Source organism: Amycolatopsis bartoniae, from assembly GCF_014191255.1.
GTDB lineage: Bacteria > Actinomycetota > Actinomycetes > Mycobacteriales > Pseudonocardiaceae > Amycolatopsis_E > Amycolatopsis_E bartoniae.
Map to the genome: position 1 here is coordinate 57,500 of NZ_JACHWH010000010.1, position 57,671 is coordinate 115,170.

52 protein-coding genes (2 of these 52 running past the window's edge) are annotated in these 57,671 nt (G+C 72.0%); 34 read left to right on the forward strand and 18 right to left on the reverse strand.

The features are described 5' to 3' along the window. The 3 genes from tpiA to FHX82_RS31095 all read left to right on the forward strand — a co-directional run. On the forward strand, nt 1-482 hold the 3' portion of the coding sequence (gene tpiA / locus FHX82_RS31085) for a triose-phosphate isomerase (protein WP_145933867.1). The gene continues 307 nt to the left of window position 1, outside the view; only the last 482 of its 789 coding nucleotides appear in the window; the start codon falls outside the window, past its left edge; it ends in the stop codon at nt 480-482. 130 nt (nt 483-612) lie between these two features. Continuing rightward, the gene (gene secG, locus FHX82_RS31090) at nt 613-843 is read left to right on the forward strand and encodes a preprotein translocase subunit SecG (RefSeq protein ID WP_091507503.1); all 231 of its coding nucleotides are present in this window, start codon (nt 613-615) and stop codon (nt 841-843) included. A 52-nt stretch (nt 844-895) separates the two neighbouring features. Beyond that, on the forward strand, nt 896-1,237 hold the full coding sequence (locus FHX82_RS31095) for an RNA polymerase-binding protein RbpA (RefSeq protein ID WP_145933866.1): 342 nt from the start codon (nt 896-898) through the stop codon (nt 1,235-1,237). A gap of 61 nt (nt 1,238-1,298) precedes the next feature. Here FHX82_RS31095 and FHX82_RS31100 read toward each other — a convergent pair whose 3' ends face one another. From FHX82_RS31100 to tkt, 7 genes are all read right to left on the reverse strand, one after another. Next, complete coding sequence (locus FHX82_RS31100; protein WP_145933865.1) at nt 1,299-2,483, reverse strand: sensor histidine kinase; 1,185 nt, start codon at nt 2,481-2,483, stop codon at nt 1,299-1,301. A gap of 206 nt (nt 2,484-2,689) precedes the next feature. Next, the gene (gene pgl, locus FHX82_RS31105; protein ID WP_145933864.1) at nt 2,690-3,469 is read right to left on the reverse strand and encodes a 6-phosphogluconolactonase; all 780 of its coding nucleotides are present in this window, start codon (nt 3,467-3,469) and stop codon (nt 2,690-2,692) included. Beyond that, nucleotides 3,466-4,461 (reverse strand): glucose-6-phosphate dehydrogenase assembly protein OpcA, encoded by a 996-nt coding sequence (opcA, locus tag FHX82_RS31110; protein WP_145933863.1) that lies wholly within the window; start codon nt 4,459-4,461, stop codon nt 3,466-3,468. The genes pgl and opcA overlap by 4 nt, the downstream gene beginning before the upstream one ends. Then, a complete protein-coding gene (gene zwf, locus FHX82_RS31115; protein WP_145933862.1) occupies nt 4,458-5,984 on the reverse strand; it encodes a glucose-6-phosphate dehydrogenase in 1,527 nt (508 codons plus the stop codon). The genes opcA and zwf overlap by 4 nt, the downstream gene beginning before the upstream one ends. Next, nucleotides 5,984-7,606 (reverse strand): phosphoglucose isomerase-related protein, encoded by a 1,623-nt coding sequence (locus FHX82_RS31120; RefSeq protein ID WP_145933861.1) that lies wholly within the window; start codon nt 7,604-7,606, stop codon nt 5,984-5,986. The genes zwf and FHX82_RS31120 overlap by 1 nt, the downstream gene beginning before the upstream one ends. A 2-nt stretch (nt 7,607-7,608) precedes the next feature. Continuing rightward, nucleotides 7,609-8,721, reverse strand: a complete 1,113-nt coding sequence (gene tal / locus FHX82_RS31125; RefSeq protein WP_145933860.1) for a transaldolase — start codon at nt 8,719-8,721, stop codon at nt 7,609-7,611. Nucleotides 8,722-8,742: 21 nt separating this feature from the next. After that, nucleotides 8,743-10,845: a transketolase gene (gene tkt / locus FHX82_RS31130; RefSeq protein WP_145933859.1), complete on the reverse strand. Its 2,103-nt coding sequence runs from the start codon at nt 10,843-10,845 to the stop codon at nt 8,743-8,745. Nucleotides 10,846-11,148: 303 nt separating this feature from the next. Between tkt and FHX82_RS31135 the strand changes: the two genes are divergently transcribed. The 7 genes from FHX82_RS31135 to FHX82_RS31165 all read left to right on the forward strand — a co-directional run bounded on the left by FHX82_RS31135 (nt 11,149) and on the right by FHX82_RS31165 (nt 19,656). Then, complete coding sequence (locus FHX82_RS31135; RefSeq protein WP_145933858.1) at nt 11,149-12,129, forward strand: heme o synthase; 981 nt, start codon at nt 11,149-11,151, stop codon at nt 12,127-12,129. A gap of 111 nt (nt 12,130-12,240) precedes the next feature. After that, entirely contained in the window at nt 12,241-14,526 is a 2,286-nt protein-coding gene (locus tag FHX82_RS31140) for a HelD family protein (RefSeq protein ID WP_145933857.1), read from the forward strand. A gap of 32 nt (nt 14,527-14,558) precedes the next feature. After that, nucleotides 14,559-15,137 (forward strand): FKBP-type peptidyl-prolyl cis-trans isomerase, encoded by a 579-nt coding sequence (locus FHX82_RS31145; protein ID WP_145933856.1) that lies wholly within the window; start codon nt 14,559-14,561, stop codon nt 15,135-15,137. A 5-nt stretch (nt 15,138-15,142) separates the two neighbouring features. Further along, the gene (locus FHX82_RS31150; protein WP_145933855.1) at nt 15,143-15,904 is read left to right on the forward strand and encodes an SDR family NAD(P)-dependent oxidoreductase; all 762 of its coding nucleotides are present in this window, start codon (nt 15,143-15,145) and stop codon (nt 15,902-15,904) included. A gap of 41 nt (nt 15,905-15,945) precedes the next feature. Continuing rightward, the gene (locus FHX82_RS31155; protein WP_145933854.1) at nt 15,946-16,923 is read left to right on the forward strand and encodes a DMT family transporter; all 978 of its coding nucleotides are present in this window, start codon (nt 15,946-15,948) and stop codon (nt 16,921-16,923) included. A gap of 9 nt (nt 16,924-16,932) precedes the next feature. Then, complete coding sequence (locus FHX82_RS31160) at nt 16,933-17,622, forward strand: DUF3159 domain-containing protein (protein ID WP_229880300.1); 690 nt, start codon at nt 16,933-16,935, stop codon at nt 17,620-17,622. A gap of 39 nt (nt 17,623-17,661) precedes the next feature. Continuing rightward, a complete protein-coding gene (locus FHX82_RS31165; protein WP_145933853.1) occupies nt 17,662-19,656 on the forward strand; it encodes a bifunctional phosphatase PAP2/O-acyltransferase family protein in 1,995 nt (664 codons plus the stop codon). Nucleotide 19,657: 1 nt separating this feature from the next. Here FHX82_RS31165 and FHX82_RS31170 read toward each other — a convergent pair whose 3' ends face one another. Next, nucleotides 19,658-20,872, reverse strand: coding sequence for a PucR family transcriptional regulator (locus FHX82_RS31170; protein WP_229880299.1), 1,215 nt, complete (start codon nt 20,870-20,872; stop codon nt 19,658-19,660). A 133-nt stretch (nt 20,873-21,005) separates the two neighbouring features. Here FHX82_RS31170 and hpnC point away from each other — a divergent pair, with 133 nt between their 5' ends. The 7 genes from hpnC to hpnH are packed head-to-tail and all read left to right on the forward strand — an operon-like array spanning nt 21,006 to nt 29,493. Beyond that, a complete protein-coding gene (hpnC, locus tag FHX82_RS31175) occupies nt 21,006-21,896 on the forward strand; it encodes a squalene synthase HpnC (protein ID WP_145933851.1) in 891 nt (296 codons plus the stop codon). Beyond that, nucleotides 21,893-22,750, forward strand: a complete 858-nt coding sequence (gene hpnD / locus FHX82_RS31180; protein WP_145933850.1) for a presqualene diphosphate synthase HpnD — start codon at nt 21,893-21,895, stop codon at nt 22,748-22,750. Before hpnC ends, hpnD begins: the two co-directional genes overlap by 4 nt. Next, the gene (gene hpnE / locus FHX82_RS31185; protein ID WP_145933849.1) at nt 22,747-24,114 is read left to right on the forward strand and encodes a hydroxysqualene dehydroxylase HpnE; all 1,368 of its coding nucleotides are present in this window, start codon (nt 22,747-22,749) and stop codon (nt 24,112-24,114) included. The genes hpnD and hpnE overlap by 4 nt, the downstream gene beginning before the upstream one ends. After that, a complete protein-coding gene (locus FHX82_RS31190) occupies nt 24,111-25,121 on the forward strand; it encodes a polyprenyl synthetase family protein (RefSeq protein WP_145933848.1) in 1,011 nt (336 codons plus the stop codon). Before hpnE ends, FHX82_RS31190 begins: the two co-directional genes overlap by 4 nt. Continuing rightward, a complete protein-coding gene (shc, locus tag FHX82_RS31195) occupies nt 25,121-27,016 on the forward strand; it encodes a squalene--hopene cyclase (RefSeq protein WP_145933847.1) in 1,896 nt (631 codons plus the stop codon). Before FHX82_RS31190 ends, shc begins: the two co-directional genes overlap by 1 nt. Beyond that, nucleotides 27,013-28,485 carry a 4-hydroxy-3-methylbut-2-enyl diphosphate reductase gene (gene ispH / locus FHX82_RS31200; protein ID WP_145933846.1) on the forward strand — a complete coding sequence of 491 codons (1,473 nt, stop codon included), beginning with the start codon at nt 27,013-27,015 and terminating at the stop codon, nt 28,483-28,485. The genes shc and ispH overlap by 4 nt, the downstream gene beginning before the upstream one ends. A gap of 3 nt (nt 28,486-28,488) precedes the next feature. Then, entirely contained in the window at nt 28,489-29,493 is a 1,005-nt protein-coding gene (gene hpnH, locus FHX82_RS31205) for an adenosyl-hopene transferase HpnH (protein ID WP_145933845.1), read from the forward strand. Nucleotides 29,494-29,987: 494 nt separating this feature from the next. On the opposite strand, the gene FHX82_RS31210 is transcribed toward hpnH, so the two are convergent. Continuing rightward, nucleotides 29,988-30,959 (reverse strand): quinone oxidoreductase family protein, encoded by a 972-nt coding sequence (locus tag FHX82_RS31210; RefSeq protein ID WP_145933844.1) that lies wholly within the window; start codon nt 30,957-30,959, stop codon nt 29,988-29,990. Nucleotides 30,960-31,008: 49 nt separating this feature from the next. Between FHX82_RS31210 and FHX82_RS31215 the strand changes: the two genes are divergently transcribed. Further along, a complete protein-coding gene (locus FHX82_RS31215) occupies nt 31,009-31,335 on the forward strand; it encodes a hypothetical protein (protein ID WP_145933843.1) in 327 nt (108 codons plus the stop codon). 54 nt (nt 31,336-31,389) lie between these two features. Here the strand turns inward: FHX82_RS31215 and FHX82_RS31220 are convergent, their stop codons facing one another. The 5 genes from FHX82_RS31220 to mptB all read right to left on the reverse strand — a co-directional run bounded on the left by FHX82_RS31220 (nt 31,390) and on the right by mptB (nt 36,818). Then, nucleotides 31,390-32,325 (reverse strand): acyl-CoA desaturase, encoded by a 936-nt coding sequence (locus tag FHX82_RS31220; protein WP_145933842.1) that lies wholly within the window; start codon nt 32,323-32,325, stop codon nt 31,390-31,392. An 82-nt stretch (nt 32,326-32,407) separates the two neighbouring features. Further along, entirely contained in the window at nt 32,408-33,397 is a 990-nt protein-coding gene (locus FHX82_RS31225) for a COX15/CtaA family protein (RefSeq protein WP_145933841.1), read from the reverse strand. A gap of 46 nt (nt 33,398-33,443) precedes the next feature. After that, on the reverse strand, nt 33,444-34,229 hold the full coding sequence (locus FHX82_RS31230; RefSeq protein ID WP_145933840.1) for an ABC transporter permease: 786 nt from the start codon (nt 34,227-34,229) through the stop codon (nt 33,444-33,446). Next, a complete protein-coding gene (locus FHX82_RS31235; protein WP_145933839.1) occupies nt 34,226-35,152 on the reverse strand; it encodes an ABC transporter ATP-binding protein in 927 nt (308 codons plus the stop codon). Before FHX82_RS31235 ends, FHX82_RS31230 begins: the two co-directional genes overlap by 4 nt. A gap of 61 nt (nt 35,153-35,213) precedes the next feature. Further along, nucleotides 35,214-36,818 (reverse strand): polyprenol phosphomannose-dependent alpha 1,6 mannosyltransferase MptB, encoded by a 1,605-nt coding sequence (gene mptB / locus FHX82_RS31240; RefSeq protein WP_145933838.1) that lies wholly within the window; start codon nt 36,816-36,818, stop codon nt 35,214-35,216. 125 nt (nt 36,819-36,943) lie between these two features. Between mptB and FHX82_RS31245 the strand changes: the two genes are divergently transcribed. From FHX82_RS31245 to FHX82_RS31280, 8 genes are all read left to right on the forward strand, one after another. Then, nucleotides 36,944-37,684 carry a helix-turn-helix transcriptional regulator gene (locus FHX82_RS31245; protein WP_183176937.1) on the forward strand — a complete coding sequence of 247 codons (741 nt, stop codon included), beginning with the start codon at nt 36,944-36,946 and terminating at the stop codon, nt 37,682-37,684. A gap of 35 nt (nt 37,685-37,719) precedes the next feature. Then, entirely contained in the window at nt 37,720-39,126 is a 1,407-nt protein-coding gene (gene sufB, locus FHX82_RS31250; protein ID WP_411353385.1) for a Fe-S cluster assembly protein SufB, read from the forward strand. Between the two features lies 1 nt (nt 39,127). Next, entirely contained in the window at nt 39,128-40,294 is a 1,167-nt protein-coding gene (gene sufD, locus FHX82_RS31255) for a Fe-S cluster assembly protein SufD (protein ID WP_145933835.1), read from the forward strand. A gap of 32 nt (nt 40,295-40,326) precedes the next feature. Continuing rightward, entirely contained in the window at nt 40,327-41,097 is a 771-nt protein-coding gene (gene sufC / locus FHX82_RS31260; protein WP_145933834.1) for a Fe-S cluster assembly ATPase SufC, read from the forward strand. A 40-nt stretch (nt 41,098-41,137) separates the two neighbouring features. Then, nucleotides 41,138-42,421, forward strand: coding sequence for a cysteine desulfurase (locus FHX82_RS31265; RefSeq protein ID WP_145933833.1), 1,284 nt, complete (start codon nt 41,138-41,140; stop codon nt 42,419-42,421). After that, entirely contained in the window at nt 42,421-42,864 is a 444-nt protein-coding gene (gene sufU / locus FHX82_RS31270) for a Fe-S cluster assembly sulfur transfer protein SufU (RefSeq protein WP_145933832.1), read from the forward strand. The genes FHX82_RS31265 and sufU overlap by 1 nt, the downstream gene beginning before the upstream one ends. After that, on the forward strand, nt 42,861-43,253 hold the full coding sequence (locus FHX82_RS31275) for a metal-sulfur cluster assembly factor (RefSeq protein ID WP_145933831.1): 393 nt from the start codon (nt 42,861-42,863) through the stop codon (nt 43,251-43,253). Before sufU ends, FHX82_RS31275 begins: the two co-directional genes overlap by 4 nt. A 158-nt stretch (nt 43,254-43,411) precedes the next feature. Then, nucleotides 43,412-43,939 carry a snapalysin family zinc-dependent metalloprotease gene (locus FHX82_RS31280; RefSeq protein WP_145933830.1) on the forward strand — a complete coding sequence of 176 codons (528 nt, stop codon included), beginning with the start codon at nt 43,412-43,414 and terminating at the stop codon, nt 43,937-43,939. Here the strand turns inward: FHX82_RS31280 and FHX82_RS31285 are convergent. Beyond that, nucleotides 43,927-45,627: a GGDEF domain-containing protein gene (locus FHX82_RS31285; RefSeq protein WP_229880298.1), complete on the reverse strand. Its 1,701-nt coding sequence runs from the start codon at nt 45,625-45,627 to the stop codon at nt 43,927-43,929. The genes FHX82_RS31280 and FHX82_RS31285 overlap by 13 nt on opposite strands. 106 nt (nt 45,628-45,733) lie before the next feature. On the opposite strand from FHX82_RS31285, the gene FHX82_RS31290 reads away from it, so the two are divergent. From FHX82_RS31290 to FHX82_RS31305, 4 genes are all read left to right on the forward strand, one after another. After that, nucleotides 45,734-47,293: a deoxyguanosinetriphosphate triphosphohydrolase family protein gene (locus FHX82_RS31290; protein ID WP_145933828.1), complete on the forward strand. Its 1,560-nt coding sequence runs from the start codon at nt 45,734-45,736 to the stop codon at nt 47,291-47,293. Further along, entirely contained in the window at nt 47,290-47,943 is a 654-nt protein-coding gene (locus FHX82_RS31295) for an acVLRF1 family peptidyl-tRNA hydrolase (RefSeq protein WP_145933827.1), read from the forward strand. Before FHX82_RS31290 ends, FHX82_RS31295 begins: the two co-directional genes overlap by 4 nt. A 151-nt stretch (nt 47,944-48,094) precedes the next feature. Further along, a complete protein-coding gene (locus FHX82_RS31300; RefSeq protein ID WP_145933826.1) occupies nt 48,095-49,723 on the forward strand; it encodes an ABC-F family ATP-binding cassette domain-containing protein in 1,629 nt (542 codons plus the stop codon). Between the two features lie 301 nt (nt 49,724-50,024). Then, nucleotides 50,025-50,234, forward strand: a complete 210-nt coding sequence (locus FHX82_RS31305) for a helix-turn-helix domain-containing protein (RefSeq protein ID WP_005437638.1) — start codon at nt 50,025-50,027, stop codon at nt 50,232-50,234. Here the strand turns inward: FHX82_RS31305 and FHX82_RS31310 are convergent. Next, nucleotides 50,212-51,507 (reverse strand): glycosyltransferase 87 family protein, encoded by a 1,296-nt coding sequence (locus tag FHX82_RS31310; RefSeq protein WP_145933825.1) that lies wholly within the window; start codon nt 51,505-51,507, stop codon nt 50,212-50,214. The two genes, FHX82_RS31305 and FHX82_RS31310, sit on opposite strands and share 23 nt — an antisense overlap. 136 nt (nt 51,508-51,643) lie before the next feature. Here FHX82_RS31310 and FHX82_RS31315 point away from each other — a divergent pair, with 136 nt between their 5' ends. After that, the gene (locus FHX82_RS31315; RefSeq protein ID WP_145933824.1) at nt 51,644-53,509 is read left to right on the forward strand and encodes an ABC transporter ATP-binding protein; all 1,866 of its coding nucleotides are present in this window, start codon (nt 51,644-51,646) and stop codon (nt 53,507-53,509) included. Here the strand turns inward: FHX82_RS31315 and FHX82_RS31320 are convergent. Next, nucleotides 53,506-54,207, reverse strand: coding sequence for a sugar isomerase domain-containing protein (locus FHX82_RS31320; protein WP_183176949.1), 702 nt, complete (start codon nt 54,205-54,207; stop codon nt 53,506-53,508). The two genes, FHX82_RS31315 and FHX82_RS31320, sit on opposite strands and share 4 nt — an antisense overlap. Before the next feature lie 31 nt (nt 54,208-54,238). Between FHX82_RS31320 and FHX82_RS31325 the strand changes: the two genes are divergently transcribed. The 3 genes from FHX82_RS31325 (at nt 54,239) to FHX82_RS31335 (ending at nt 56,793) form a co-directional block, all read left to right on the forward strand. Then, nucleotides 54,239-54,889, forward strand: a complete 651-nt coding sequence (locus FHX82_RS31325) for an alpha/beta hydrolase (RefSeq protein WP_229880297.1) — start codon at nt 54,239-54,241, stop codon at nt 54,887-54,889. Between the two features lie 93 nt (nt 54,890-54,982). Continuing rightward, a complete protein-coding gene (locus FHX82_RS31330; protein WP_145933927.1) occupies nt 54,983-56,149 on the forward strand; it encodes an LCP family protein in 1,167 nt (388 codons plus the stop codon). A gap of 41 nt (nt 56,150-56,190) precedes the next feature. Then, entirely contained in the window at nt 56,191-56,793 is a 603-nt protein-coding gene (locus FHX82_RS31335; RefSeq protein WP_145933821.1) for a GNAT family N-acetyltransferase, read from the forward strand. Here the strand turns inward: FHX82_RS31335 and FHX82_RS31340 are convergent. Further along, nucleotides 56,790-57,671 carry the 3' end of a putative bifunctional diguanylate cyclase/phosphodiesterase gene (locus FHX82_RS31340; protein WP_145933820.1) on the reverse strand. Its footprint extends 939 nt past the window's final position, so the window shows 882 of its 1,821 coding nt (coding positions 940-1,821); its start codon lies off the right edge, out of view; it ends in the stop codon at nt 56,790-56,792. The two genes, FHX82_RS31335 and FHX82_RS31340, sit on opposite strands and share 4 nt — an antisense overlap.

A 57,671-nucleotide genomic window follows, 5' to 3' on the forward strand; every position in this document is an offset into this window, starting at 1 on the left:
GGCGCGAGTACCACCACGAGGACGACGAGCTGGTCAACAAGAAGGTCCGCGCGGCGATCAAGCACGGCATCAAGCCGATCCTGTGCGTCGGCGAGCCGCTCGAGGTGCGTGAGGCGGGCGGCCACGTCGACCACGGCTGCGACCAGCTGCTGGCCGGGCTCAAGGGCCTCAAGGCCGAGCAGGTCGCGGAGCAGGTCGTGGTCGCGTACGAGCCGGTGTGGGCGATCGGCACCGGCCGGGTCGCGACCCAGGCCGACGCCGAGGAGGTCTGCAAGGCGCTGCGCGCCACGCTCGCGGAGAAGTACGGCGCGGACGTGGCCGACAAGGTCCGCATCCTCTACGGCGGCTCGGTGAAGTCGAACAACATCGCCGAGCTGGTGGCGTGCGACAACATCGACGGTGCGCTGGTCGGCGGGGCGAGCCTGCAGGCCGACGAGTTCACCAAGCTGTGCGCGCTCGCGGCCGGGGGACCGCTGCCGTGACCCTTGCGGGCGGCGAGTAGTCTGGCAACCTCAGACCGTCACACGATCAGGGAACACCTTTCGCGGTGCCGTACGATCGGGCCACCCGCCCGGCAGGTCGTCCGGCGCTCCGAGGACCACAGAGGATGAGATGAAGCTGTTCCTGCAAATCCTGTTGATCGCCTCCAGCGTGCTGCTGGTGATCGCGGTACTGCTGCACCGTGGGCGCGGTGGCGGGTTGTCCTCGCTGTTCGGCGGCGGGATGCAGTCGAGTCTCGCGGGGTCGAGCGTGGCCGAGAAGAACCTCGACCGGATCACCCTGCTGCTCGGTGCCGTGTGGCTGATCAGCATCGTGGGCCTCGGCCTGCTGCTGAAGGTCTGAGTGCACGGGCGTGCCTATGGGGGGCGCGCCGCCTATCACCCTGTGAGGATTCATGGTTGGCGGTAACGCGATTCGAGGCACCAGGGTCGGTGCCGGTCCTTCCGGCGAATCCGAGCGCGGCGAGTCCGCGCCGCGGCGCCGGGTCTCCTACTGGTGTGCGAACGGGCACGAGTCGCGTCCGTCGTTCGCGATGGACGCGGAGGTTCCCGAGGAGTGGGACTGCCCGCGCTGCGGACTGCCCGGTGGGCAGGACGCCAAGAACCCGCCGGCGGCACCGAGGACCGAGCCGTACAAGACCCACCTGGCGTACGTGAAGGAGCGGCGCAGCGACGCCGACGGTGAGGCGATCCTCGCCGAGGCGCTCGAACGGCTGCGTCAGCGGCGCCAGATCTGAGTCGGAGGAGTCCCGTACGCAGGGGGCCGGTTTTCCCCAGGAAACCGGCCCCCTCGTCATGTCAGGACTTCACCGGGTAGATCGCCCTGACCCGGAAGCCGCCGTCGTCGGTGGATGTGGTCTCGAAGCTGCCGCCGAGCAGCCGGGCGCGTTCCGCGAGGCCGGTCAGGCCGTGGCCGCCCGAGGGCAGCGTGGTAGCGGGCCGGCACGGGCTGTCGTTGCGCACCTCGATGTTCAGCGCGTCCCCGTCGCCCAGGATCAGGATCGTGGCGCGGGCGCCGGGCGCGTGCTTGCGGACGTTCGTCAGGCACTCCTGCACCGTCCGGTAGGCGGCGGCGGACACCTTCGCGGGCAGCTGGTCCGGCACGCTGTCCACGGTGAGCTGCACCGGCACCTCGCAGTCGCGCACGAGCTGGTCGAGCTCGCCGATCCCGGGCTGCGGCCCGTCGTCGGCGGCGCCGGAGCGCAGCACGCCGACCAGGGAGCGCAGCTCTTCGAGCGTGCGGGTGGACAGCTGGCGGATGACCCGAGCGGTCTCCTGCGCGTCGGCGGAGCCACCGGCCGCGAGCACCCCGGCCTGCATGGCGATGAGCGTGATGTCGTGGGACACGACGTCGTGCATCTCGCGGGCGAGCCGGGCGCGTTCCTCGTTGCGCACCGCGTCGTCACGCAGCCGCTGCTCGCGGTCGCGGCTCGCGGCCAGCTCGCCGAGCTTCTGCGACAGCTGGGCCCGCGCCCCGATGAGCAGGCCGATGGCGATGGGCATCCCGGCGACGAGCACGCCGTAGATGCCGTCGAGCACGTGCTCGCGCCAGCTCAGCTGGGCGAAGTCCGACAGCGGCCACTGGATGAACCGGCACGCCCACACCAGCGCCGCGCCCACCCAGACCTGCCAGTGCGTCTGCCTGCGGGTGGCCAGCATGCCCAGGGCGATCATCGCGGCGAGCTGCGACCAGCCGGTCAGGAAGCCCGGCACGGTGCCGAGGACGACGGCGAACGGCAGCCACCGCCGTGCGGCGAGCGCCAGGCAGGCGAACGCCGAGAGGTAGATCGAGTACGGTTCCGCCTTCTCGGGGATCACCAGCCACACGTCGAGCGCCGCCAGCAGGATGGCGGCGGCGTCGACCGCGAGCGGTGCCCAGGTGGTGCGTCGCGTCAGCACTTCCCAGAGCGCGCCCGCGCGTGCTCGCCCGGCTGTCTTGTTCCCGCTGACCGGAATGCGGATGGAGAGTCCGTCAGTGCTCATGGAATCGGCCCTCACTCGTCTCGTGGACTTGACGGTGAGATGCGCGGAAGGGCGCGTCGGGACGCACGCCGGGGAATTTATGTGCGGATGCTAACGAGGAACTGTGTGCCGGGCGTGAACTTTCACCGGCTGTCACGGAAATCCGCACGGCGGACGCGCTCCGAAGGGCCTATGGTGCAGACCAATGCGCCAGAGGCCCTCCGGGGTCAGGCCGTGGGCGGCTGGTACACGTGGGACAGCTTGCCCGCCGCCGCGCGGTCGAGCAGCCACAGGGTGCGCCGCCTGCCGCGGGCACCCGCGACCGGCAGCTGCACCTCGCCCGCGCCGGACAGCGCGAGCGCCACCGCGTCCGCCTTCGCCTCGCCGGTGGTCAGCAGCCACACGTCGTGCGCCCGGCGGATCGCGGGCAGCGTCAGCGAAACCCGCGTCGGCGGCGGCTTCGGGCAGTTGCGCACCGCCACCACCGAGCGCTCGGTCTCGTAGACCGCCGGGGACTCGGGGAACACCGACGCGGTGTGCCCCTCGCCGCCCAGGCCCAGCAGCATGATGTCGAACCCCGGCACGTCGCCGTGGTCCTCCGGCCGTGCGTGGGCGGCCAGCACCCGGGCGTAGGCGTCGGCGGCCGCGTCGACGTCGTCGCCGAACTCGCCGTCCGACGCCGCCATCGCGTGCACCCGCTTCGGGTCGACGGGCACGTGGTCGAGCAGGGCCTCGCGGGCCTGCTTCTCGTTGCGCTCGTCGTCGTCCGCGGGCACGAACCGCTCGTCGCCCCAGTACAGGTCCAGCCGCGACCAGTCCACCGCGTCCCGCGCGGGGGAGCGGCGGAGCTGGTCGAGCACCGCGATGCCGGTGCTGCCGCCGGTGAGCACGAGCGACGCCGAGCCCTGGGCGGCCTGCAGGTCCACCAGCCGGGTCACCAGGCGCGCGGCGGCGGCCGCGGCGAGGAGCTCCGGATTGGCGTAGACCACCACCTCGGACTCGCTCATGAGGTGGCGGCCTTCGCGGGCTTCTTGCCGTTCTTCGGCTTGCCGTTGCCCTTCGCGGCCGGCGCCTTCACCGCACCCGTCGCGAGCTTGTCCAGCCCCTGCAGCGCGGCCTCGTAGACCTCGTCCGGGTCGAGCCGCCGCAGCTCCTCGATCAGGCAGTCCTTGGTGCTGCGCCGGTGCAGCGCGATGCGCCGCGTCGGCTGGCCCGGCTGGGTCAGCGTGCCGATCTTGCCGTCGGGCCGGTGCAGCTCGATGACGCCCGAGCGCCGCTCCAGCTGGACCGACACCATGCCCTGCGCGTTGGGCACCTTGGTCCGCTTCACCGGGATCTTGAGGTACTCGGCGAGCCAGCCCGCGAGCAGCTCGGTGGACGGCGAGTCGGCCTCGCCGGTCACCGTGGCCCCGGTGATCGCCTCGTACGGCGGCAGGTCGAGCGCCGCGACCAGCTGGGCGCGCCAGTTGGTCAGCCGCGTCCACGCCAGGTCGGTGTCGCCCGGCGTGTAGGCCTTGCGGCGCGTGGTCAGCGCGCGGATCGGGTTCTTCTCCGCCGCCGAGTCGGTGATCCGCCGCTGCGCGAGCAGGCCGATCGGGTCCTCCGCCGGCGACTTCGGGCCCGCGCTGGGCCACCAGGTGACGATCGGCGCATCCGGCAGCAGCAGCGGCACCACCGCGCTCTGGCCCTGGGCCGCGAGCGGGCCGTAGAGCCGCAGCACGACGACCTCGCTGGCCCCGGCGTCGCCGCCGATGCGGATCTGGCCGTCGATGCGGGCCGCCGCCGTGCGGGACCCGCGGGCGATCACGATGACCCGGCACGGGTGCTCCCGGCTGGCCTCGTTCGCCGCGTCGATGTGCGCCTCCAGGTGCTCGCCGTCGTCGTCGACGATCACCAGGGTGAGCACGCGGCCCAGGGCGACGGCGCCGCCCTGCTCCCGCAGCTCGACGAGCTTGCGGTTGACCTGCGAGGTGGTGGTCGAGGGCAGATCGATGATCACGGACGCCTCCAGTTCCGGCCCGAGCGGGCGAGCACCTCGTCAGCGGACGCGGGACCCCAGCTGCCCGGCGGGTACGGCTCGGGCGCGCCCTGCTTGGCCCAGTGCTCCAGGATCGGGTCGAGGATCTGCCAGGACAGCTCGACCTCCTCGTTCACCGGGAACAGCGACGGCTCGCCGAGCAGCACGTCGAGGATCAGCCGCTCGTACGCCTCGGGGGAGGACTCGGTGAACGCGTGGCCGTAGCCGAAGTCCATCGTGACGTCGCGGACCTCCATGGTGGTGCCCGGGACCTTCGAGCCGAACCGCATCGTCACGCCCTCGTCCGGCTGCACCCGGATGACCAGCGCGTTCTGCCCCAGCTCCTCGGTGGAGGTGTAGTCGAACGGCAGGTGCGGGGCGCGCTTGAACATCACCGCGATCTCGGTGACGCGGCGGCCCAGCCGCTTGCCGGTGCGCAGGTAGAACGGCACCCCCGCCCAGCGGCGGTTCTGCACCTCCAGCGTCACCGCGGCGTAGGTCTCGGTGGTCGAGTCCTTCGCGAACCCGGCCTCCTGCAGCAGGCCCGGCACCTTCTTGCCGCCCTGCCAGCCGCCGGCGTACTGCCCGCGCGCGGTGGTCTCGTCGAACGGCTGCGCGGGCTTGATCGCCCGCAGCACCTTGATCTTCTCCGCCCGCAGCGCGTTCGGCTCGAACGACAGCGGCTCCTCCATCGCGGTGAAGGCGAGCAGCTGCAGCAGGTGGTTCTGGATCACGTCGCGCGCCGCGCCGATGCCGTCGTAGTAGCCCGCGCGGCCGCCGAGACCGATGTCCTCGGCCATGGTGATCTGCACGTGGTCGACGTAGTTGGCGTTCCAGATCGGCTCGAACAGCTGGTTCGCGAAGCGCAGCGCCAGGATGTTCTGCACCGTCTCCTTGCCGAGGTAGTGGTCGATGCGGAACACCGACTCCTCGGGGAAGACGTCGTTGACGATCGCGTTGAGCTCCTTGGCGCTGGCCAGGTCGTGCCCGAACGGCTTCTCGATCACGACGCGGCGCCACGACTGGTCGTCGCCCTGCGCCAGGCCGGACCGGGCCAGTTGCTTGGTCACGACGGGGAAGGCGCCGGGCGGGATCGACAGGTAGAACGCCGCGTTCCCGCCGGTGCCGCGCTCGCTGTCCAGCTCGCGCACGGTCTGCGCGAGCCGGTCGAACGCCTCGTCGTCGTCGAAGGAGCCCTGCACGAACCGGATGCCCTCGGCGAGCCGGTGCCAGACCGACTCGCGGAACGGGGTGCGGGCGTGCTCGGCGACCGCGTCGTGCACGAGCTGCCCGAAGTCCTCGTTCTCCCAGTCACGCCGGGCGAACCCGACCAGGGAGAAACCGGCGGGCAGCAGGCCGCGGTTGGCCAGGTCGTAGATGGCGGGCATCAGCTTCTTGCGCGACAGGTCACCCGTGACACCGAAGATGACCATGCTCGACGGCCCCGCGATCCGGGGCAGGCGTTTGTCGCGAGGGTCCCGCAGCGGGTTGCTCCACTGCTCCATCACCGTTCGCTGACCTCCTGTACAGCGCGGACGAGTTGGGCCAGGCCGGCGGCCCGGTCGGTCAGGTGCAGCCGCAGCACCGGCCGCCCGTGCTCGGCGAGCACCTGGCCGTCGCCCAGTGCCTGGGCGTGCTGCAGCTTGCCGAGCGTGTAGGGCCGGTCCGGCACCTCGAGGTCCTGCTCGGCCGCGCCGGTGACCTGCAGGAAGATGCCGTTCTGGTGGCCGCCCTTGTGGTACTGCCCGGTGGAGTGCAGGAACCGCGGGCCCCACCCGAAGGTGGTCTGCAGGCCGGTGCGCTTCGCCAGCTCCGGCCGCAGCAGCGCCGCGGACGCGTCGTCGAGCCGGTCGAGGTACGCCTGCACCGCGAGGTACCCGCCCTCGGGCGCGGTCGCGAAGAACGACCGCAGAACGTCCACCAGGTCGCCGTCGGTGCGCACGCCCTCGGGCGCGAACACCTCGACCGCGTCGTCCACAGTGGACGGCTGCTCGCCGCCTTCGAGCGCGGCCGGGTTGTCCAGCAGCGACCGGGCCGCCTTCTTGGCGGCCTCGACGTCGGGCTGGTCGAACGGATTGATCTCCAGCAGGCGCCCGGCGACCGCGGTCGCGAACTCCCACAGCAGGAACTGCGCGCCCAGCGGGCCCTCGGTGGTGATCTTCGCGGCGCCCACCGCGGGGCCGATCGCGACCGGGGTCGCGTCCGGCCCGGCGTCGGCGAAACCGGGCGCCGTGGGGCCGTCCACCGCCACCGGCAGGAGGCCGGTGCCCTGCTTGCCGGTGGACTCGGCGATCAGCTGCTCGGCCCAGTCGGGGAAGCCGGTGATGCCCGAACCGGTGTCGGCGAGCACCACCTTCTCCGCGCCGTCGGCGTGCGCCGCGGCCCAGGCCGCGCCGAGCCGCAGCGCCGGGTTGTCCGCGCTGTCCTCGCCGAGAACCTGGGCCGCCGCGGCGGCCTGGTCCAGCAGCCGGGCGACGTCGGCGCCCGCGAGGCCCGCGGGCACCAGCCCGAACGCGGTGAGCGCCGAGTAGCGGCCGCCCACGTGCGGGTCGGCCAGGAACACCTTGCGGTAGCCCTCGTTTTCGGCCAGCTCCGCCAGCGGCGAGCCCGGGTCGGTGACGACGACGATGCGCCGCGCCGCGTCGATCCCCGCCTCGGTGAACGCCTTGGCGAAGATGCGGCGGTGGCTGTCGGTCTCCACCGTGCCGCCGGACTTCGACGACACGACGACGACGGTGCGCTCCAGGTCGCCCGCCAGTGCGTCGGCCACCTGGCCGGGGTCGGTGGTGTCGAGCACCGTCAGCGCCACGCCCTCGGTGCTCGTGATCACCTCCGGCGCCAGCGAGGAACCGCCCATGCCGGCGAGCACGACGCGGTCGACGCCCTCGCCGTTCAGCTCCTCGCGCAGCGCCTCGATCTCGCCGATCAGCGGCCGCGAGCTCTTGTGCAGCGTGGTCCACGACAGCCGGATCGACGCCTCGGACTCCGCGTCGGGACCCCACAGCGTGGGGTCCTGCGCCGCGAGCTTCGAGGCGACCTGGTCGGCCACCAGTTTGTCGACCAGCGGCGCGGCCTTCGCCGCGAGACCGTCGTCGACGATCGTGACAGTGGTTCCGTCGCCCGCCATGGTCAGTTCTTCGCCTTCCCGAGCTGGCCCTCGACGGTGTCGAGCAGCTCCTGCCAGGACTTCTCGAACTTCTCCACGCCCTCGTCCTCGAGCGTGCGGAACACGTCGGGGATGTCGATGCCGGCGGCCGAGAGCTTGTCGAAGACCTCCTGGGCCTGCCCGGCGGTGCCGGTGACCTTGTCGCCGTCGATCTCGGCCTGCTCGGCCACCGCGTCCAGCGTCTTCTCCGGCATGGTGTTCACCGTGTTGGGGACCACCAGCTGGTCGACGTAGCGCGTGGGGGAGTACTGCGGGTCCTTCACGCCGGTGGAGGCCCACAGCGGCCGCTGCGCGTTGGCGCCGGAAGCGGCCAGCGCACTCCACCGTTCACCGGCGAACAGCTCCTCGTACGCCGCGTACGCGAGGCGCGCGTTGGCGATGGCGGCCTCACCGCGCAGCGCCTTGGCCTCGTCGGTGCCGAGGGCGTCGAGGCGCTTGTCGACCTCGGTGTCCACCCGGGACACGAAGAACGAGGCCACGGACTGGATGCCGCGCAGGTCGTGGCCGTTGGCCTTGGCCTGCTCCAGGCCGGCGAAGAACGCCTCGATCACCTTGCGGTAGCGCTCGACGGAGAAGATCAGCGTGACGTTGACGCTGATGCCCTCGGCGAGCGTGCGGGTGATCGCGGGCAGGCCCTCCTCGGTGGCCGGGATCTTGATGAGGACGTTCGGCCGGTCCACGGTCTTCCACAGGTCCTGCGCCTCGGCCGCGGTCTTCTCCGCGTCCTTGGCCAGCCGCGGGTCGACCTCGATCGACACGCGGCCGTCCACGCCGTTGGTGGCGGTGTAGACGTCGCGGAACAGGTCCGCGGCGTTGCGCACGTCGGTGGTGGTCAGCTCGCGCACGGTCGCGTGCAGGTCGGCGCCGCGGGCGGCGAGCTCGCGCACCTGCTCGTCGTAGGCCTCGCCATGCGACAGGGCGTTCGCGAAGATGGTCGGGTTGGTCGTGACCCCGACCACGTGCTTGTCGCGGATCAGCGCCGCGAGGTTGCCGGTGTTCAGCCGCTCACGCGAGAGGTCGTCGAGCCAGATCGAAACACCGGCGGCGGACAGCTGAGCAAGTCGGTCGCTGCTCATGACGGTCATCCCCTTCTGGGTTCAGGAGTTCTTGGTCTTGGCGAGCGAGCTGCGCGCGGCGTCGACCACGGCGTCGGCGGTGAACCCGAACTCGCGGAACAGGGTCTGGTAGTCGGCCGAGGCACCGTAGTGCTCGATCGACACGATCTGCCCGGCGTCGCCGACCCAGCGGTACCAGGGCTGGGCGATGCCCGCCTCGACCGCGACGCGGGCCTTGACACCGGACGGGAGCACGGACTCCCGGTAGTCCTCGTCCTGCGCCTCGAACCACTCCACACACGGCATGGAGACCACCCGGGTTCGAACACCGTCCGCTTCGAGGGCCTTGCGGGCCTCGACGGCCAGCTGGACCTCCGAACCGGTGCCGATCAGGATCACTTCGGGCTCACCCTCGGACGCGTCGGCGAGCACGTAGCCGCCCTTGGCGACCGCGTCGATCGTGGAGCCTTCGAGCACCGGCACGTTCTGGCGCGTCAGCACCAGCCCGGACGGGTGGTGCTTGTCGTTCAGCGCGGCCTTCCAGGCGCCCGCGGTCTCGTTCGCGTCGGCCGGGCGGACCACGTTCAGGCCCGGGATGGCGCGGGTCGCGGCGAGGTGCTCGATCGGCTGGTGCGTCGGGCCGTCCTCGCCGAGGCCGATCGAGTCGTGCGTCCACACGTAGATCACCGGCACGTGCATCAGCGCGGCCAGGCGCACCGGCGGGCGCATGTAGTCGCTGAAGGTGAAGAACGTGGCGCCGTAGGGCCGGGTGCCACCGTGCAGCGCGATGCCGTTGAGGATCGAGCCCATCGCGTGCTCGCGGACGCCGAAGTGCAGCGTGCGGCCGTAGGGGTTGGCCTGCCACATGTCCGTGGAGGCCTTCTCCGGGCCGAACGAGTCGGCGCCCTTCATCGTGGTGTTGTTGCTCTCGGCCAGGTCGGCCGAACCGCCCCACAGCTCGGGCAGGACGTCGGCCAGCGAGTTGAGCACCTCACCGGAGGCCTTGCGGGTGGCGATGCCCTTGGCGTCCGGCTCCCACGTGGGCAGCTTGTCGGCCCAGCCGTCGGGCAGCGTGCGGGTGCTCAGGCGGTCGGCCAGCGCCTTGCGCTCCGGGTTGGCCGCGGCCCAGGCGTCGTAGCGCTCCTGCCACTCGGCGCGCCACTGCTTGCCGCGGTCGAGCGCCTTGCGGGTGTTGGCGAGCACCTCGTCCTCGATCACGAAGCTGCGCTCCGGGTCGAAGCCGAGGATCTCCTTGACCGCGGCGACCTCCTCGGCGCCCAGCGCGGCGCCGTGTGCCTTGCCGGTGTTCATCTTCTTGGGCGCCGGATAGCCGATGACCGTGCGCAGCAGGATGAACGAGGGCCGCGGGTCGGCCTTGGCCGCCTTGATGGCCTCCTCGATCGCGACGACGTCCTCGCCGCCCTCGACGACCTGGACGTGCCAGCCGTACGCCTCGTAGCGCTTCGCGGTGTCCTCCGACAGCGCGATGGTGGTGTCGTCCTCGATCGAGATCTTGTTGTCGTCGTAGAAGACGATGAGGTTGCCCAGCTCCTGGCGGCCCGCGAGGGACGAGGCCTCGGAGGTGACGCCCTCCTCGATGTCGCCGTCGGAGGCGATCACGTAGATGTGGTGGTCGAACAGGCTTTCGCCGGGCGCGGCGTCGGGGTCGAGCAGGCCGCGCTCGCGGCGGGCGGCCATCGCCATGCCCACGGCGTTGGCCAGGCCCTGGCCCAGCGGGCCGGTGGTGACCTCGACGCCCTTGGTGTGCTGGTACTCGGGGTGACCCGGGGTCTTCGAGCCCCACTTGCGCAGCTGCTTGAGGTCCTCCATCTCCAGGCCGTACCCGGCGAGGAACAGCTGGATGTAGAGGGTCAGGCTGGAGTGCCCGGCCGAGAGGACGAAGCGGTCACGCGCCGGCCACTCCGGGTCGGCCGGGTCGTGCCGCATCTGGCGCTGGAAGAGCGTGTAGGCCAGCGGGGCCAGGCTCATCGCGGTGCCGGGGTGGCCACTGCCACAGTTCTCCACGGCGTCCGCCGCCAGCACACGGATGGTGTCCACGGCGCGGGTGTCGAGGTCGGTCCAGTCGGCGGGCACGTTCCGCCGGAGCAGAGGATTGTTCTCGCTGGTAGAGGCGGTTTCGGACACTGAACTCGGACTCCCGGTGCTCGTCGTTTGGTCGGTTTCGTCACTTGGCGTGTTCGCGCGCGCAGGTGCCTACCTATCTCAATCGATCCCGAAGGGACGATATTCCTGGTTGGAGGCCATGCGCGCCCGAGCGCCAGCGCCTTTCGAGGGCAGCCTAGTAGGTCGGGTACCCGGCCCGCTGAAGTGCGACACACCGGGGTGGCGCAACCCCCGGCCTGCGTACGGGGGAACCCCGCGACTACGATCAGTTGCGGTGTCCCGCCCGTGCGCGGGCACCATCCCGAACCGACCCAGGGAGCGAAATTGTCGTTGGTGAACGCTGCGCACGGCCGCAGTGACCGCACCAGCGCCGACCACCCCGAAGGCGAACCGCCCGCCGGTGGCCTGCGGCGGCTGACCGGCCGCGCGGCCGCCTACCTCGCGCTGACCAAGCCGCAGGTCATCGAGCTGCTGCTGGTCACCACCATCCCCGCGATGTTCCTCGCGGCCCGCACCATCCCGTCGCCGTGGCTGATCCTGGCCACCCTGGTCGGCGGGGCGATGGCGGCCGGCAGCGCCAACACGCTCAACTGCGTGATCGACGCCGACATCGACAAGGTGATGAACCGGACCAAGCGGCGCCCGCTCGTGCGCGACTCGGTGCCGCGGCGCAACGCGCTGGTGTTCGGCCTCGTGCTCGGCGCCGGGTCGTTCGTGATGCTGTACTTCACGGTCAACCTGCTGGCCGCGGTGCTCGCGATCGCGACGATCCTGTTCTACATCTTCGTGTACACCCTCGGCCTCAAGCGCCGCACCGCGCAGAACGTGGTGTGGGGCGGCGCGGCGGGCTGCATGCCGGTGGTCATCGGCTGGGCCGCCGTCACCGGCACGGTGCAGTGGCCCGCGTTCGTGATGTTCGGCGTGATCTTCTTCTGGACGCCGCCCCACACCTGGGCGCTGGGCATGAAGTACCGCGAGGACTACGAGCGCGCCGGGGTGCCGATGCTGCCGGTCGTCGCGACGGCCGAGCACGTGGCCCGCCAGATCGTCATCTACTCGTGGGTGATGGTCGGCTGGACGCTGCTCCTGCTGCCCGTGACCAGCTGGCTGTACGCCACGTTCGCCGTACTGGCGGGTGGCTGGTTCCTCTTCTACGCGCACTCGCTGCAGCGCCAGGTGCGCCGCGGCGTCGAGACCAGGCCGATGGCGTTGTTCCACCGCTCGAACACCTACCTGATGGTGGTGTTCTGCGCCCTCGCCGTCGACTCCGCCATCGGGCTCCCCACCCTCGGCCTGCCCTTCTGACATCTGGAGGCAGACCGGCAAACCGCCGTCCCGGGAATTCCCGGGCGGGTAGGGTCGTTGGTTCGCAGGCTGACCATCCATCCTCAGACCGAAGGCGGGTTGCTCTTGTCCGTGTCCCCACAACGGGAACCCGACAGCGCAAGAGATCTCGCGGCGGAGCAGGACTACGTGTCGCTGCTCTACCGCAAGCTGGACACCGAACGGGAGACCGCGCAGCGGCGGCTGGCCGCGGCGCTGCACCAGCGGGGCAGTGCGCCGCAGGCGCTGACCGAGCGGGACGTGGCCACCACCACGTACTCCGAACGGCTCGCGCAGCTCGGTTCCGTCGAGCAGGGGCTGTGCTTCGGCCGCCTGGACTTCCAGGAGGGCGAGACCGCGTACGTCGGCAGGCTCGGCCTGTTCGACGAGGACGGCGACTACGAGCCGCTGTTGCTCGACTGGCGGGCGCCCGCCGCGCGCCCGTTCTACCTCGCCACCGCCGCGTCCCCCGAAGGGGTGCGCCGGCGGCGGCACATCCGCACCCTGAGCCGCAAGGTCGTCGCCCTCGACGACGAGATCCTCGACCTGCGGGCGGCCGACCAGGGCCAGGACCTGGGCCTGGCGGGGGAAGCCGCGCTGCTGGCCGCGCTGGAGCGCCGCCGCACGGGTGAGATGAGTGACATCGTCGCCACCATCCAGGCCGAGCAGGACCGGATCATCCGCGACGAGCTGGGCGGCGTGCTGGTGGTCCAGGGCGGGCCCGGCACCGGCAAGACCGCCGTCGCGCTGCACCGCGCCGCGTACCTGCTCTACACCTACCGCCAGCAGCTCGCGACGCGCGGCGTGCTGGTGGTAGGTCCCAACAGCACGTTCCTGCGCTACATCGGCCAGGTGCTGCCGTCGCTGGGCGAGACCGGTGTGCTGCTGTCCACTGTGGACCAGTTGTTCCCCGGCGTGCGCGCCACCGGCGAGGACACGCGGGAGGCCGCGGAGATCAAGGGTCGCGCGGTCATGGTCGACGTCCTGACCGCCGCCGTCGCCGACCGGCAGCAGGTGCCCGACGAGGTGCTGGAGGTCGAGTTCGAGGACGGGATCCTCGAACTGGACCGCGAGACGTGCGAGCGGGCCCGCGCGAAGGCGCGCGCCACGCGGCGGCCGCACAACCTCGCCCGCCGCGTGTTCCTCGACCAGTTGCTGGACGCCCTCGCCGAGCGCGCCGCCGGGCAGCTGGAGGTGGATCTGTTCGCGGGCGTGCCGGAGATCCCGCTGGACGAGGGGGAGTCCGCGGACGCGGAGGTGCTCGACGCGGGCGACCACGCCGACATCCGGGCCGAGCTGGCCGCCTCGGGCAAGGTCCTCGCGGCGCTGGACGCCCTGTGGCCCAAGCTCACCCCGCAACGGCTGCTGCGCACCCTGTTCGCGTCACCCGGACGGCTCGCGTCCGCCGCACACGGCCACCTGACCGAGGCGGAGCAGGCGCACCTGGTCCGGCCGCCGAAGTCCCGGTGGACGCCCGCCGACGTGCCCCTGCTCGACGAGCTGGCCGAGCTGCTCGGCGTGGACGACACCGAGGAGCGCGCGGAGCGGGAACGCCGCGAACGGGAGGAGCGCGCGTACGCCGAGGGCGTGCTGGACATCCTCGAACAGGACGAGGAGCTCGCCGACGAGGAGTTCCTCCGGGTGGGCGACATCCTCGACGCCGAGCTGTTCGCCGAGCGCCAGCAGGCCCGCAGCGAGCTGACCGCCGCCGAGCGCGCCGCCCGCGACCGCCGCTGGACGTTCGGGCACGTCATCGTCGACGAGGCGCAGGAACTGTCGCCGCTCGCCTGGCGGCTGCTGATGCGCCGGTGCCCCAGCCGGTCGATGACGCTCGTCGGCGACGTCGCCCAGACGGGCGCCCCGGCGGGCGCGTCGTCGTGGGCCGAGATGCTCGCCCCTTACGTGGAGGACCGCTGGCGGCTGCGCGAGCTGACCGTGAACTACCGCACCCCGGCCGAGATCATGGACCTCGCTGCCGGGGCACTCGCCCGGGTGAACCCGGAGCTGCGGGCGCCGACGTCGGTGCGGGAAAGCGGGACCGAGCCGTGGCAGCGGCCCCTCGCGGGCGCGTCGCTGCCTTCGCTCGTCGAGGAGGAGCTGCGGGCCGCCGACGGCGGCACGGTCGCGGTGCTGTGCCCCGCCGCGCGGTTCGCCGCACTGCGCGCGGAGCTGCCGCAGGACGAGCGGTTGTCGCTGCTCACCGTCGACGAGGCCAAGGGCCTGGAGTTCGACGGGGTGCTGGTGGTGGCGCCGGAGGAGGTCGTCGCGGCCTCCCCGCGCGGGTGGAACGACCTGTACGTGGCACTGACCCGCGCCACGAAGAGACTCGGCGTCGTCTACACCGAGCGCGCGCTCGAACCACTCGTGGGTGCCGGATAAGGACTGGTCAACGGGTCGTTAAGGTGAGCGCCATGCGTAACGCTGGCAAGATCGTGATCGGGGTGGCCGCCGCGCTCGCCCTCGCTGCCTGCTCCAACAGCCAGGAGCCCTCGTCGGTCCCGCCCGGGGACGGCCCGACCTATCCGGCGCCGAACCCGGCCGGCGTGTCGTCGGCCGCGCAGCCCTCGGCGCAGCAGCAGCGCGAGTGCACCGTGGACGACGTCAAGGTCACGGGTGCGTTCGGGGCCAAGCCGACCGTCACCATCCCGGACACCTGCGCCGCGCCGACGAAGCTGCTGACCAAGGACCTCACGCCCGGCACCGGTGCCGCGGCGAAGGCAGGCAGCCAGCTGCAGGTCGACTACGACCTCGTCACGTGGTCGGACAAGGTCGACCAGCAGAACTCCTTCGGCACCGGCGGCTTTCCGGTGACCCTCGGTGAGGGCAGCGTGATCCAGGGCTGGGAAGAGGGCCTGGTGGGCGTCAAGCAGGGCGGGCGCCGGCTGCTGGTCATCCCGCCGGACAAGGGCTACGGCGCGCAGGGCAACCAGTCGATCAAGCCGAACGAGACGCTCGTGTTCGTGGTCGACGCCGTCAAGGTCACCGGCTGAGTCCCGTGCGGCTGCGCGGAGCGGTGGCGGTGGTGACGGGCGCGTCGTCCGGCATCGGCACTGCCACCGCGCTCCGGCTGCACCAGGCCGGGGCGCGGCTGGTCCTGCACGGCCGGGACACCGCCCGGCTGACGGCGCTCGCCGAGCGCACCGGCGGCAGGGTGGTGACCGGCGACCTGGCCGACGTCGCGGGGATCCCGGCGCTCGCGGAGGAGATCCGGAGCCGGTTCGGGACCGTCGACGTGCTGGTCAACAACGCCGGCGTCGGCTGGGCGGGGCGGTTCGGCGAGATGACGGCGCAGGACGTGCGCCGCGTCGTCGACGTGAACCTCACCGCTCCGGTCGAACTGACGCGCGCGCTGCTGCCTGACCTGCTGGACCGGCCGGCGGCGAGCGTGGTCTTCGTGACCTCGATCGCCGGCCGGACGGCGGTGGCGGGGGAGGCGCTCTACTCGGCGGTCAAGGCCGGGCTGGACGTGTTCGCGGAGAGCCTGCGCTTCGAGCTGGCGGCGAGCGCGGTGGACATCGGCGTCGTGGTTCCGGGTGTCGTCGACACCGAGTTCTTCGCCCGGCGCGGGAAGCCGTACGAACGCCGCTCCCCGCGCCCGATCTCCGCCCTGCGGGTGGCTGACGCGGTGGTGCGCGTGGCGGCCGGCGGCCGGGCCGAGCAGTACGTTCCCCGCTGGCTGCGCTGGCCGGTGCTCGTGCGGGGGATGGTGCCCGGCGTGTACCGTCTGCTGGCGACCCGATTCGGTGGTTCCGGCTAGTTCGCCGGAATCTTTTCTGCCTGGGGAGCGCTGCACTCGGTGTGTTGATCCCGGTCCTGCTCGGCTTCGCGGCCGCGTTCCTGTTCGCCGCCTCCGCGGCGCTGCAGCGCAGCGCGGTGCTCGTCGTGGCCGACGCCGACACCGAGCACCGGGCGGCCCAGCACCGCGTCCCCATCCTGTGGCTGATCCGCAGGCTCGTCCGCCAGCGGGTGTGGCTCGCCGGGTGGGCCACGAACCTGCTCGGGTTCCTCAGCCAGGCCACCGCACTGCACTTCGGCTCCATCGCGCTGGTCCAGCCCCTGCTGGTGACCCAGCTGCTGTTCGCGCTGCCGATGGCGTCGGCGGTGATCCGGCAGTGGCCCTCGGCGCGGGACTGGCTCGCCGCGGTCGCGATCAGCGGCGGGGTCGCGCTCTTCCTGGCCGTCGAGGGAGCCGCGCCACTGGACGGTTCGCCCGACCGGGGGAGGCTCGTCGTCGCGGTCCTCGTGGCCGCCGCGGTCGTGGTGGTCCTCGTGCAGCTCGCCCAGGGCCGCGGGCCGCTCGCGCACAGCGCGCTCATCGCCAGCGCCGCCGGCATGTGCTACGCGATCAGCGCGGCGCTGATGAAGCTCACCACCGACGACCTGCTCGTCCGCGGCGTGCTGGCCACCGCGATCGACTGGCCGGGCTACGCGCTCGCCCTGTCCACCCTCACCGGCCTGCTGCTGGGCCAGCAGGCATACGGCTCGGGTTCGCTCTCGGCCGCCATCGCGGTCATGTCGATCGTCAACCCGGCCGTCAGCTACGTGCTCGGCATGCTCGCCTTCCACGCCACGCTGTCCACCGCGCCCGGCCCGCTCGCCGCGTCGGCGGGTGCCGCGGTGCTGCTGGTGGCGGGGGTCTTCGGGCTCGCGCACTCGCCCACCGTGCAACGGGAGACGACCCGGACCGCAACACACGGCGTTTACCCCGGCGCCGGTACCGTGCCCGGCAAAGTTGCGACCTCCCCGCCGCCGCCGGACACTTGGGCACAGGAGTGATCTGAACCCGTGAAGCACGCACCCGCGCATCCCGAGCGCCACCTGGTGATCGAGATCCCGCACCTGAGGAGCACCCTGGCGCGGGCGCTCGTTCTCGCCCTCGAGACCGTCGTCGTCCCGAGCGTGCTGCTGGCCGTCCTGCTGCACTTCGCCGGGCTCGTGCCCGCGCTGTGCGCCGTGCTGGGCTGGTCGGTGTTCGTGATCGGCGCCCGCAGGCTGCTGCGCCGGGACCTGCCCCGGACCCTGCTGCTGTGCACCGGGATGCTCGTCAGCCGCGCCTGCGTCGCGCTCATCACCTCCAGCGCCGTCGTGTACGTGCTGCAGCCCGCGCTCGGCTCGGTGCTGATGTTCCTGGTCTTCGTGGGCAGCGCGATCATGGGCCGCCCCATCACCGCCCGGCTGGCCCGCGACTTCGTGCGGCTGCCCGCCGAGCTGTTCGCGCACCGCACGGTGAACCGGGTGTTCGTCGAGGTGGCGCTGCTGTGGGGTGGTTCACGGCTGATCGACGCCGCGATGACCATCGGCTTCCTGCACTGGGGCGTCGAGGCCGGGCTGTTCTCGCGCGGCGTGCTCAGCGGCCTGCTCACGGCGCTGACCATCGCGGTGTGCGCGGGCCACGGCTGGCGCAAGCTGCGCCGCGTGCCCGGGCTGACGCTGCGGATGGGCTGGCGTTCCCCGGCCGCGCCCGCCGCCGGCTGACCGAGCGCCGCCCCGCGCTCCCGTGCTATATCACGGAGTGTGCTCACAGCCGGGTCGTCAACCAACTCCTCGTTAACAGTCGGGTACCGCCAGGAAGCCGTCACGCGGCCGCGCTGGTGGGGTGAGCTCCTCGCCGGGCTCGCGCTGTTCGCGGTCTACCTGCTGATCGAGGCGAAACCGCTGCCCTCTCGCGAGGTGCGGGCGCTGGACAACGGCGACGCAATCCTGGGCTTCGAGCGCTTCCTGCACCTGGACTTCGAGCTGCCGCTCAACCGGTGGCTGGCCGGGCAGGACTGGCTGCGCACCGCGGCGAACTACGAGTACGCGGTCACCTACATCGCCAGCGCGCTGATCCTGCTGGTGTGGGTCTACGCCCGCCACCCCGGTCACTACCGGCAGGTGCGCAACTCCTTCGCCTGGGTGAACCTGCTCGCGCTGGCCTGCTTCTGGCTGTTTCCCGTCGCGCCGCCCCGGATGCTCGACGGCGCGGGCTTCGTCGACACCGTGCGCCTGGGCCACACGTGGGGCTCGTGGGGATCGCCGATGGTCGAGAACGCGAACCAGCTCGCCGCGATGCCGTCGCTGCACGTGGGCTGGGCGCTGTGGGTGTCGGTGGTGCTCGCCCGGATCTCCGGCGGCCGCCTGGTGCAGGTGGTCAGCGCGGTGCACGTGCTCGTGACGCTCGCGGTGATCCTCGCGACGGGCAACCACTACTGGCTCGACGCGGCCGGTGCTGTCGTCGTGGTGGTGGCTGCTGTCATGATCGCGGACGTGGCGAGACGAGACAGCGACCGCATCCCCGCGTCCGACGCGTTCTTCCTGCACGTCGAGAGCCCGCAAGCGCCGCAGCACGTCGGCGGGCTCATCCTGCTCGACACCTCCCGGGCGGGCACGGTGCCCACGCACGAGCTGGCGGTGGCGACCATCACCGCGAAGCTCGCGCAGCGCCCGGAGTTCCGCAAGAAGCTCGCACCGCCGACCCGCTGGCGGCCGTGGCGCTGGGTCGAGGCGGCGAGCCTCGACTGGTCCTGGCACGTGCCGGTGTTCGACCTGAGCCGCGACGGGCGCCCCGGCGGCATGTCCGCGTTGCACGCGCTGGTCGCCGAGCTGGCCGGGCAGCAGCTGCCGCGCGACCGGCCGCTGTGGCGGTTCTGCGTGGTGACCGGCGTAGAGGAGGATGTCGCCGCCGTCGTCTCGCTGGTGCACCACTCGGTCGCCGACGGCATCGGCACGATCAACCTGATGCTCGACGTGTTCGACTCGCCGGACCTGACCTCCGCGCTGGGCGAGGTCAAGCGGCCGGGGCGGCTCAAGCAGCTGGCCGGCGGCATCGCGGGGATCGCGCAGCTGGCGACCGACGCGCGGCCGGAGGGGCGGCTGGTCACGTCGGACTCCTCCGCGCGCGAGTTCGGCAGCCTGAAGCTCGACCTGGAGGAGGTCCGGGGGCTCGCGCGGCGGCGCGGGGCCCGGGTGACCGACGTGCTGCTGGCCGGGACCGCGTCGGCGTTGCGGCGGGTCGCGAAGGGGCCGCTGCCGTCGAAGCTGCTGGCGTCGGTGCCGCTGATGGCGGCCGAGCCGCGGGCGGGCATGGCGGGCAACGTGACGGCCGCGGTGATGGTCGAGGTGCCGATGGGGGAGATGCCGGAGACCGAGCGCCTCGCGGCGGTCGCGAAGGCGAGCTCCCGGCTGCGCGGCGGCACGCGGGCGATCGCGTCGCGGTTCGTGCAGCACACGGTGGCGAACCTGATGCCGCCGTGGTTCCACGCGTGGTTCGCGCGCACCGTCTACGGCGGCCGGTTCTTCCACGGCACGGTGTCGAACATGCCGGGTGCGACGTGGCAGGTGAACTTCGGCGGCTATCCGCTGATCACGGCGTTCCCGATCATCCCGATCGCGCCGGGGACGCCGTTCGTGGTGGGTGTGCTGGGCTGGTACGGCTCGTTCTCGATGACGGTGGCCACCGACCCGGCGTTCGTCCCCGACGCCGGCGAGTTCCTCGACGAGTTCCGCAAGACCCTCGACGAGTACGCGTGAGCTAGTTCCGCTCGGGGATGCCCCAGGCCAGGGCGAGGGTGAGGCGGCGGCGGTTGTCCGGCTCGTCCAGGCTCTCGCCGAACAGCTCCCGCAGCTGGGTGAGCCGGTAGCGGACGGTCTGCGGGTGGATGTGCAGCTCCTCGGCCACCGCGCGCCGGTCGCCGAGGTGGCGCAGCCACGACGCGAGGGTCTCGCACAGCCGCTGCCGGGTCACCGGGCCGAGCTCGTCGAGCGGGGCCAGGCACTGCGTGCGGAACGCGTCGAGCAGCCGCGCGTCGCGGTGCACGATGATGGAGTCCAGGTGCTCGTCGACGAACACCGGGTCGTCCTCCAGCACGTGCGTGCGCCGCAGCTGCACGGCCACCTCGGCGACCCGCATGCTCGCCGGCAGGTGTTCCAGCGCTACGGCGTGCCCCACGACGGCGCCCGCGCCGCGCAGCGCCGACGCGAGGCGCTCGCGCCGTTGCGGGCCGTCGGGGTCGGGGACGATCGCGCCCACCAGCCGCTGCCGCCGCACGTGCAGGCACGACTGGTCCAGCCGGGCCAGCAGCGCCACGCCGACGGGGTTGTCGGGCTCGACGAGCACCACCGCCGCCTCGCGGGGCAGCGGCCAGTCCACGCGCGCCGCGGCCGCCCGGACGGCGTTGGAGTCCGATCGGTCGGACAGCAGCATGTTGCCCAGCTCGTCGCGCAGCCGCTCCCGCGCGGCGGCGGCCTCGGACTGCTCCAGCACGTAGCCGCGGGCCGACGCCGAGGAGAGCTGGTCGATGAAGATGAAGACCGCCTCCGCGAGGGAGGCGAACACATCGGACGGGACACCCACCTCCAGCGCCACCTCGGCCACGTGGTGCCACGCGACACGGGCGCCGATCTGGTAGGCCGACAGCAGGCTGGTCAGGTCCCGGCCCTGCTGCCACTGCGCGCGGCCGATCTCCTCGAACAGCGGCTGCTCGCTCAGCTGCTCGGGCGGCGGGTCCGACACGCCCGGGAGTTCGGTGATGTCCCATTTCGCCATTTTCATCAGACGGTGCAGGAACATGTTCGCCGAGACGAGGACCTCGTCCCGTTCCGTGACGATGAAGTCGGCGTAGTCCGGCCAGTCGTGGCTCAGCAGACGGGTGACGTCGTCGAGCATCCGGGGCAGTCGTTCGGCGGTCGCGGCCGCGAGTTCCTCCAGTTTCGCGTCCGCTGGGTCAGCTCTTCTGCCTACTTCCACCGGCAACCTCCACCCTTACGTCTCAATCCATCCTTCGAACGGGTTAAGACTGTCCGCTCGTGACAACCCGGCCTTCCCGGAATTTGTTTCCTGTGCGAAGAACCTCGGCCCCTCCCCGATGGATTATGGGCCGATGACATCAGCACCTCCAGGTTCCGACACGGTCGGCGACCCCGTGCTGCCTCCGCAGCCACCGGGCCGGGTGGCTGAGCTGGACCGGAAGCGCGGCGCGGAGAACTTCCCGGTCGCGCTCCGGATACTGCCGCGTGCGCTCCGCCGCGACCTGACCGCGCTCTACGACGTCGCGCGGGTGATCGACGACCTCGGCGACGAGTACGAAGGCGACCGGATCGCGGCCCTGACCTCGTTCCGGAAGGACCTCGCGCGCGCCTGGCAGGGCGAACCCGAGGAGCCGGTGCTGCGCCGCCTCGTCCCGACGATCCGGGCACGTGATCTCGACCACGAGCCGTTCGACCGGCTCCTGCGGGCCAACCTGCAGGACCAGGAGGTCACCCGCTACGCCACGCAGGCCGACCTCGCGCGGTACTGCACCCTGTCGGCCGACCCGGTCGGGCGGATCGTGCTGCGGATCTTCGGGGTGCGCTCCACCGAGGCCGAGCGCCTGTCGGACCTGGTGTGCACGGCGCTGCAGCTGATCGAGCACTGCCAGGACGTCGCGGAGGACCGGCGGGCGGGCCGGATCTACCTGCCGCGGGAGGACCTCGACGCGTTCGGCGTCACCGAAACCGACCTCGACGCCGACCGGGCGAACGTCGCCGTGCGGCGCTGCGTGGCCGCCCAGGTGCAGAAAGCACTCGATCAGTTGACCGAAGGTGCGGCGCTGGTCGGGCTGCTGCAAGGTTGGGCGCGCCTGGCCATCGCCGGATACGTCGCCGGTGGCCTCGCGACCGTCGACGCGCTCCGCCGCGCGAACTGGGACGTCCTCGCGGCGACACCCCGGCCACGCAAGCGGGACGTGCTGATCCACCTTTCGAAGCTGCTGGTGCGGGGAGGCCGCCGTTGACCGAGATCGATGCCGCCTATGCGGAGTGCGCGCGGATCACGAGGACCGAGGCCCGCAACTTCTACTACGGGATCCGCCTGCTGACCCGCGGCCGCCGCGCGGCGCTCTGCGCGGTGTACGCGCTGGCCCGGCGGGTGGACGACATCGGCGACGGCGACCTGCCGATCGAGGAGAAGGCGGTCCGGCTGGAGGAGGTCCGCAAGTCGCTGGCCACCCTCGACACCGCGACCGACCCGGTGCTGGTCGCGGTGGCCGACGCCGCGAAGCGCTACCCGGTCCCACTCGGCGCCTTCGACGAGCTGCTCGACGGGGTCTGGATGGACATCGAGGGCCGCAGCTACGCCACCTTCGAGGACCTGACCGAGTACTGCCGGTGCGTCGCGGGCTCGATCGGGCGGCTGTGCCTCGGGGTGTTCGGCAGCAGGCCGCACCCGGACGCCGCCCGCTACGCCGACTCCCTCGGCATCGCGCTGCAGCAGACGAACATCCTGCGCGACATCCGCGAGGACCTCACCAACGGCCGGGTGTACCTGCCGCAGCAGGAGCTGGACGCGTTCGGCGTCGAGCTGAAGCTGGACGAGCAGGGCAGGCTGGCCGACCCGGACGGGGGCCTGACCGCGCTGATCCGGCACAGCGCCGCCCGTGCGCGCGAGTGGTACGCCGACGGCCTGCGCCTGGCGCCGCTGCTCGACCGCCGCAGCGGCGCGTGCTGCCTCGCCATGGCGGGCATCTACCGGCAGCTGCTCGAACGCATCAACGAGCGGCCGTCCCTCGTGTTCGATCGCCGGCTTTCGCTGTCCGGCCGGGAGAAGCTGGGAGTGGCGGCGCGGGCGCTGTCGGGGCGGCTGTCGTGACCATCAGGGTGGCCGTGCTGGGCGGCGGTCTCGCCGGCATCACCGCGGCCCTGCGCTGCGCGGACGCCGGTCTCGACGTCACCCTGCTGGAGTCGAAGGGGCACCTCGGCGGGCTGACGCACTCGTTCCGCCGCGGCGAGCTGGACGTGGACAACGGCCAGCACGTGTTCCTCCGCTGCTGCACGTCCTACGTGGAGCTGCTGCGCCGGCTCGGGGTGCTGGACAAGGTGTTCCTGCAGCCCAGGCTCGCCATCCAGGTCCGCTCACCGCGACTGCGGGAACCGGTGTGGCTGCGCCGCAACGGGTTGCCCGCGCCGCTGCACCTGGCCGACTCCGTGCTGAAGTACAAGCCGCTGCCGGTGGCCGACCGGCTCAAGTTCGCGAGCGCGGCGTTCGCGCTGAAGGGCGTGGACCGGGACTCGGCCGCGGCCGACGCGCAGTCCTTCGGGGACTGGCTGCGCCGGCACGGCCAGAGCGACGCGGCCATCGGGAAGCTGTGGGACCTGGTGGGCATCGCGACGCTCAACGCGCCCGCCACCGGCGCTTCGCTCGCACTGGCCGCGACGGTGTTCCAGGTCGGGCTGCTCACCGACGCCGCGGCCGCCGACATCGGCTGGTCGAAGGTGCCGCTGCGCGAGCTGCACGGCGAACCGGCCAAGGCGCGGCTGACCGAGGCGGGCGCGCAGGTGCTGCTCGGCACCAAGGCCACCGCTCTCACCCGGGTCGAGGGCGGCTGGCGGATCACGGCGGGGGAGACGGAGTTCGTCGCCGACCGCGTGGTGCTCGCCGTGCCGCCGGAAGTGGCCGAGCGGCTGCTGCCACCCGGAAGCGTGCGGCTGCCCGAGGGGTGGGCGCGGCGCCTCGGCAGCTCGCCGATCGTCAACGCTCATCTCGTCCTCGACCGGAAGGTGCTGGACCAGCCGTTCTTCGCCGCCGTCGACTCCCCGCTGCAGTGGGTGTTCGACCGCACCACGCAGTCCGGTGTGGACGGTGGCCAGTGCCTGGCCGTCTCGCTGTCCGCGGCCGACGACCTGATCGACGTGCCGGTGCGGGAGATCCGGGAGCGGATCCTGCCCGAGCTGCGGCGGGTGCTGCCCGCGGCGGCGACCGCCCACGTGCGCGACTTCTTCGTCACCCGCGAGCGGCACGCGACCTTCCGTCCCACGCCCGGCACCGCGGCCCTGCGCCCGCAGACCCGGACGGCGGCGGATGGGATCGTGCTCGCCGGGGCGTGGACCGCCACCGGGTGGCCCGCGACGATGGAAGGCGCGGTGCGCAGCGGCGACGCCGCGGCCCGTGCCCTGCTCACCCCAGGACCCGCCCTCGACGAACCGACTTCGCCCGAAGGTAAGGACATCCGATGACCGCTGTACTCGACTCCCTGCACCAGGGCAAACAGGCGACGCTGCCCGCGATGCGCGCGGCACTGGACCGGCTGGACCCCACCAGCCGGTCGATCGCCTACTACCACCTGGGCTGGACCGACCTCGACGGCAACCCGACCGACGGCGGCGGCAAGGCCGTGCGGCCCGCGCTCGCCCTGCTGTCGGCGGAGGCGGCGGGCGCCGAGCCGTCGGTGGGCCTGCCCGGCGCGGTGGCCGTCGAGCTGGTGCACAACTTCTCGCTGCTGCACGACGACCTGATGGACGGCGACACCGAGCGCCGCCACCGCCCGACGGTGTGGGCGGTCCGCGGTGCGGCGAGCGCGATCCTCACCGGCGACGCGATGCTGTCGCTGGCGCAGGAGGTGCTGCTCGACGGCGAGGGCCCGGGCGCCGTCGCCGCGGCGCGCCTGCTGGCCGACGCCACGAACGAGCTGATCCGCGGCCAGGTGCTCGACGTGTCCTTCGAGCAGCGCAACGACGTGGGCCTCGACGAGTGCCTCGACATGGCGGCGGGCAAGACCGGCGCGCTGCTGTCGGCCAGCACGGCGATCGGCGCGGTGCTGGCCGGGGCCCCGCAACCGGTCGTGGACGCGCTCGCCGGGTTCGGCGCCGACCTGGGGCTGGCCTTCCAGCTCGTCGACGACGTGCTCGGCATCTGGGGCGAGACCGCGGTCACCGGCAAGCCGGTGTACTCCGACCTGCGGGCGCGCAAGAAGAGCCTGCCCGTCACCTACGCCATCACCCACGGCGGCGCGCTCGGCCGCGAGCTGGCCGACTGGCTGGCGCACGCCGAGGCGCCGGGGGAGGAGTCGGTGCGCCGCGCCGCGGAGCTGGTCGAGCAGGCCGGCGGGCGCAAGTGGGCACTCGACGAGGCCTACCGCCGGATGGCCGCGGGCAGGCAGAAGCTCGAGGACGCCGGAATTCCCGACCACGCGCGGGAGGAGCTGCTGTCGCTCGCGCAGTTCATCGTCACGAGGGAGGCCTGATGACGCAACTCGCCGAAACACCCACCGCACTGCGCAGCCCGGCCGACGCGCTCGGGCGCGCGGTCGCGCACCTGAAGGGGCTGCAGGAGGACGGCGGCTGGTGGAAGGGCGAGCTGGAAACCAACGTCACGATGGACGCCGAGGACCTGCTGCTGCGGGAGTTCCTCGGCATCCGCACCGCGGCCGAGACCGAGGAGGCCGCGCGGTGGATCCGGTCCCAGCAGCGGGAGGACGGCACCTGGGCGACGTTCTACGGCGGCCCCGGCGAGCTGTCCACGACGGTCGAGGCGTGGGTCGCGCTGCGGCTGGCCGGTGACCCGGTCGAGGCGCCGCACATGCGGGCCGCGCAGGAGTTCGTGCTGGCGAACGGCGGGCTGGAGGCGACCCGCGTGTTCACCCGCATCTGGCTCGCGCTGTTCGGGCTGTGGTCGTGGGACGACCTGCCGAACATGCCGCCAGAGCTGATCTTCCTGCCGTCGTGGTTCCCGCTCAACGTCTACGACTGGGGCTGCTGGGCGCGCCAGACCGTGGTGCCGCTGACCATCGTCTCCACGCTCAGGCCGGTGCGCCCGCTGCCCGTCGGCGTGGACGAGCTGCGCACGGGGGTGCGGCCGCGCAAGGAGCGCAGGCCGTGGACGTGGTCCGGCGCGTTCGAGTACCTCGACAAGGCGCTGCACACGTACGCGAAGCTGCCGGTGAAGCCGCTGCGGGGGCTGGCGATGCGCACGGCCGCGGAGTGGATCCTCGCGCGGCAGGAGGCGGACGGGTCGTGGGGCGGCATCCAGCCGCCGTGGGTGTACTCGCTGCTGGCGCTGCACCTGCTGGGCTATTCGTTCGAGCACCCGGCGGTGAAGGCCGGGTTCGCGGGCCTCGACGGGTTCATCATCCGGGAGGAGACCCCGGACGGCTGGGTACGCAGGCTGGAGGCGTGCCAGTCGCCGGTGTGGGACACCGGGCTGGCGATGACGGCGCTGCACGACGCGGGCGTGCCGGCCGACGACCCGGCGCTGCTCAAGGCGGCGGACTGGCTGCTGGGCGAGGAGGTCCGCGTGCCCGGCGACTGGGCGGTCAAGCGGCCCGCGACCCCGCCAGGCGGCTGGGCGTTCGAGTTCGCCAACGACATCTACCCCGACACCGACGACACCGCCGAGGTGGTGCTCGCGCTGCGGCGCACCGCGCACCCGGACCGGCCGCGGGTGAAGGAGGCCATCGACCGGGCCGTGGTGTGGCTGCAGGGGATGCAGTCCCGCGACGGCGGCTGGGGCGCGTTCGACGCGGACAACACGCGGGAGCTGACGACCAAGCTGCCGTTCTGCGACTTCGGCGCGGTGATCGACCCGCCGTCGGCCGACGTCACCGCGCACATCGTGGAGATGATGGCCGCCGAGGGGCTCGCGAACAGCCCCGAGTGCCGCCGCGGGGTGAAGTGGCTGCTCGACGCCCAAGAGGACGACGGGTCCTGGTTCGGGCGGTGGGGCGCCAACCACCTCTACGGCACGGGCGCGGCGGTGCCCGCGCTGGTCGCGGCCGGGGTGTCGCCCGGCGACCCGGCGGTGCGCCGGGCGGTGAAGTGGCTGGAGTCGTGCCAGAACCCCGACGGGGGCTGGGGCGAGGACCTGCGGTCCTACCGGGACCCGGCGTGGATCGGCAAGGGCGACTCGACCGCGTCGCAGACCGCGTGGGCGCTGCTCGCGCTGCTGGCGGCGGGGGAGCGCGAGTCGGCGATGGTCAAGCGCGGCGTGCGCTGGCTGGTGGAGACGCAGCGGGCGGACGGGACGTGGGACGAGCCGCAGTTCACCGGCACCGGCTTCCCGGGTGACTTCTACATCAACTACCACCTGTACCGGCTGGTGTTCCCGGTCTCGGCGCTGGGTCGATACGTGGAGTCGGCGTGAGTGGTGTGGTGTGCGCGCCGATGCACCTGGAGGCCGCGGCGTTGCGGGCTCCCGGGGTGCGGGTGCTGCACACGGGCATGGGCCCGCGCCGCGCGGCCGAGTCCGCGCGGCGGTTCACCGGCACTACGCCCGTCCTCGTCGCCGGTATCGCGGGCGGCGTCACGGACTCGGTGCGGCCCGGTGACCTCGTGGTGGCCACGGAGATCGATGGCCCGGACGGTCCCGTGCCGCTGCGGTCGGCGCCGCTGCTGGCCGGTGCGTTGCGGCGGCTCGGCCTGACCGTCCACACCGGACCCGTCGCGTCGGCGGAGTCGCTGGTGGACGGCACCGAGCGCGAGGGGTACGCCGCGCGCGGCGCGCTGGCGGTGGACATGGAGTCGGCGCAGTTCGCCACCGTGCCGGGTCCGCTGGCGGTGGTGCGGGCCATTGTGGACACCCCGGAACACCCGTTGTGGCGGCCGGGCACGGTCCGGCGCGGGCTCACCGGGCTGCGGTCGCTGCGTGCGGCCGCACCGGCGCTGCGCGAGTGGTGCGAGGCGGCGGGCCGCGGGGAGATCCTGCGGGCCAGTCCCCGGTCGTTCTGCGCGGGCGTGGACCGGGCGATCGAGATCGTGGAGCGGGCGCTGGAGCGGTACGGCGCGCCCGTGTACGTGCGGCGCCAGATCGTGCACAACATCCACGTCGTGCGGCGCCTGGAGGACATGGGCGCGGTGTTCGTCCAGGAGGTGGACGAGGTGCCCGCCGGGGCGACGACGGTGCTCGCCGCACACGGGGTGGCGCCGTCGGTGCGCCAGGCCGCGGCGGCGAAGGACCTGCGGGTGATCGACGCGACCTGCCCGCTGGTCACCAAGGTGCACAACGAGGTGCGCCGGTACAGCTCGCGCGGGGACACGGTCCTGCTCATCGGCCACTCCGACCACGAAGAGGTCGAGGGCACGGTCGGTGAGGCGCCGGAGCAGGTGGTCGTCGTCGAGGACGCGTCCGCGGCCCGGCACGTGCGGGTGCGCGACCCGGAGAAGGTCGCGTACGCGATGCAGACGACTCTGGCGGTCGACGAGGCCGAGGAGATCGCGTCCGTGCTGCGCGAGAGGTTTCCCGCGATGTCGGCGCCCCGGCGCGACGACATCTGTTACGCCACCACGAACCGGCAGCGGGCGGTGCGGGCGGTCGCCGACTCCGCCGACCTGGTGCTCGTGGTCGGTTCGGCGAACTCGTCGAACTCGAAGCGGCTGGTCGAGGTGGCGCGGCGCCAGGGCCCGCCCGCCCACCTGGTCGACGACGTGTCCGAGGTGGACATGCGCTGGCTGGCGGGAGCGCGGCGGGTGGGGATCACGGCGGGGGCCTCGGCGCCGCCGCACCTGGTGGAAGAGCTGACCCGGTGCCTGGCGGGGCTCGGCCGCACGACCGTGCGGGACAGCCAGGTGGCCGACGAAGACATCCGATTCACGTTACCTCGAGAGGTGGGGTAGATCATGGCCATGCCGTTGCGCCAGTCCATCCGGCTGGGAGCTTATCTGGCCAAGCAGAAGCTGCAGCGCAAGGACAAGTACGCGGTGCTGGTGGAGCTGGAACCGTTGTTCGCGTGCAACCTCAAGTGCGGTGGCTGCGGCAAGATCCAGCAGCCCGCGCACCTGCTCAAGCAGCGGATGCCGGTGCAGCAGGCCGTCGGCGCGGTCGAGGAGAGCGGCGCGCCGATGGTGTCCATCGCCGGCGGTGAACCGCTGATGCACCCGCAGATCCACGAGATCACGCGCATCCTGCTGGAGCGCGGGAAGATCGTGTTCCTGTGCACGAACGCGCTGCTGCTGCCCAAGCACATCGACAAGTTCAAGCCGCACCGCAACTTCTCGTGGATGGTGCACATCGACGGCCTGGAGGAGAAGCACGACGCCTCGGTGCGCAAGGAGGGCGGTTTCCAGGCGGCGGTCGACGCGATCAGGCTCGCCAAGCAAAAGGGCTTCCGGGTGATGACGAACACGACGTTCTTCAACACCGACACCCCGCAGGACGTCATCGACGTGCTGGACTACCTCAACGACGAGGTCGGCGTGGACAACATGCAGCTCTCGCCGGGCTACGCGTACGAGAAGGCGCCGGACCAGGAGCACTTCCTCGGCGTGCAGCAGACGCGCGAGCTGTTCTCGAAGGCGTTCGGCGACGGCCGCCGCAAGAAGTGGCGGCTCAACCACTCGCCCCTGTTCCTCGACTTCATCGAGGGCAAGCGCGACTTCGAGTGCACGCCGTGGGGCATCCCGTCGTACTCGCTGCTGGGCTGGCAGCGCCCGTGCTACCTGCTCGACGACGGCTACGCGAAGACCTTCCGCGAGCTGATCGAGGAGACGGAGTGGGACAAGTTCGGCCGCGGCAAGGACCCCCGCTGCGCGAACTGCATGGCCCACTGCGGTTACGAGCCGACGGCCGTCATCGCGACGACGAGCAGCCTGAAGGAGACGATCAGGGCGGCGGTGGGGGCGTAAGCCGGTTCGGAACAAACTTGAGAGTTGGGTGGTCATCCCGTCGCCTGAACTCGCACCATCACTTTGAGCCAGGCCCGCAACATCCGCTGCCCACCGGCGGCCGAACTACGCAACCTTGCGGGTCTGGGTCAAAGTGATATGCACAAACCGCAGGCGACGGGATGACCACACGACTCGACCACGCTGCCAAGGTGAGATCCCTTGGGGCCCATCATCCTGGAGCCTGCCCGCCGGCGAGGCATTCTTTTGATCTTTCGTCCCAGCGTGGTCACCTGCGGTGGGCCGGGCGCGGGCGCCCTCCACTGCCCGGCCACCCCCGCCCCTCTCCCTTGATCGTTTAACGGTTGGCTCACCGCGTCAAGGGCGCCTGCGGCGTCGCTTCGCGATCGCTGCGCGACCCTTGACCCGGCGAGCCAACCGCTAATGAGGCTGGGGACCGGGGACGGGGGAGGTCCGGGCGTGTGCCGGGCCTGTTTTGCTGCCTCTGTCCGTTTTTACGGCAGTAGCAGGAGCTTTCCCGTTGTCTTCCGGCCCTGTAGGTCTTCGTGTGCTTGCCGGGCGTTTGCCAGGGGGTAGCGGTGTCCGATTCGGACGTGGAGTGAACCGTCCCGCACGGCGCTGAAGAGTTCCCTTGCTCGCCAGTCCAGTTCCTCGCGCGTCCGGACATAGTGGACGCTCGTGGGGCGGGTCAGGTACACCGAACCGCTGCGGTTGAGGACTTGCGGGTCCACCGGGGGGACCGGGCCGCTCGATGCGCCGAACAGTGCCAGCACTCCGCGGACTCGCAGGCTGGCGAGGCTTCCGTCGAAGGTCGTCTTTCCGACACCGTCGTAGACGACCGCCACGCCCTCGCCGTCCGTGAGTTCGCGGGTTTCCTCGGCGAAGTCGACCTGGTCGTACCGGATCACCTCGTCGGCGCCGGCTTCGCGCGCCAGGTTTTCCTTCTCCTCAGTGGACACCGTGCCGATCACCCGTGCGCCCCTGGCCTTCGCCAGCTGCGTCAGCAACAGGCCCACACCACCGGCCGCCGCGTGGATCAGGACCGCGTCGCCCTTCTGGACCTCGTACGTCGAGCGCACCAGGTAGTGTGCCGTGACGCCCTGCAACATCAGCGCCGCCGCCGTCTCGTCCGGGACGCCCTCCGGCACGTGGACGGCGACGCGGGCGGAAACCCGTGCCTGGCTCGCGTAGCTGCCGAGGTTCCCCTGCCACGCCACCCGGTCACCGGCCGCGAAACCCGTCACGTCCGGGCCGGCGGACACCACCGTGCCCGCGCCCTCCATGCCCAGCGTCGCCGGCAGCTCCAGGGGATAGAGCCCGCTGCGGTGGTAGGTGTCGATGTAGTTCACCCCGGCCGCGCGTACGTCCACGAGCAGCTCGCCCGGGCCTGGGTCCCCGACCTCCACCTCATCGGCTTCGAGCACTTCCGGGCCGCCCGTCCGGTGGATCCGCACTGCCGTGGGCATGAGTACTCCTCGTCTCCTTCGCCTGCCTGCACCGCACCCCGAGTCTAGGATGCTGGACGTGGCTGAAGAGACCGAAAAGACCCCGGACCCGACCGCGAAGCAGCTCGCCGCTGCCCGGAAGTTCGTCGCCGAGCACGGCAAGCCCAGCAAGGGCGTGGTGGAGAACATCGGCCGCGCCGGGGCGCGTGTCGTGCTGGTGGGGGCCGACGGCGCGCTCGGCGACATCGTGGTGCCCGCGACCGGCACCGGCGAGGCGCTCGTCGAGGCCGTCGAGGACCTCGAACCCGCCGAGTGGGACGCCGCGACCGTCAACGCCGTCAAGATCGGGCCCGCGCACCGGCACCGGATGGCCGGGCCCGCCGGGCGCCGTTCCTGAAAGCCGGCGGATCCTCGGGTTGGCGGGCCCACCCGTCAACCCGAGGATGATCCGCTACGCGGGGGTGACCCGCTTGGCCGCGATGCGCTCAGGCTTCGGCCACCGGACGTCGCGCGCCCAGTGCAGCTTCTCGAACATCCAGATCACCCGCGCCGACACGTCCAGCTGACCGCGCAGCACGCCGTGCCGCGCGCACGTCGGGTCGGCGTGGTGGGAGTTGTGCCAGGACTCGCCCATCGACAGGATGGCCAGCGGCCAGAAGTTCGCCGCCTTGTCGCGGCTCGCGAACGGGCGGTCGCCGACCATGTGGCAGATCGAGTTCACCGACCACGTCACGTGATGCAGGAACGCGATGCGCACCAGCCCGGCCCAGAAGAACGCCGTCACCGCGCCCTGCCACGACCAGCTGAGCAGCCCGCCCAGCACCCCGGGCAGCACGAGGCTCAGCGTGATCCACAGCCAGAAGTACCGGTTCACCACGCGCAGGTCACGGTCGGCCACGAGGTCGGGGGCGAAGCGGTCGTAGTTGGTGACCTCCCGCTGGAACATCCAGCCCATGTGCGCGTGCCAGAACCCGCGCAGCAGCGCCGCCGGCGAGGTGCCGAACAGCCACGGGGAGTGCGGGTCGCCGTCGCGGTCGGCGAACGCGTGGTGGCGCCGGTGGCTCGCGACCCAGAAGATCACCGAGCCCTGCACCGCCATGCTGCCGGCGATCGCGAGCGCCACCCGCAGCGGGCGGGCGGCCTTGAACGCGCCGTGCGTGAAGTACCGGTGGTAGCCGACGGTCACGCCGAGGGTGGCGAGCACGTAGAACACCACGGCGAGCACGAGGTCGAGCCACGTCAGCCCCCAGCCCCATGCCAATGGCAGGGCGGCGAGCAGCGCGACGAACGGGATCAGCAGGAAGGCCTTCAGCACGATCATCTGCCCGGCCGTGCGCCGGTGGGAAATCAGGGGTTTCGCGCCGGTGCGGACGTCAGTGGCACTCATGGAACTGCTACCTCACTCCGGTTGCGGCGGGGTCCGGCCCCCGCCGCCGTGAGCGTAACGTGCCCGGCTGGCGCGCACACCGCTACGGCGTTACGGCCGGGTAGCCACTGGCCGTCACCGCGTCGCGCCCGGCGGAGGCGCCGGAAACCGGCGGCAGCCCGCGATCGCGGGCGCCGCACCACAACGCGCCCGTCGCCACGATCACGAGCGCCGAGCCGAGGACGTGCAGCGAGACCAGCGCCTCCGGCACACCCAGCGCGTACTGCACGACGCCGAGGATGCCCTGCGCGACCGCCACCAGCCAGACCGCGCCGTAGCGCCGCCACAGCCGGTGCGAGGCGCCGGTGCGCAGCAGCGTCAGCCCGAACACGGCGAGGACGACCAGGTACACCACGAGGATTCCGCTGTGGACGCGCGCCAGCGTCTCGATCGGAGCGTCGAGGCGGTGGGTCTGCGTGTCACCGCCGTGCGGACCCGCGCCGGTGACCGTGGTGCCCGCGACGAGGATCGCCCACATCAGGACCACGAGCGCGACGAGGAACGTCCGGGCGATCGGCGGCACCAGCCAGCGCGGCCGCTCGTCGCCCTCGGTGAAGGCGTGCAGCAGCAGGGTGGCCAGCCAGATCAGGGGGGTGGAGGCGAGGAAGTGGATCGCGACGGTCCACCACTCCAGCTTGGCGAGCACCGTCATCCCGCCGACGACGGCCTGCAGCACGACGCCGCCGGGCATCGTCCAGGCGAGCGCGAGGAGACGCTTGCGGGGCGTGTCGAGGTGCACGCGCCAGGCGGTGAACACGGCCAGCACGGCCACCAGGATGACCACGCCGGTGAGCAGGCGGTTGCTGAACTCGATCCACTGGTGGATCCCGTGCAGCTCGTCGTGCGCGACGGGCACCATGCTGCCGGGCTGGCACTGCGGCCACGTGGCGCAGCCGAGGCCGGAGCCGGTGACCCGGACGACCGACCCGGTGACGCCGATCCCGGCCTGCGCGACGATCGCGGCGATGCCGACGGCCTTCCGAGCGGCGGGCGAGGGAAGCGGAAGCCGGGCGACGAGCGAGTTCAGAACCACGATCCGAGGATAGGCGTGGGACCAAGGTCCCGCGGACACCGGCCCGTCAGGTCAGCCGGGTGGTGCGGGTGGCCACCGCGCCCGCGACCGCGCCCCAGCAGAGCAGCACCACGACCGGCTCCCAGGCGAGCGTGCCACCGACCAACGCCTGACGCAGGCCCTCGGCGAGCGCGCCCGACGGCAGCAGCTCCACGACAGCGGCGACACCGCCCGGAAGCGCCGACGGGGCCAGCAGGATCCCGCCCGCGAGCAGCAGCACGAACCACACGATGTTCGCCAGCGCCAGCACCGCCTCGGCGCGCAGCGAGCCGCCCAGCAGGACGCCCAGCGCGCCGAAGCTCAGGGTGCCGAGCACGAGCAGCAGCACGGCCTCCGCGACCCCGGGCCCGGACGGCGACCAGCCCAGGACCGCCGCGACCACGCCGAGCACGACGACCTGCAGCAGCACCACGACGAGCGCCGCCACGATCCGGCCCGCCACGAGCAGCCAGCGCGGCAGCGCGGTGGCCGACAGCCGCTTGAGCACGCCGTAGCGCCGGTCGAAACCGAGGGCGATCGCCTGCCCGGTGAACGCCGACGACATCACCGCGAGCGCGAAGATCCGCGGCGTCACCCAGTCCACCTTGGACACGGAACCGAGGTCGCCCTGCGGCAGGATGTCCAGCAGCGTCAGGCCGATCAGCAGCGCGAGCGGGATCAGCAGGGTCAGCAGGATCTGCTCGCCGTGGCGCAGCGTGAGGCTCGTCTCGACCTTCGCGTGCGTGAGCAGCATCCTCGTCCGGCTGCCCGCGCCCGGCTTCGGCGTGAACGTGCCCGGGGCGAACGTGGTCATGACCGCAGCTCCCGTCCGGTGAGCTCGAGGAAGACCTCTTCCAGGTCCCGCTTGCCCACGTGCAGCTCCTCCGCGAGCACCCCTTGCTGCGCGCACCACGACGTGACGGTGGAGACCACCTGCGGGTCCACCAGGCCGAGCACGTGGTAGCTGCCCGGCGCCGGCTCGTGCACGTGGTAACCCTCGGGCAGGGCCGCGGTGAGCAAAGTCGTGTCGAGGCCGGGCCGGGCCTTGAACCGCAGCTGCGCGGCCTCGCCCTCCTCGGCGGTCAGCGCGCTCGGCGTGCCCTCGGCGATGACGCGGCCGTCGTCGACGATCACCACGTCGTCGGCCAGCGCCTCGGCCTCCTCCATCAGGTGGGTGGTGAGCAGGATGCTCACGCCGTCCGAGCGCAGCGCGCCGAGCAGGTCCCACACCAGGCGGCGGGCCTGCGGGTCCATGCCCGCGGTCGGCTCGTCGAGGAACACCAGCTCCGGGCGCCCGACGAGCGCGCACGCGAGCGACAGGCGCTGCTGCTGACCGCCGGACAGGCGCTTGAACGGGGTGCGGCGCGCCGAGGACAGCCCGAGGACGTCCAGCAGCCACGCGGGATCCAGCGGCTCGGCGGCGCACGAGGCGACCAGGCCGAGCATTTCCCCGGCCCGCACGCCCGGATACGCCCCGCCGCCCTGCGGCATCACGCCGATGCGCGGGCGCAGCGCGCGGCCCTCGCGCACGGGGTCCAGGCCGAGCACGCGGACGCAGCCCGAGTCGGGGCGGCGGAAGCCTTCGCAGATCTCGACCGTGGTGGTCTTCCCGGCGCCGTTGGGGCCCAGCAGGGCGAGCAGGCGGCCACGGTGCATCTTCAGGTCAAGGCCGTCGACGGCGGTCTTCGGGCCGTACTTCTTCACCAGCCCGGTGATCTCGACGGCAGGGGTGCTCACGACAAGTAAGCCTACGACCCCACGAGAACGCACTGTGTCAAGGGCTTGCGTGGCCCGGATCTCAGGCGGGCTTCGCGTCGCGCTTCAGCAGCATCGGTGCCGCGCGGCGGACGACCAGCAGGGCGACCAGGATCACGATGATGCCCGCCGCGTAGGCCTGGAGCGGGACGAACGACCGGCCGTCGAACGTGCTGCCCGGCGGGGAGGCGGCGAAGGCGAGCACCGCGCTCACGATCGTCGCCGCGATGCGGAAGCGCGACGTGCCCGCCGCGGCGGCCAGCGGGATCACCGCCCACAGCAGCCACCACGGCTGCATCGCCACGTGCAGCATCATGAACGCGCCCAGCGACACGCCCAGCCCGATGATCGGCCGGTAGCGCCAGCGGAAGCTGTCCCACAGGAACTTCAGCGTGATCAGCGCCGCCACCACCGTGCCCGCCGTCTGCACGATCGACACCAGCGAGTCGGTGTGGTTGCCCAGGCCCAGCGCGATGCCCAGCACCCCGCCGAGGTTCGCCAGCTCCGCCGTCGGCGAGATCCAGCTGCGCACCAGGCCCGGCGTGCCCAGCGCGCCGACCCAGCCGAAGCCCAGGCCGGTGCCGTAGCAGAGCGCGACGAGCACCACCGCGAACACGCCGGTCATCAGCGCACCGGCCCGCAGCAGGTCGGTGAGCCTGCCGTACCAGCGCCGCGCGATCATCACCCCGAAGAACCCGAGCGCGATCAACGCGTTGATCTTGATCGCGGCACCGAGGGTGATCACCACCGCGCCCAGCACGATGAACAGCAGCTCCCCGCGCGCGAGCGGCGGCGGAGCGTCCGTCGGCCCGCGCACCGGCATCCGCCGCAGGCCCAGCTCCAGCCCGGCGACCATCAGCCCGATGCCCAGCGCCTCGTTGTGCGCCCCGGCGACCAGGTGGAACAACACGAGCGGGTTGGCCGCGCCCAGCCACAGCGCGGTCGCGGGCTCGACGCCGAACCGGCGCGCCAGCCGCGGCAGCGCCCAGATGATGAGCACCACGCCGACCAGCGCGAGCGCCCGCTGCAGCAGCACCCCGGCCACGATGTTGTCGCCCACGAGCCCCGAGATGAAGCTGCCCAGCTTGAGGAACAACGGACCGTACGGCGCGGGCGTCTCGCGCCACATGTTCGACACACCGCTGGTCAGCGGGTCGCCGACGCCCAGCGCCTGCGCCGGGCCGAGGGAGTACGGGTCCATCCCGCGGTGCACGATCTCGCTCTGGGCGAGGTAGCTGTAGACGTCGCGGGAGAACAGCGGCGGCACGACCATCAGCGGCGTCAGCCACATCACGAGCGTGCGCGTGACCTGCGCGCGGCTCACCAGCCGGGCGCGACCCGGACGGGCGAACCGGCCGAGCATCAGCCAGCCGAGGACGAGCATGCCCATTCCGGTGAACGCGATCGCCAGCGACACCGTCGGGATCCGCGCGAACAGCCGCAGGACCGGGATGTCCTGCACGGGGTTGAGCACCGGCGCGGCGCCCGCGCCGAGCGAGCCGAGCGCGAGGAAGAGGGCCCCGATCGTGCCGAAGCGCCGGATCACGTCCAGCGCCTTCAGCTCCTGGTCTTCGAGGGGGCCCGGCGCCGGCGGGCGGAACGCCGACGCGGCAGACCGCTGTCCGGTGTCCGGCTCGCCAACTACCACCCGTAGAGACTATCGAGCAGGTGAAGAGAGGCCTGTGAAGGGCTTCACCGAGCTTTCCGGTGACCCCGGTCACTGCTGGGTGATCCATCTTTGCCAGGCGGCACGAAATACGACACACTTGTGTTGTGAAAAACGACGGCACACCGCAGGAGCCCGGTGCTCCCGGTGGCGCCGTGCCCGCCCAGGCGACGGTAGAGGGGCGGACGCGGCACACCGTGGCCCGCCTCCTGCTGGAAGAAGGCCCGATGACCGCGGTCGTGGTCGCGGACCGCCTGGGCATCAGCCCGACGGCGGTGCGGCGTCACCTCGACGCCCTGCTGGCCGACGGCGAGGCCGAGACCAGGGACGCGCCCCGGCGCGGCCCGCGCGGGCGTGGCCGCCCGGCCAAGCTCTTCCTGCTCACCGAAGCGGGACGGGCGCGGTTCGGGCACGCCTACGACGACCTCGCCGTGTCCGCGATCCGGTTCCTCGCCGAGCACGCGGGCGAGGACGCGGTCCGCGCCTTCGCGGAGCGCCGGGTCGCCTCACTGGTCGAACCGCACCAGGACGCGGTCACCGAGCCGGGGGAACCGGCGCGGCGGGCCGAGGCCCTGGCGGCGGCGCTGACCAGGGAGGGTTACGCTGCGTCGACCCGTCAGGTCGGCAGCGGCGAACAGCTGTGCCAGCACCACTGCCCGGTCGCCCACGTCGCAGCTGAGTTCCCGCAGCTGTGCGAGGCGGAGACCGAGGCTTTCGCCAGGCTGCTCGGCACCCACGTGCAGCGACTGGCGACCATCGCACGCGGTGACTCCGTGTGCACGACACACGTCCCGGCGGAGAGCCCGGCGGGACAACGAGCACGAACTCCGGATGGAGGAAGCGCATGACTGCCGCTGCCGAGCAGCGCAATCCCGCCACGCCGATGACCCAGGAAGAGACCATCGACTCCCTGGGCAAGTACGCGTTCGGCTGGGCGGACCCCGACGCCGCGGGTGCCAGCGCCCGCCGCGGGCTCAACGAGGACGTCGTCACCGACATCTCCGCGAAGAAGTCCGAGCCCGAGTGGATGCGCGAGGCACGACTGAAGGCCCTCAAGCTGTTCGAGCGCAAGCCGATGCCGAACTGGGGCGCCGACCTGTCCGGGATCGACTTCGACAACATCAAGTACTTCGTCCGCTCCACCGAGAAGCAGGCGGCGAGCTGGGACGAGCTGCCCGAGGACATCAAGAACACCTACGACAAGCTGGGCATCCCGGAGGCGGAGAAGCAGCGCCTGATCGCCGGCGTCGCGGCCCAGTACGAGTCCGAGGTCGTCTACCACCAGATCCGCGAGGACCTGGAGTCCCAGGGCGTGCTGTTCCTCGACACCGACACCGCGCTCAAGGAGCACCCGGAGCTGTTCCGGGAGTACTTCGGCTCGGTCATCCCGGCCGGGGACAACAAGTTCTCCGCGCTGAACACCGCCGTGTGGTCGGGTGGCTCGTTCATCTACGTGCCGAAGGGCGTGCACGTGGACATCCCGCTGCAGGCCTACTTCCGGATCAACACCGAGAACATGGGCCAGTTCGAGCGGACCCTGATCATCGTCGACGAGGGTGCCTACGTGCACTACGTCGAGGGCTGCACCGCGCCGATCTACAAGTCCGACTCGCTGCACTCGGCCGTCGTGGAGATCATCGTCAAGAAGGGCGGCCGCTGCCGCTACACGACGATCCAGAACTGGTCGAACAACGTCTACAACCTCGTCACCAAGCGCGCCAAGTGCGAAGAGGGCGCGACGATGGAGTGGATCGACGGCAACATCGGCTCCAAGGTGACCATGAAGTACCCGTCGGTCTTCCTGATGGGCGAGCACGCCAAGGGCGAGGTGCTGTCGGTCGCGTTCGCGGGCGAGGGCCAGCACCAGGACGCCGGCGCGAAGATGGAGCACCTGGCGCCGCACACCTCCTCGACGATCGTGTCGAAGTCGGTGGCGCGCGGCGGTGGCCGCACCTCCTACCGCGGCCTGGTGCGGGTCGCGAAGCGGGCGCACCACTCGCGCTCCACGGTGAAGTGCGACGCGCTGCTGGTGGACAACATCTCGCGCTCGGACACCTACCCCTACGTCGACATCCGCAACGACGACGTGTCCATGGGGCACGAGGCGACGGTGTCGAAGGTGAGCGAGGACCAGCTGTTCTACCTGATGTCGCGCGGCCTCACCGAGGACGAGGCGATGGCCATGGTGGTGCGCGGGTTCGTCGAGCCCATCGCGCGCGAGCTGCCGATGGAGTACGCGCTCGAGCTCAACCGCCTGATCGAACTGCAGATGGAAGGGGCCGTCGGCTGACATGACGGTGGCAAGCAACAACGTCTCGGAAGCAGCGGAGGCGGTCGTCCCGGCCGCCTCCCGCGCCGAGCGGTTCACCGGCTACGACGTCGAGGCGTTCGAGGTGCCGGGCGGGCGCGAGGAGAACTGGCGCTTCACCCCGATGAAGCGCCTGCGCGGCCTGCACGACGGCTCCGCGGTCGCCGACGGCGAGATCAAGGTGGACGTCGACGGCGCGCCGGAGGTGCGCGTCGAGACCGTCGGCCGCGAGGACTCCCGCCTCGGCCAGGCCGGGGTACCGAGCGACCGGGTCGCGGCGCAGGCGTACTCGTCGTTCACCTCGGCCACGGTCGTCACGGTGCCGAAGGAGACGCGCGCGTCGAAGGCCACCGTGCTGCGGCTGACCGGCCCGGGCGAGGGCCACGTCGCGTACGGGCACGTGCAGGTGCGCGCGGAGGCGTACGCCGAGGCCGCGGTCGTGCTCGACCACGTCGGCTCGGGCACGTACGCCGACAACGTCGAGTTCCTGCTCGGTGAGGGCGCGAAGCTGACGGTCGTGTCGGTGCAGGACTGGGCCGACGACGCGGTGCACGTCTCCGAGCAGCACCTCAAGCTCGGCAAGGACGCGACGCTCAGGCACATCGTGGTCACCCTGGGTGGCGACGTCGTGCGCGTCTCGCCGACCGCGACGTTCACCGACAAGGGCGGCGACGTCGAGATGCTCGGGCTGTACTTCGCCGACGCGGGGCAGCACCAGGAGCACCGGCTGTTCGTGGACCACGCGGTGCCGAACTGCAAGTCGAACGTCATGTACAAGGGCGCGCTGCAGGGCGAGGACGCCCACGCCGTGTGGATCGGCGACGTGCTGATCCGCGCTGCGGCCGAGGGCACCGACACCTACGAGCTCAACCGCAACCTGGTGCTGACCGAGGGCGCGCGCGCCGACTCGGTGCCGAACCTGGAGATCGAGACCGGTGAGATCGCCGGCGCGGGGCACGCGAGCGCGACGGGAAGGTTCGACGACGAGCAGTTGTTCTACCTGCAGTCGCGCGGGATCGAGGAGGAGTCGGCGCGGCGGCTGGTCGTCCGCGGGTTCTTCCACGAGATCCTGATGAAGATCGACATCCCCGAGGTGCGGGAACGCCTCGAGGCGGCGATCGAGACCGAGCTCCAAGCCGTCGGCGGCTGACCTCCTCCACCACGAAGGACGAAAGAACTCTCATGGCCACACTGGAAATCAAGGATCTGCACGCCGCCGTCACCACCGACGAGGGCAGCAAGGAGATCCTCAAGGGCGTCAACCTGACGATCCGCTCGGGCGAGACCCACGCGATCATGGGCCCCAACGGCTCGGGCAAGTCGACCCTGTCGTACGCGATCGCCGGGCACCCCAAGTACGAGGTGACCTCGGGCGAGGTGCTGCTGGACGGCGAGAGCGTGCTCGACATGACGGTGGACGAGCGCGCGCGGGCCGGACTGTTCCTCGCGATGCAGTACCCGGTCGAGGTGCCGGGCGTGTCGATGTCGAACTTCCTGCGCACCGCCGCCACCGCCGTCCGCGGCGAGGCGCCGAAGCTGCGCCACTGGGTCAAGGAAGTCAAGGACGAGATGGCCAAGCTGGAGATCCCGGCCGAGTTCGCCGAGCGCAGCGTCAACGAGGGCTTCTCCGGTGGCGAGAAGAAGCGCCACGAGATCCTACAGCTGGCGCTGCTCAAGCCGAAGATCGCGATCCTCGACGAGACCGACTCGGGCCTGGACGTCGACGCGCTGCGGATCGTCTCCGAGGGCGTCAACGACTACAAGGCGAACAGCGAGGTCGGCGTCATGCTGATCACCCACTACACCCGGATCCTGCGCCACATCACCCCGGACTTCGTGCACGTGTTCGCGGGGGGCCGGGTCGTCGAGTCGGGCGGCAAGGAGCTGGCCGACGAGCTGGAGGAGAACGGCTACGTCAAGTACGTCGGCAAGCAGGAGCCCGCTGCCGTCTGAAGCCGCAACCCGAACTGACACCAGGAAAGGAGTTGGCGCGATGACCACCACCACGGCCAACACGCCTTTGGACGTCGCTGCGGTACGCGCCGACTTCCCCATCCTGTCGCGCACGGTCCGCGACGGGAAACCCTTGGTGTACCTCGACTCCGGCGCGACCTCGCAGCGGCCGGTGCAGGTGCTCGACGCCGAGCGCCGGTTCCTGGAGACCTCCAACGCGGCGGTGCACCGCGGGGCGCACCAGCTGGCGGAGGAGGCCACCGACGCCTACGAGTACGCCAGGGCGCGGACGGCCGAGTTCGTCGGGGCCGACCAGGGCGAGCTGGTCTTCACCAAGAACGCCACCGAGGGCATCAACCTCGTCGCGTACGCGATGAGCAACGCGGCGACGGCGGGCCCGGAGGCGGAGCGCTTTCGCATCGGTCCCGGTGACGAGATCGTCATCACCGCGATGGAGCACCACGCGAACCTCGTGCCGTGGCAGCAGCTGTGCCAGCGGACCGGGGCCACGCTGCGCTGGTTCGACCTGACCGACGGGTTCCGGCTGGATCTGTCCAACCTGGACGAACTGGTGACCGAGCGGACGAAGATCGTCGCGTTCGTGCACCAGTCCAACGTGCTGGGCACGGTCAACCCGGTCGCGCCGATCGTGGCGCGGGCGAAGGAGGTCGGGGCGCTCACGCTGCTGGACGCGTGCCAGTCGGTGCCGCACTTCCCGGTGGACTTCCACGCGCTGGGCGTGGACTTCGCGGTGTTCTCGGGGCACAAGATGCTGGCGCCGTCCGGCATCGGCGTGCTCTACGGCCGCCGCGAGCTGCTCGAGGCGATGCCGCCGTTCCTCACCGGTGGGTCGATGATCGAGCTGGTCACGCTGGAACGCACCACGTTCGCGCCGCCGCCGCAGAAGTTCGAGGCGGGGGTGCCGATGACGTCGCAGGCCGTGGGCCTGGGCGCGGCGGTGGACTACCTGTCCGCGATCGGCATGGACCGGATCGAGGCGCACGAGGCCACGCTCACCGCGGCCGCGGTCGCCGGGCTGGCGGAGATCGACGGGGTGCGGCTGATCGGGCCGTCGGAGTCGGCGGACCGCGGCGCGACGATCGCGTTCGTGATCGACGGCGTGCACCCGCACGACGCCGGCCAGGTGCTCGACAGCCTCGGCATCGCGGTGCGGGTGGGACACCACTGCGCGTGGCCGCTGCACCGGGTGTGCCAGGTGCCCGCCACCGTGCGCGCCACGTTCTACCTCTACAACGACCTGTCCGAAGTGGACGCACTGGTGAACGGGGTGCGCGAGGCGCAGAAGTTCTTCGGGGTGGCGTGATGAATCTGGAGAGCATGTACCAGGAGATCATCCTGGACCACTACAAGAACCCGCACGGGCGCGGCCTGCGTGACCCGTACGACGGCGAGTCGTTCCAGGTCAACCCGACCTGCGGCGACGAGGTGACGCTGCGGCTGAAGCTCGACGGCGAGAAGGTCGCCGACGTCTCCTACGAGGGGCAGGGCTGTTCGATCAGCCAGGCGTCCACCTCCGTGCTGACCGACCTGGTGGTCGGGCGGCCGGTGGGGGAGGCGCTCAAGACGATGGACGCGTTCGTCGAGCTGATGCAGGGCCGCGGCCAGGTGGAGCCGGACGAGGACGTGCTGGAGGACGCCGTCGCCTTCGCCGGGGTCGCGAAGTACCCGGCGCGGGTCAAGTGCGCACTGCTGGGCTGGATGGCGTTCAAGGACGCGCTGGTGAAGAGCGAGGGAGCGAAGGCATGAGCGACGAGACGCAGACCCGTGAGGGCCGCACGGCCGCCGACCTGCCCGAGCAGGCGCAGCCCGCAGCCGACCTGGCCAAGGTCGAGGACATCGAGGAGGCCATGCGCGACGTGGTCGACCCCGAGCTCGGCATCAACGTCGTCGACCTCGGCCTGGTCTACGACATCCGCGTGGAGCCGGACAACACGGCGACGCTGGACATGACGCTGACGTCGGCGGCCTGCCCGCTGACCGACGTGATCGAGGACCAGACGGCGTCGGTGCTGGTCGGCAGCGGCGCGGTGGTGAAGGACTTCCGCATCAACTGGGTGTGGATGCCGCCGTGGGGGCCGGAGAAGATCACCGAGGACGGCCGCGAGCAGCTGCGCGCCCTCGGCTTCACGGTCTGACGATCAAGGCCCCTCTCCGGAGGGGCTTTTTTCGTGCCGCCCGCCGTATAACGACCTATACGGCGCGGCTTCCGACTTTCGACGGTACTGGTGCGCTCCGGTTTCCCCCTATCGTCTTGCCCTGCAAGGGATTTCCCCACAGCAAGGACGGTGAGGGCATGAGGCGCAGTCGGGTGCTCGCGGGCGTGCTGGCGGCGGCGGTTCCGTTCGGGGTGCAGCTCGTGGTGGACACGAGCGCGCACGCCGCGCAGGTGACCACCTTGTACTACAGCTCCTCCGGCGCGCCGGACTACGTCACGCAGATCGACCAGGCGGCGGCGAACTGGAACAACGCGGTCACGGACGTGCGGCTGGTGAAGGGCGGCTCGGCCACCATCGTCTTCCACGAGACCAACGACGGGCAGGGCTCCTACACGAGCACCGACGGCCACGGGCACGGGCAGATCTACCTCGACCGCCAGCAGGTCGCCGAGGGCTTCGCGCCCACGCGCATCGCCGCGCACGAGCTCGGGCACAACCTCGGCCTGCCGGACGACTACTCCGGCCCGTGCTCGGAGGTGATGTCCGGGCACGGTCCCGGCACGTCGTGCACCAACGCGGTGCCGAGCGCGGCCGAGGCGGCGCAGGTGCAGCGGGACTGGGCGAACGCGTTCGCCGCCGTGGGCGGAGTGCGTCAGGCGGAGTGACCCAGCGCGGCGTGCGGCCCGGCGACGCGGCGGCCGCGCAGGACCTCCACGCGGTCGGTGTCGGGCCTGCCGAGCACCCAGCTCGACCCTGGTACCGCCTTCGCGCGCTTCTTCAGCGGGGCGAGCCGGCGGGAGGCCTCGCGGTAGGAGGAGATCGTCGCGGTGGCGCAGACCAGCGTCGCGAGTGAGACGGTGACCGGTATGCCCTCGGCCGACCACGGGGTGTCCAGCAGCGCCGCCGCGATGGTGCCGATCTCGTCGACGTCGCAGGCGATGAGGAAGTCGTCACCTCCGACGTGGCTCACCGTGGTGCGCCTCAGCCGGGACGCGAGGTCGGTGAGGGTGCGCCCGAGCGCGCGGATCAGGTCGTCGCCCGCCGCGAAGCCGGCGTTGTCGTTGACCGTCTTGAACGAGTCGATGTCCACCCAGGCGGTCACGAACGGTTCGCGGCACGCGATGCGCCGGTCGATGTCGCGGGCGACGCTGTCGCTGCCGGGCAGGCGCGTGAGCGGGTTGAGCGCCGCGGCCTCTTCGACCTTCGCCTCGGCGACGCCGCGCACGACCTCGGTCACGAGCACCACGCCGAGGCAGCGGCCGTGCTCGTCGACCACGACCACGTCGTCGCCCGTGCGGCCCCAGTCCGCGTCGGTGACGAGCTCCAGCAGTTCGAGCGCGGCCGCGTCGGCCGCGATGACGTGGGGCGCGTCGGCGAGCCGCGCCGCCGGGCGCTTCGCGTGCAGGGCGTGGCCGTAGGGCCCGGTGACCGAGACCAGGAACCGCGTCCGGTCGACCGACCACTGTGGACGGTTGTGCTCGTCGACGCCGACGATGCCGGACGGCCCGTCCGCCGCCGCCAGCGCCGTGCGCACGTCGTCACAGGTCGCGGTGGCGGGCAGGGTGCTGGCCGGGCGGAGGAAGTCACGCACCCGGGGCGCCCGCGGCGGCCCCGGCACGAGCCGCTCGCCGGGTTCGGGCGTGGCGGGGGTGAGCAGCTGGGACCAGTTGACGCCGTCGGCGGCCGGAGCGAACAGGTTGCCCTGCGCGATCCGCACCCCCAGTCTCCGCACGGCGGTCAGCTGTTCCTCGGTCTCGATCCCGGTCGCGACCAGCCGGGTGTTCGTGCGGGCGGTGTAGTGCAGCAGCGACTCCACGACCGCGACCGACGCGGCGTCGCCGGGCAGCCCGCGCAGCACGCTGCGGTCGAGCTTGAGCACGTCGACGGGGGCGGCGGCGAGCAGCGCGAACGGCAGGTCCGCGCGGCCGAGCCCGTCGAGCGCGAGCCGGAAGCCCAGCTCGGCGAGCCGCCGCAGGCCGGCCAGCAGCTGCTCGGGCCACACGTGCGTGAACGGCGGCCCGATCTCCAGCACCACCTCGCGCGGGCGGCGGCCGACCTGCGCCAGTGCGTCGAGCAGCGGGCCGAACGCCTCCTCCGGGGCGGCCGCGGTGGGCGCGGTCAGGTTGAGGTGCAGCGGGAGCAGGGTCTCGTGGTCGGCCTCGGCCCGGGCGGCCGCCGCGGCGAGGCTGACGTCCACCTCGGGCAGGCGGTCGTCGCGGCGGGCGCGGTCGAGCAGGTCGGCCACCGAGCCGCGGCCGGGCCGGGCGAGGGCTTCGAGCGCGACGAGACCGCCGGTGTGCAGGCTGTACAACGGCTGGAAGGCGAACCGGACGCTGTTGGAGGATTCGCGCACCTCACGATCGTCGCCGGTGGGAGGCGGTTTCTCCAGAGTTGTCGGCTGATGTTCACCCTGGGTTCGCCGGGGCGGTCGGCCCGGCACCTCGGCTACGGTTACCGCCATGCAAGATCTCCGCACCCGCCGCCGGGACGACGCGGCGGAGGCCGCCAGCTCCCGGTCGGACCTGGCGGACAACCCGTTCCGCGCCGACCGGGACCGGATCGTGGTGTCGCCGTTCTTCGCCCGCCTCGGCGGCGTGACCCAGGTGGTCAGCGCCGCGGGCTCCGGGCTGCTGCACAACCGGCTCACGCACAGCCTCAAGGTCGCCCAGGTCGCCGGGGTGATCAGCGACCGGCTGCTCGCCTCGGCCGACAGCGCCGAGCTGCTGGGCAAGCTCGGCGGGCTCGACCGGGACGTCGCCGAGGCCGCGTCGCTGGCCCACGACCTGGGCCACCCGCCGTTCGGCCACCTCGGCGAGCAGGTGCTCGACCGCATCGCCCGCCACCGCTTCGGCCTCGCCGACGGGTTCGAGGGCAACGCGCAGACGTTCCGCATCCTCACCACCACCGACGTGCGCGGGCCGTCGGCGGTCGGGCTCGACCTGACCGCCGCCGTGCGCGCGGCGGTGCTGAAGTACCCGTGGGCGCGGCTGCACCGGCCGGACCCGCACCCGTCCACCATGCCGAACCCGCCGCGCGGCGCGGCCGAGCCCGCCGACGCGCCGGGCACCGGGTCGAGCAAGTTCTCGGCCTACTCCACCGAGCTGGAGGACGTGGCGCAGGCGCGGGAGCCGTATGCCGGGGTCATCGAGCCGTGGCAGCAGACCGTCGAGGCGTCGGTGATGGACACCGCCGACGACATCGCCTACGCCATCCACGACCTGCAGGACTTCCACCGGATCGGCGTGCTGCAGTACGCGCCGGTGGCCACCGAACTGGGGCAGTGGCTCGCGAACGCGGTCGAGCTGGCCGGGCTGGACGACGCCACGCTCGCCTCGCAGACCCGGCGGCCCGGCCGCTCGCTGGAGCAGCTGCGGCGGCGCATGCACGTGCGCGACTCGTGGATCGTCGACGACGACGCCTTCGCCGAGGCGGTGGCGCGCGTGCGGGCGGAGCTGGTGGACGGGCTGCTCGCCACCGGGTTCGACGGCTCCATCGAGGCCGAGCAGGCGATCGCGGCGTTCTCCGACCGCTGGACGAACCGCCTCGTCGGCGGGGTGGTCGTGCTGGAGTCGCCCACCAGCCGGTCGGGGCACGTGACACTGCGGACGGCGCAGTGGCACGAGGTGCAGGTGCTCAAGTTCGTGCACCGCCGGTTCGTGCTGCTGCGGCCCGAACTGGCGCTGCACCAGCGCGGCCAGGCGAGCCTGGTCACCACCCTGGTGGACGCGCTGGACTCGTGGCTCGGTGACCGGGACGAGGAGTCGCGGCTGCCCCGGCGCCTGCACGACCTCGTCGAGCTCTCCCACGCCGAGTTCGCCGAGCTCGCCGGGTCCGCCCCGGAACTGCTGGTGGGGGCGACGGGGGAGCCGGTCGCCGGAGCCGACGCGATCCGCGGCCTGGCCCGGGGCCGCGCGGTGATCGACTTCGTGTCATCGCTGACCGACCGGCAGGCGGTGTCCCTGCTGGAGGCCCTCTCCGGCCGGTCTTCGCAGCCGTGGTCGGACTCGTTCGTGCTGTGAACAGGGTGCGCGAGCTCCCCGGCGGCCGGGTGGTGGAGGTGCCACCGGAACGCCTCGCCGGCTGGTTCGACCGGTTCGCCGCGCGCAACGGCGGTCTCCGTGAGACGACCGCGAGCGCGACGGAGGTCGTGGTGACCGCGCGCAACGGCACCACCGCGACCGCCGTGGTGCCGTTCCCGCCGCTCGCCGGGTCCGGGCCGCCCACGGTGCGGCTGGGGATCCACGCCAAGCGTCCCCGCCGCGTCGGGCTGGTGCTCGTGCGCCTCGGCGCGCACAGCGTCGGGATCGCCGAGGGTGCCAGGGTGCTCGTCTCGCGCACCGACCGGCACCACGTCCAGGCGCGCTCGGCGGCGGGCGGCTGGTCGCAGCACCGGTTCGCGCGGCGGCGGGAGGACCAGGCCCGCCAGGCCCTGCGGGACGCGGCGGACGACGTGCACGACGTGCTCGTGCCGCGGGCGGGGGAGCTGGCGGCGGTGGTGCTGGGCGGCGACCGGCACGCGCTGGCGCAACTGCGTGCCGATGCTCGTCTCGGGCCGGTGTTCTCCCTCGCGGTGGACCGGGTCCTCGACGTCACCGAGCCGCGGCGCGCGGTGCTCGACGAGGCCGCGCGGCGGGCGCGTGACGTGGAGATCTTCGTCCGGGAGCCGTGAGCCCGCCCACCGGCGGGAAAAGCGGTGGCCCCGGCTCGCTACACTGGAGCCGTGGGGTTCGTGGAGATTCTGCTGGAGTAGCGCTCCAGCCCGGCCGGGTGCCGGGCCGTCGAAGCCTGCCTTCATCCACCCCCGTTCCCGGGAGTTTCCCTTGATCACGGCCACCGGCCTCGAGCTGCGCGCCGGCTCGCGCATCCTGCTCGCCGACACCACCCTCCGCATCCAGCCCGGCGACCGCATCGGTCTCGTCGGCCGCAACGGCGCGGGCAAGACGACCACGCTGAAGGTGCTCGCCGGCGAGGGCGAGCCCTACGCGGGCGAGGTCCGCCACGGCAGCGAGATCGGCTACCTGCCGCAGGACCCGCGCGAAGGCGACCTGTCCGTCGTCTCGAAGGACAGGGTGCTGTCCGCCCGCGGGCTCGACGCGCTGCTGCGTGACATGGAAAAGGCGCAGACCGCCATGTCGGAGCTCGTCGACGAGGACGCGCGGGACAAGGCGATTCGCCGTTACGGTCGATTGGAAGAACGGTTCGCGGCGCTCGGCGGATACGCCGCGGAAAGCGAAGCTGCGCGGATTTGCGCGAATCTCGGTCTCGCCGAGCGAATTCTCGCGCAGCCTTTGCGTACTTTGTCCGGTGGACAACGCCGACGGGTGGAACTGGCGCGAATCCTGTTCGCCGCTTCCGACGTCGGTGCCTCCGGCCGTTCCGACACGATCCTGCTGCTGGACGAGCCCACCAACCACCTCGACGCCGACTCGATCAACTGGCTGCGCGGCTTCCTCAAGTCCCACGACGGCGGTCTCGTGGTGATCAGCCACGACGTCGAGCTGCTCGGCGAGGTGGTCAACAAGGTGTGGTTCCTCGACGCGACGCGCGGCGAGCTCGACCACTACAACATGGACTGGAAGCGGTACCTCGAAGCGCGCGCGACGGACGAGAAGCGCCGCCGCCGCGAGCGGGCGAACGCGGAGAAGAAGGCCGCCGCGCTGCAGCAGCAGGCGGCGAAGCTCGGCGCCAAGGCCACCAAGGCGGTCGCGGCGAAGAACATGGCGCGCCGCGCCGAGCAGATGCTGGCGAACCTGGACGAGACGCGCCAGGCCGACAAGGTCGCGCACATCAAGTTCCCGGCTCCGGCGCCGTGCGGGCGCACGCCGCTGACCGCCGAGGGACTGTCCAAATCGTACGGTTCGCTGGAGATCTTCACCGGCGTCGACCTCGCGATCGACCGCGGCTCGAAGGTCGTGGTGCTGGGCCTGAACGGCGCGGGCAAGACGACGCTGCTGCGGCTGCTGGGCGGGATGGAGAAGCCCGACACCGGGCAGGTCGTGGCGGGGCACGGGATGCGGCTGGGCTACTACGCGCAGGAGCACGAGACGCTCGACCACGACGCCAGCGTGTGGGAGAACATCCGCCACCTCGCGCCGGACACCGGCGCACAGGAGCTGCGGAACCTGCTGGGCTCGTTCCTGTTCACCGGCGAGCAGCTCGACCAGCCGACGGGCACGCTGTCGGGCGGGGAGAAGACCCGGCTGGCGCTGGCGGGTCTGGTGTCCAGCGCGGCGAACGTACTGCTGCTGGACGAGCCCACCAACAACCTGGACCCGGCCAGCCGCGCGCAGGTGCTCCAGGCGCTGCGCAGCTACACGGGCGCGGTCGTGCTGGTGACCCACGACCCGGGCGCGGTCGAGGCGCTCGAACCCGAGCGCGTGATCCTGCTGCCCGACGGCACCGAGGACCACTGGTCCGCCGAGTACCTCGAACTGGTGCAGCTCGCCTGAGCGCCCGCGCCCCCGGCTCCGCCGCCCCTTCCGGGTGGCGGAGCTTTTTTTCGTCCGGCCCGCTGCCCGCTCGATAGTCGAGCGCGCAGCGTGGGTGACCGGTCGCCAACAATAACCCGCGGCGCCGAAATCTCCGCGAGGATTGTTAGTTGTTGTAGGCAACCACACTGAAATGGCCCAATATCGGCCGTTTCCAAGGTTTTTTTCGCTCGTCGCCTGGCATTCGGACGCGCGGTGTTCGATCATTGCCCTTGCGGGGCCGCGCCGAGGCCCCGAACACTGTCGAGGAAGGCGGAAAGACGTGGCTGACCTGAAGAAGGGCGCGCGCATCACCGGCAACACCCGTGACAAGCTGGCCGCTGACCTGAAGAAGAAATACGAGAAGGGGGCCAGTATTCGAGCCCTCGCGGAGTCGACGGGCCGGTCCTACGGTTTCGTCCACCGCGTGCTTTCGGAATCGGGCGTTCAGCTCCGCGGGCGGGGTGGCGCTACTCGCGTGAAGAAGAAGTAGTACCAGTAGCCCGGTCCCGGTCCTCCGCGCGGCGGAAGCACAGCATCGCGCCCAGCAGCACGAGCGGGTACACCAGATAGCCGTACCGCGTGGCCGGAGTGAGCAGGGTGAAAGCCCCGAGTCCCACGGCGATCCGCAGCATGGCGTCCGAGCCCAGGACAGGCGGCCGGCGCACGAGCCAGACCCCGATCGCGAGCGCGGCCGCACCCAGCAGCACGAACGCCAAGACCTTCCCCGCGGCCGAAGTACTCGCGATGAGGTGACCGGGCAGCGGACTCGCCGCGGGGGAGCGGACCACCCCGAGCCCCGCCGGGAACCGCAGCACGTGCTCGGTGAACGCGGCCGGGTCGACCAGCAGCACGGGCACGGTGAGCACCGCGCCCGCCACCACCAGCGTGACCAGGAACCGGGCCAGCGCACGGGAACCGAGCCGGGCCGCGACGAGCACCGCGAGCACCACGGCGGCGGGGGCCACGATCAGCTTGGCGCTGACCACGGCGGCCAGTACCACCGCGGACAGCACCGGCCGGTCCCGTGCGGCCAGGGCTCCGGCGACGAGCAGGAGCCCGACGATCGCCAGGTCCGGCCCGGCCACCGACCACGTGAGCGCGGTGAGCGGACAGGCGACGGCGAGCTGCACCGCGCGCACCGGCACCCGGGGACGGCCCAGCAACCGCAGCGTGAGCCACACGCACACGCACGCGGTCAGGGCGAACACGAGCCGGGCGTCGGTGAGCGCGTCGGCCACCGGGCTGCCGCCGAACACCGCGCGCGGCAGCCCGAACACGGCCATGACGGGCCCGTACGGGGTGTAGTCGTTGACCTCGGGCGGCCGGCCGAGCGCGGTGATGTCCACATAGGGCGTGCCGTGCTCCAGCAGCAGCTTCGCGGAGCGTTCGATCACCCACACCTCGGGCTGGGCGCTCCACGAGAACGGCGTGATCAGCCAGTCCACGCCCGTCAGCCTGCGCACCACCAGCACGGCCAGCGGCACGAGCATCGCGAACAGCACGATCAGGCCGAGGCCGAGGCGCCGCGAGTGCCACCGGCCCGGCCGGCGCGGCTGCGTCCACAGCCAGGCCGTGTGCGCGGCCGCCAGCCCGTAGCCGACCGCGGCGAACCCGCCCCACACGCGGAACCCGTAGAACTCCGAGGTGAACGCGGTCACCGCGGCGTAGGCCAGGCAGGCGAGGTAGAACAGCAGGTCCAGCGCGAGCGGCGAGACCGCCGGACGGGTGCGCGCGGCACGCCGGGGCAACGCTTCGACACCCATGACCAGGAAGGTTACCGTGCGCCGGGAAAATGCCGGGACGCCTCGGGAAGCTTGTGCGAAGCTCTGGCGTTGTCCAGGACATCTGTGACCGGAACCTCGACCAACCTGGAGGTTCTGGCCGAGGCTGGAGGGCGCTGTGGACAACACCTGGTCTTTGCTGAGCTCGGCGATGCGCCGTGAGGACGCACCGCGCGGGCTGGCGCCCGGCACGGTCGGGCGCGTGGCGCGCTTCGCCCGGCCGTACTGGCGCAGCCTCGCGGTCTTCCTCGTGCTGACGGTCGTCTCGGCCGTCATCGCCGTCAGCACCCCGCTGCTGGCGGGCAAGGTCGTCGACACCATCGTCGGCGGGCACCAGGCCGGGCTGGTGATCGGCCTCGCGGTGATCGTCGCCGTGCTCGCGGTCGCCGACGCCGGGTTCGGGCTGGTCGAACGCTGGCAGTCGGCGCGGATCGGCGAGGGGCTGATCCTCGACCTGCGGCGCGCGGTGTTCGAGCACGTGCAGCGCCTGCCGATCGCGTTCTTCACCCGCACGCGCACCGGCGCGCTCGTCAGCCGCCTCAACAACGACGTCATCGGCGCGCAGCGCACCTTCACCGCGACACTGTCCGGGCTCGTCACCAACGTGATCCAGCTGGTGCTCTCGCTCGCGGTGATGCTGACGCTGTCGTGGCAGGTCACCGTGCTCGCGTTGGTGCTGCTGCCGGTGTTCGTGCTGCCCGCGCGCCGGATGGGCCGCCGGATGGCGTCGCTGCAACGCGAGTCGGCCCAGCTCAACGCCGGTATGACGACCCAGATGACCGAACGGTTCTCCGCGCCCGGCGCGACGCTGGTGAAGCTGTTCGGCCACCCCCGGCAGGAGGCCGACGACTTCGGTGCCCGCGCCGGGCGCGTGCGCGACATCGGCGTGCGCACCGCGATGCTGACGCGGTGGTTCATGACGAGCCTGACGCTGGTCTCCGCGCTCGCGCAGGCGCTGGTGTACGGGCTGGGCGGGTGGCTCGCGATCCGCGGGCAGCTGCAGCCCGGCACGGTCGTCGCGCTCGCGCTGCTGCTGACCCGGCTGTACAGCCCCCTGACGGCGCTCGCGAACGTGCGCGTGGACGTGATGACGGCGCTGGTGTCGTTCGAGCGGGTCTTCGAGGTGCTCGACCTGAAGCCGATGATCACCGAGAAGCCGGACGCCCGCGCGGTGCCCGCGGGCGGGGTGTCGGTGGAGTTCGCGGACGTCCGGTTCGCGTACCCGGCGCCGGAGAAGTACTCGCTGGCGTCGCTGGAGGACGTGTCCACTCTGGACAGCCGGGGCGGCGAGGAGGTGCTGCACGGGATCAGCTTCCGCGCCGAGCCCGGGCAGATGGTCGCGCTGGTCGGACCTTCCGGCGCGGGCAAGTCGACGATCGCCACGCTGCTGCCGCGGCTCTACGACGTGGACTCCGGCGCGGTCCGGCTGTCCGATGTGGACGTTCGTGACCTGAGCTTCGCCTCGATCCGGGAGACCGTCGGCGTGGTCACGCAGGACGGGCACCTGTTCCACGACACGATCCGCGCCAACCTCACCTACGCCCGCCCGGGCGCGGACGACGACGAGATCTGGGACGCGCTGGACCGCGCGCGGCTCGGGGACCTGGTGCACCGGCTGCCCGACGGGCTCGACACGGTGGTGGGGGAGCGGGGCTACCGCCTGTCCGGCGGCGAACGGCAGCGGCTCACGATCGCCCGGCTGCTGCTCGCGCAGCCCCGGGTGATCGTGCTCGACGAGGCGACCGCGCACCTGGACTCGGAGTCCGAGGCCGCCGTCGGCGAGGCGCTCACGCACGCGCTCGCCGGACGGACGGCACTCGTCATCGCGCACCGGCTGTCGACGGTCCGCGCCGCCGACCAGATCCTGGTGGTGGAGGACGGCGAGATCGTCGAACGCGGCACGCACGAGGAGCTGCTCGCCGCGGAAGGCCGCTACGCCGACCTCTACCACACCCAGTTCGCGGAGGAACCCGCCGCGGCTTAGGCCAGCGCGGGAACCCGCGGCTGGTAGCGGGCGAACAGGGCGGCGTTGGCCTCGTCGCCGCCCTGGACGTTCGAGCTGCGCCACAGCGGCGCGTCCTCGACCAGGGTGACCACCTTCGCCAGCACGGCGTTCCACAGGTAGGCGTTGAGGATCGTCGACAGCGCGGCGGTGCGCGGCTCCTCGGGCGGGAAGCTCGCGTCGCCCGGGCGCACGCCGGTGTCGAGCACGACGTCCGCCTCCTCGATCAGCGTGCTGCCGGCCCGCCTCGGCGCGGCGGCGACCGAGGCGCGCGAGCTGACGGCGATCACCGGGGCGCCCGCGGCGCGCGCGGCCCGCGCCAGCTCCACCGGGTACGGGTTGACGCCGGAGGTGGAGAACACGACCAGCGCGTCGTCCGGCCCCGGGGCCGCGGGGGCGAGAACCTCCGCGGCCAGGCCGCCGCGCCGCTCGGCCGACGTGCTCGACTGCGCGCCGTGCAGGGGGAGCAGCTGCGGGTGGTACAGCGGGTACACGCAGGCCAGGCCGCCCGCGCGGTAGAACGTCTCCGCCACGGCGGCCAGCGAGTGCCCCGCACCCGCCGTGAAGACCAGCCCGTCGGCCCGAATGGTCTTGACCACCAGGTCCGCGGCCCGCGCGACCTGCTCGGCGTTGTTCGTCTCGGCGGCACGCACCGCGTCAGTCACCAGATCTGAGATCACGCGCGAAACCCTATCGGGAACAATCACCGCCGTGGGCAGAGAATCCGGCATCCGGGCAGTCACCCTCGTCCTGCACGGCGGGGCCGAGACGGGCCTCGCGCCAGTGCGCCCGTGGAGCCCCGCGTACCTGCGGATGGTGCCGATCGCCCGGGCGGTCGCGACGGCGACCGCCCGGTACGGCGTCGAGGTCCGGCTGCTGCGCAACCGGGTGCGCGGCTGGAACTCCCCGCAGCTGCACCCGGTGTCCGACGCGCGGCACGCGCTGGAGCGGATCCACGCGGAGCGGCCGGGGGTGCCGGTGTTCCTCGTCGGGCATTCGATGGGCGGCCGGGTGGCGCTGCGGGTCGCCGACGATCCGGCCGTGACGTCGGTGTGCGCGCTCGCGCCCTGGACGCCCGCGGGGGAGCCGGTGGAACCCGTGCGAGGCCGGGACGTGGTGCTCGCGCACGGCACGCTGGACCGGATCACCGAGCCCGCCGAGTCCTTCGCGTACGCCCGGCGAGCGCAGGCCGTCGCGGCGCGGTTGCTGCGGTTCGAGCTGATGTCCGAGTCCCACGCGATGCTGCTGCGCGCGCCCGCGTGGCACCGGCTGGTGCGCCGGTTCGTGCTGGACGCGCTCGGCGTCACCCCGCTGCCGGAGTGGGACAAGGTGCCGGAACAGCGGCTGCGGCTGCCGGCTTAGCGGCGCGCACAACCCTTTCGGGGAGTCGGACGTCCCAGGATGCGGGGTTTGCGGTTCACTAGGAGCCCGCAGGCGAAGATCGGGGTGGATGCGATGACCTACGGCGGGAACTACGGCGGCGGCTACGAGCGCCCGCGGCCGCGTGGTCCGCGGCAGCACCAGTCGGCGCAGATGCTGCCCGTGCCCGGTCAGGGCGGCCAGGGCCCGACACGGCCGATGTCCCGGCGCGCCGCGGCCCCGCCCCCGCCGCCACCGCAGACGCCGTACGAGCGCCAGCCCCTGCCCGGGCGGCCGCGCCGCCGGCGCCGCATCAGCATCCCGAAGGTGCTGCTGTGCCTGGTGCTGCTGTTCGTCGTGTTCGTCGCCGGGGTGTGGATCTACCTCGACAGCTCGATCAACCGGGTCGACGCGCTCGCCGACTACGACGGGCGGCCGGCGGCGGCGTCGGGCACGAACTGGCTGATCGTCGGCTCCGACAGCCGCGACGGGCTCACGACGGAGCAGGAGCAGCAGCTGGCCACCGGCGACAGCGCCGCGGCGGGCGGCGGCTCGCGCACCGACACGATCATGATCGCGCACCTGCCGGACAACGACACCAAGCCGACGCTGCTGAGCCTGCCGCGCGACTCGCAAGTGAGCATTCCCGGGCACGGCAAGGGCAAGATCAACTCGGCGTACTCGATCGGTGGTCCCGCGCTGCTGGCCAAGACCGTCGAGCAGGCCACCGGACTGCGCATGGACCACTACGCGGAGATCGGCTTCGGCGGGTTCGCGAACATCGTCGACGCGATCGGCGGCGTCGACATGTGCGTCCCGACGGAGATGCACGACGACTACACCAACATCACGATCCCGGCGGGCTGCCAGACGCTCGACGGCGCGCACGCGCTGGGTTTCGTGCGGATGCGCCACAGCGAGGCGACGCCGCGGTCGGACCTGGACCGGGTGGAGAACCAGCGGAAGTTCATCGGCGCGCTGGTGAGCCAGATCGCGACGGCGGGCACCCTGCTCAACCCGTTCCACTTCTTCCCGCTGCTCTCGGCGGCGCCGGACGCGCTGACCATGGCCGACGGCGACCACCTGCACAACCTGGTCGCGATGGCGTGGGCGATGCGCGGCATCTCCGACGGCGGCGTGGTCACCACCACCGTGCCGGTCACGTCGGCGTCGGCGGAGAACTGGGACAAGACGAAGTCCAAGCAGCTGTTCGACGCCCTGCGCGGGGACACCCAGATCCCGGACAGCGCGCTGATGAACTAAATGCGGTGCGCTCCGGTGGGCCGGTCGGGCACCATCGGAGCATGATCGAGCCCGCGACCGAGCTGACCGACGGGGTAGTGCTGCTGCGCCGCTGGCGTGCCGACGACCTGGAGCCGCTGCTGCATGTCGTGCAGGACTCGCTGGCGCACCTGGAGCCGTTCATGCCGTGGGCGGTCGGCGGGTACAGCCAGGACGACGGGGTGCGGTTCCTGCGTGACGCCGAGCGCCAGTGGTCTGCCGGGGAGGCGTTCGACTACGCCAACGTCGGCGCGGACGGTGAGATCCTGGGCGCGGCGAGCCTCATGACGCGGCTCGGTCCCGGCGCGTTCGAGATCGGGTACTGGATCGGCCGCAGGCACACCGGCCACGGTCTGGTGACCCGGGCGGCGGCGCTGCTGACCACGGAAGCCTTCCGGCTGGGCCGTGAGCGCGTGGAGATCCGGCACGACCAGGCGAACGTCCGCAGCGGCCTGGTGCCGCAGCGGCTGGGCTTCACGCGCTCCGGCACCGCCCCGGCGGAACTCCCGGGCGGCACGGCGAGCACCGGCGTGCACGTCCACTGGCGCATGACGGCGGAGGTGTGGGCGAGCCGGGACAGCGGTGCGGCAGGCACCGTGCCCGGGGCCGCGGGGCGGGGCCGCTAGCGCGCGTGCCGTTCGATCAGCTCGTCCACCTCGTCGTCGGTGGCGGACGTGGCGATGAACGGGCCGCGGGCGGCGAGCACCCCGTGGGCACGCAGCCGTTCGGCGTGCTCCGTCGTCAGCACGCCCTCCGCGCCGATGCGCAGCTTCAGTTCGCGGGCCCGGACGATGAGCTGGTCCAGCGTCCGCGCGGCGATCTCGTCCTCGCCGTCCGCGAGCGCGTCCACCACCGGGCCGCTGAGCACGGCGTGCTCCACCTTCAGCTCGTGCTTCGGGATCAGCTCCAGGTCGGCCGACCCGCTCACCGTCAGCACCAGTTTCGCGCCGAGGTCCGAGAGCACCGACAGCGACTCCAGCACCTCGCCGCGCGGGTCGAGCAGGGACCCGCTGTCCGTGCACAGCCGCAGCGTTTTCGCGGGCAGGTGGTGCTCGTCGAGCTGGTCCTTGACCAGCCGCACCAGGTCGGGGTCGATCGCGAGCCGCCGCGGTAGTCGGACGCAGACGTCAGGGGCCGCGTCGCCGTAGCGCTCCCGCCAGCGGGCCGCGGCCGCGAGCGACTGGGTCAGCAGCCACTTGCCGAGCGGGATCGTCATGCCGGTGGTGTCGGCGAGCGGGTAGAACTCGCTGGAGTCCAGCTCGCCCAGCTGGCGGTGGTGCCAGCGCAGCCCGGCGTTGACGGCGGCCAGCTCGCCGTGGTCGGCGAGCTTGACCGTCGGCTGGTAGATGAGCGAGAACTCGCCGTTCTCCAGGGCACCGGCGATCTCCGCACCGAGCCGGTACCGGGCGCGGTCGCGGGCGTCGAGCTCGGGGTCGAACAGCATCCACTGCGCCTTGCCCGCCTCCTTCGCCCGGTGCAGGGCGATCTCGGCGGCGCGCTGCAG

Coding starts and splice junctions, on each gene's coding strand:
- secG (WP_091507503.1), top strand. CDS start 613: ATGAAGCTGTTCCTGCAAATCCTGTTGATCGCCTCCAGCGTGCTGCTG.
- FHX82_RS31095 (WP_145933866.1), top strand. CDS start 896: ATGGTTGGCGGTAACGCGATTCGAGGCACCAGGGTCGGTGCCGGTCCT.
- FHX82_RS31100 (WP_145933865.1), bottom strand. CDS start 2,483: ATGAGCACTGACGGACTCTCCATCCGCATTCCGGTCAGCGGGAACAAG.
- pgl (WP_145933864.1), bottom strand. CDS start 3,469: ATGAGCGAGTCCGAGGTGGTGGTCTACGCCAATCCGGAGCTCCTCGCC.
- zwf (WP_145933862.1), bottom strand. CDS start 5,984: ATGGAGCAGTGGAGCAACCCGCTGCGGGACCCTCGCGACAAACGCCTG.
- FHX82_RS31120 (WP_145933861.1), bottom strand. CDS start 7,606: ATGGCGGGCGACGGAACCACTGTCACGATCGTCGACGACGGTCTCGCG.
- tal (WP_145933860.1), bottom strand. CDS start 8,721: ATGAGCAGCGACCGACTTGCTCAGCTGTCCGCCGCCGGTGTTTCGATC.
- FHX82_RS31145 (WP_145933856.1), top strand. CDS start 14,559: ATGCGTAACGCTGGCAAGATCGTGATCGGGGTGGCCGCCGCGCTCGCC.
- hpnC (WP_145933851.1), top strand. CDS start 21,006: ATGACATCAGCACCTCCAGGTTCCGACACGGTCGGCGACCCCGTGCTG.
- FHX82_RS31190 (WP_145933848.1), top strand. CDS start 24,111: ATGACCGCTGTACTCGACTCCCTGCACCAGGGCAAACAGGCGACGCTG.
- shc (WP_145933847.1), top strand. CDS start 25,121: ATGACGCAACTCGCCGAAACACCCACCGCACTGCGCAGCCCGGCCGAC.
- hpnH (WP_145933845.1), top strand. CDS start 28,489: ATGGCCATGCCGTTGCGCCAGTCCATCCGGCTGGGAGCTTATCTGGCC.
- FHX82_RS31210 (WP_145933844.1), bottom strand. CDS start 30,959: ATGCCCACGGCAGTGCGGATCCACCGGACGGGCGGCCCGGAAGTGCTC.
- FHX82_RS31215 (WP_145933843.1), top strand. CDS start 31,009: ATGCTGGACGTGGCTGAAGAGACCGAAAAGACCCCGGACCCGACCGCG.
- FHX82_RS31220 (WP_145933842.1), bottom strand. CDS start 32,325: ATGAGTGCCACTGACGTCCGCACCGGCGCGAAACCCCTGATTTCCCAC.
- FHX82_RS31230 (WP_145933840.1), bottom strand. CDS start 34,229: ATGACCACGTTCGCCCCGGGCACGTTCACGCCGAAGCCGGGCGCGGGC.
- sufB (WP_411353385.1), top strand. CDS start 37,720: ATGACCCAGGAAGAGACCATCGACTCCCTGGGCAAGTACGCGTTCGGC.
- sufD (WP_145933835.1), top strand. CDS start 39,128: ATGACGGTGGCAAGCAACAACGTCTCGGAAGCAGCGGAGGCGGTCGTC.
- sufC (WP_145933834.1), top strand. CDS start 40,327: ATGGCCACACTGGAAATCAAGGATCTGCACGCCGCCGTCACCACCGAC.
- FHX82_RS31265 (WP_145933833.1), top strand. CDS start 41,138: ATGACCACCACCACGGCCAACACGCCTTTGGACGTCGCTGCGGTACGC.
- sufU (WP_145933832.1), top strand. CDS start 42,421: ATGAATCTGGAGAGCATGTACCAGGAGATCATCCTGGACCACTACAAG.
- FHX82_RS31275 (WP_145933831.1), top strand. CDS start 42,861: ATGAGCGACGAGACGCAGACCCGTGAGGGCCGCACGGCCGCCGACCTG.
- FHX82_RS31280 (WP_145933830.1), top strand. CDS start 43,412: ATGAGGCGCAGTCGGGTGCTCGCGGGCGTGCTGGCGGCGGCGGTTCCG.
- FHX82_RS31290 (WP_145933828.1), top strand. CDS start 45,734: ATGCAAGATCTCCGCACCCGCCGCCGGGACGACGCGGCGGAGGCCGCC.
- FHX82_RS31310 (WP_145933825.1), bottom strand. CDS start 51,507: ATGGGTGTCGAAGCGTTGCCCCGGCGTGCCGCGCGCACCCGTCCGGCG.
- FHX82_RS31330 (WP_145933927.1), top strand. CDS start 54,983: ATGACCTACGGCGGGAACTACGGCGGCGGCTACGAGCGCCCGCGGCCG.
- FHX82_RS31335 (WP_145933821.1), top strand. CDS start 56,191: ATGATCGAGCCCGCGACCGAGCTGACCGACGGGGTAGTGCTGCTGCGC.